This window comes from Rhizobium sp. TBD182, assembly GCF_001950375.1.
Taxonomy (GTDB): Bacteria; Pseudomonadota; Alphaproteobacteria; order Rhizobiales; family Rhizobiaceae; genus Agrobacterium; species Agrobacterium tumefaciens.
Map to the genome: position 1 here is coordinate 229,572 of NZ_BDLN01000002.1, position 57,671 is coordinate 287,242.

General features: G+C 59.6%; 46 protein-coding genes, 1 pseudogene and 1 riboswitch (1 of these 48 only partly in view). Of the genes and pseudogenes, 10 read left to right on the plus strand and 37 right to left on the minus strand.

The features are described from left to right. Positions 1–182, plus strand: partial view of a TRAP transporter large permease gene (locus T18_RS09830; RefSeq protein ID WP_003510985.1) — the 3' portion only. Its footprint begins 1,300 nt before the window's first position; only the last 182 of its 1,482 coding nucleotides appear in the window; its start codon lies beyond the left edge, outside the window; its stop codon occupies positions 180–182. A gap of 313 nt (positions 183–495) precedes the next feature. Here T18_RS09830 and T18_RS09835 read toward each other — a convergent pair whose 3' ends face one another. Next, positions 496–1,593 carry a TRAP transporter substrate-binding protein gene (locus T18_RS09835; RefSeq protein WP_003510986.1) on the minus strand — a complete coding sequence of 366 codons (1,098 nt, stop codon included), beginning with the start codon at positions 1,591–1,593 and terminating at the stop codon, positions 496–498. A 304-nt stretch (positions 1,594–1,897) separates the two neighbouring features. Between T18_RS09835 and T18_RS09840 the strand changes: the two genes are divergently transcribed. Next, entirely contained in the window at positions 1,898–2,653 is a 756-nt protein-coding gene (locus T18_RS09840; protein WP_003510988.1) for a gamma-glutamyl-gamma-aminobutyrate hydrolase family protein, read from the plus strand. Between the two features lie 97 nt (positions 2,654–2,750). On the opposite strand, the gene T18_RS09845 is transcribed toward T18_RS09840, so the two are convergent. The 19 genes from T18_RS09845 to T18_RS09935 form a co-directional block, all read right to left on the minus strand. Further along, positions 2,751–3,782 (minus strand): ABC transporter permease, encoded by a 1,032-nt coding sequence (locus tag T18_RS09845; protein WP_003510990.1) that lies wholly within the window; start codon positions 3,780–3,782, stop codon positions 2,751–2,753. Between the two features lie 32 nt (positions 3,783–3,814). Continuing rightward, a complete protein-coding gene (locus tag T18_RS09850; RefSeq protein WP_003510992.1) occupies positions 3,815–5,356 on the minus strand; it encodes a sugar ABC transporter ATP-binding protein in 1,542 nt (513 codons plus the stop codon). Positions 5,357–5,597: 241 nt separating this feature from the next. Next, positions 5,598–6,527 (minus strand): sugar ABC transporter substrate-binding protein, encoded by a 930-nt coding sequence (locus T18_RS09855; protein ID WP_003510994.1) that lies wholly within the window; start codon positions 6,525–6,527, stop codon positions 5,598–5,600. A gap of 362 nt (positions 6,528–6,889) precedes the next feature. Continuing rightward, entirely contained in the window at positions 6,890–8,332 is a 1,443-nt protein-coding gene (locus tag T18_RS09860; protein ID WP_003510996.1) for a M20 family metallopeptidase, read from the minus strand. Positions 8,333–8,458: 126 nt separating this feature from the next. After that, complete coding sequence (locus T18_RS09865; protein ID WP_035251549.1) at positions 8,459–10,003, minus strand: ABC transporter substrate-binding protein; 1,545 nt, start codon at positions 10,001–10,003, stop codon at positions 8,459–8,461. Between the two features lie 29 nt (positions 10,004–10,032). Further along, entirely contained in the window at positions 10,033–10,875 is an 843-nt protein-coding gene (locus T18_RS09870) for a serine hydrolase (protein WP_003511000.1), read from the minus strand. A 13-nt stretch (positions 10,876–10,888) separates the two neighbouring features. Then, the gene (locus tag T18_RS09875) at positions 10,889–12,523 is read right to left on the minus strand and encodes an ABC transporter ATP-binding protein (protein WP_003511002.1); all 1,635 of its coding nucleotides are present in this window, start codon (positions 12,521–12,523) and stop codon (positions 10,889–10,891) included. Beyond that, positions 12,520–13,338, minus strand: coding sequence for an ABC transporter permease (locus T18_RS09880; RefSeq protein ID WP_003511004.1), 819 nt, complete (start codon positions 13,336–13,338; stop codon positions 12,520–12,522). Before T18_RS09880 ends, T18_RS09875 begins: the two co-directional genes overlap by 4 nt. Beyond that, positions 13,335–14,279: an ABC transporter permease gene (locus T18_RS09885; RefSeq protein ID WP_003511005.1), complete on the minus strand. Its 945-nt coding sequence runs from the start codon at positions 14,277–14,279 to the stop codon at positions 13,335–13,337. Before T18_RS09885 ends, T18_RS09880 begins: the two co-directional genes overlap by 4 nt. A 180-nt stretch (positions 14,280–14,459) precedes the next feature. After that, the gene (locus T18_RS09890) at positions 14,460–15,365 is read right to left on the minus strand and encodes a LysR family transcriptional regulator (protein ID WP_003511007.1); all 906 of its coding nucleotides are present in this window, start codon (positions 15,363–15,365) and stop codon (positions 14,460–14,462) included. A 117-nt stretch (positions 15,366–15,482) separates the two neighbouring features. After that, on the minus strand, positions 15,483–16,427 hold the full coding sequence (locus tag T18_RS09895) for an isoaspartyl peptidase/L-asparaginase family protein (protein WP_003511010.1): 945 nt from the start codon (positions 16,425–16,427) through the stop codon (positions 15,483–15,485). A gap of 45 nt (positions 16,428–16,472) precedes the next feature. Beyond that, a complete protein-coding gene (locus T18_RS09900; RefSeq protein WP_003511012.1) occupies positions 16,473–18,011 on the minus strand; it encodes a hydantoinase/oxoprolinase N-terminal domain-containing protein in 1,539 nt (512 codons plus the stop codon). After that, a complete protein-coding gene (locus T18_RS09905) occupies positions 18,008–19,084 on the minus strand; it encodes a DUF917 domain-containing protein (RefSeq protein ID WP_003506758.1) in 1,077 nt (358 codons plus the stop codon). The genes T18_RS09900 and T18_RS09905 overlap by 4 nt, the downstream gene beginning before the upstream one ends. Positions 19,085–19,199: 115 nt before the next feature. Further along, positions 19,200–20,795: an ABC transporter substrate-binding protein gene (locus T18_RS09910; protein WP_003511014.1), complete on the minus strand. Its 1,596-nt coding sequence runs from the start codon at positions 20,793–20,795 to the stop codon at positions 19,200–19,202. Between the two features lie 43 nt (positions 20,796–20,838). After that, positions 20,839–21,972 carry a DUF917 domain-containing protein gene (locus T18_RS09915; RefSeq protein WP_003511016.1) on the minus strand — a complete coding sequence of 378 codons (1,134 nt, stop codon included), beginning with the start codon at positions 21,970–21,972 and terminating at the stop codon, positions 20,839–20,841. Continuing rightward, complete coding sequence (locus tag T18_RS09920; protein WP_003511017.1) at positions 21,965–23,521, minus strand: hydantoinase/oxoprolinase N-terminal domain-containing protein; 1,557 nt, start codon at positions 23,519–23,521, stop codon at positions 21,965–21,967. The genes T18_RS09915 and T18_RS09920 overlap by 8 nt, the downstream gene beginning before the upstream one ends. A gap of 17 nt (positions 23,522–23,538) precedes the next feature. Continuing rightward, complete coding sequence (locus tag T18_RS09925; protein ID WP_003511019.1) at positions 23,539–25,185, minus strand: ATP-binding cassette domain-containing protein; 1,647 nt, start codon at positions 25,183–25,185, stop codon at positions 23,539–23,541. Between the two features lie 4 nt (positions 25,186–25,189). After that, entirely contained in the window at positions 25,190–26,071 is an 882-nt protein-coding gene (locus T18_RS09930) for an ABC transporter permease (RefSeq protein WP_003511021.1), read from the minus strand. After that, positions 26,071–27,099 carry an ABC transporter permease gene (locus T18_RS09935; RefSeq protein ID WP_003511023.1) on the minus strand — a complete coding sequence of 343 codons (1,029 nt, stop codon included), beginning with the start codon at positions 27,097–27,099 and terminating at the stop codon, positions 26,071–26,073. Before T18_RS09935 ends, T18_RS09930 begins: the two co-directional genes overlap by 1 nt. A 136-nt stretch (positions 27,100–27,235) precedes the next feature. Between T18_RS09935 and T18_RS09940 the strand changes: the two genes are divergently transcribed. Beyond that, entirely contained in the window at positions 27,236–29,587 is a 2,352-nt protein-coding gene (locus T18_RS09940; RefSeq protein WP_003511024.1) for a helix-turn-helix transcriptional regulator, read from the plus strand. Between the two features lie 33 nt (positions 29,588–29,620). Here the strand turns inward: T18_RS09940 and T18_RS09945 are convergent, their stop codons facing one another. The 10 genes from T18_RS09945 to T18_RS09990 form a co-directional block, all read right to left on the minus strand. Then, the gene (locus T18_RS09945; protein ID WP_003511026.1) at positions 29,621–30,934 is read right to left on the minus strand and encodes an HlyD family type I secretion periplasmic adaptor subunit; all 1,314 of its coding nucleotides are present in this window, start codon (positions 30,932–30,934) and stop codon (positions 29,621–29,623) included. Continuing rightward, positions 30,921–32,768, minus strand: a complete 1,848-nt coding sequence (locus T18_RS09950; RefSeq protein WP_003511028.1) for a type I secretion system permease/ATPase — start codon at positions 32,766–32,768, stop codon at positions 30,921–30,923. Before T18_RS09950 ends, T18_RS09945 begins: the two co-directional genes overlap by 14 nt. Before the next feature lie 14 nt (positions 32,769–32,782). Continuing rightward, on the minus strand, positions 32,783–33,538 hold the full coding sequence (locus T18_RS09955) for a hypothetical protein (protein WP_003511029.1): 756 nt from the start codon (positions 33,536–33,538) through the stop codon (positions 32,783–32,785). Positions 33,539–33,643: 105 nt separating this feature from the next. Then, positions 33,644–36,415 carry a TonB-dependent receptor gene (locus tag T18_RS09960; protein ID WP_035251479.1) on the minus strand — a complete coding sequence of 924 codons (2,772 nt, stop codon included), beginning with the start codon at positions 36,413–36,415 and terminating at the stop codon, positions 33,644–33,646. Between the two features lie 148 nt (positions 36,416–36,563). Then, positions 36,564–37,559, minus strand: a complete 996-nt coding sequence (locus tag T18_RS09965; RefSeq protein WP_003511034.1) for a FecR family protein — start codon at positions 37,557–37,559, stop codon at positions 36,564–36,566. Between the two features lie 111 nt (positions 37,560–37,670). Continuing rightward, a complete protein-coding gene (locus T18_RS09970; RefSeq protein ID WP_003511036.1) occupies positions 37,671–38,171 on the minus strand; it encodes an RNA polymerase sigma factor in 501 nt (166 codons plus the stop codon). A gap of 209 nt (positions 38,172–38,380) precedes the next feature. After that, entirely contained in the window at positions 38,381–39,133 is a 753-nt protein-coding gene (locus T18_RS09975; RefSeq protein WP_003511038.1) for an ABC transporter ATP-binding protein, read from the minus strand. Continuing rightward, entirely contained in the window at positions 39,127–40,194 is a 1,068-nt protein-coding gene (locus T18_RS09980) for a FecCD family ABC transporter permease (protein ID WP_038494125.1), read from the minus strand. The genes T18_RS09975 and T18_RS09980 overlap by 7 nt, the downstream gene beginning before the upstream one ends. Next, positions 40,191–41,330 (minus strand): ABC transporter substrate-binding protein, encoded by a 1,140-nt coding sequence (locus T18_RS09985; protein ID WP_035251551.1) that lies wholly within the window; start codon positions 41,328–41,330, stop codon positions 40,191–40,193. Before T18_RS09985 ends, T18_RS09980 begins: the two co-directional genes overlap by 4 nt. Before the next feature lie 94 nt (positions 41,331–41,424). Beyond that, on the minus strand, positions 41,425–42,558 hold the full coding sequence (locus T18_RS09990) for an ABC transporter substrate-binding protein (RefSeq protein ID WP_003511043.1): 1,134 nt from the start codon (positions 42,556–42,558) through the stop codon (positions 41,425–41,427). Positions 42,559–42,671: 113 nt separating this feature from the next. Here T18_RS09990 and T18_RS09995 point away from each other — a divergent pair, with 113 nt between their 5' ends. Continuing rightward, positions 42,672–43,496, plus strand: a complete 825-nt coding sequence (locus tag T18_RS09995; protein WP_003511045.1) for a class I SAM-dependent methyltransferase — start codon at positions 42,672–42,674, stop codon at positions 43,494–43,496. Between the two features lie 173 nt (positions 43,497–43,669). Here the strand turns inward: T18_RS09995 and T18_RS10000 are convergent, their stop codons facing one another. The 5 genes and pseudogenes from T18_RS10000 to T18_RS10020 form a co-directional block, all read right to left on the minus strand. Then, positions 43,670–44,152: a pseudoazurin gene (locus T18_RS10000; protein ID WP_003511047.1), complete on the minus strand. Its 483-nt coding sequence runs from the start codon at positions 44,150–44,152 to the stop codon at positions 43,670–43,672. Beyond that, the gene (locus T18_RS10005) at positions 44,149–44,949 is read right to left on the minus strand and encodes an ABC transporter ATP-binding protein (RefSeq protein ID WP_003511050.1); all 801 of its coding nucleotides are present in this window, start codon (positions 44,947–44,949) and stop codon (positions 44,149–44,151) included. Before T18_RS10005 ends, T18_RS10000 begins: the two co-directional genes overlap by 4 nt. After that, a complete protein-coding gene (locus tag T18_RS10010; protein ID WP_003511052.1) occupies positions 44,946–45,974 on the minus strand; it encodes a FecCD family ABC transporter permease in 1,029 nt (342 codons plus the stop codon). The genes T18_RS10005 and T18_RS10010 overlap by 4 nt, the downstream gene beginning before the upstream one ends. Then, positions 45,971–46,924, minus strand: a pseudogene (locus T18_RS10015) (ABC transporter substrate-binding protein); the annotation flags it as partial. The gene T18_RS10010 and the pseudogene T18_RS10015, both read right to left, overlap by 4 nt. Positions 46,925–47,166: 242 nt before the next feature. After that, positions 47,167–47,403, minus strand: a riboswitch (cobalamin riboswitch). Between the two features lie 39 nt (positions 47,404–47,442). Beyond that, positions 47,443–48,321, minus strand: coding sequence for a GNAT family N-acetyltransferase (locus T18_RS10020; protein ID WP_003511056.1), 879 nt, complete (start codon positions 48,319–48,321; stop codon positions 47,443–47,445). A 211-nt stretch (positions 48,322–48,532) separates the two neighbouring features. Between T18_RS10020 and argE the strand changes: the two genes are divergently transcribed. From argE to T18_RS10055, 6 genes are all read left to right on the plus strand, one after another. Then, positions 48,533–49,657 carry an acetylornithine deacetylase gene (gene argE, locus T18_RS10025; RefSeq protein WP_003511058.1) on the plus strand — a complete coding sequence of 375 codons (1,125 nt, stop codon included), beginning with the start codon at positions 48,533–48,535 and terminating at the stop codon, positions 49,655–49,657. 24 nt (positions 49,658–49,681) lie between these two features. Then, positions 49,682–50,605, plus strand: coding sequence for a 2-hydroxyacid dehydrogenase (locus T18_RS10030; protein ID WP_003511060.1), 924 nt, complete (start codon positions 49,682–49,684; stop codon positions 50,603–50,605). A gap of 26 nt (positions 50,606–50,631) precedes the next feature. Further along, a complete protein-coding gene (locus tag T18_RS10035) occupies positions 50,632–50,988 on the plus strand; it encodes a cupin domain-containing protein (RefSeq protein WP_003511062.1) in 357 nt (118 codons plus the stop codon). 307 nt (positions 50,989–51,295) lie between these two features. Further along, positions 51,296–52,759, plus strand: coding sequence for an aldehyde dehydrogenase family protein (locus T18_RS10045; RefSeq protein WP_003511064.1), 1,464 nt, complete (start codon positions 51,296–51,298; stop codon positions 52,757–52,759). A gap of 13 nt (positions 52,760–52,772) precedes the next feature. Beyond that, positions 52,773–53,816 (plus strand): tartrate dehydrogenase, encoded by a 1,044-nt coding sequence (locus T18_RS10050; RefSeq protein WP_003511065.1) that lies wholly within the window; start codon positions 52,773–52,775, stop codon positions 53,814–53,816. Between the two features lie 15 nt (positions 53,817–53,831). Next, on the plus strand, positions 53,832–55,289 hold the full coding sequence (locus tag T18_RS10055; RefSeq protein WP_003511066.1) for an NAD-dependent succinate-semialdehyde dehydrogenase: 1,458 nt from the start codon (positions 53,832–53,834) through the stop codon (positions 55,287–55,289). 269 nt (positions 55,290–55,558) lie between these two features. Here the strand turns inward: T18_RS10055 and T18_RS10060 are convergent, their stop codons facing one another. Both T18_RS10060 and T18_RS10065 read right to left on the minus strand, forming a co-directional pair. Beyond that, positions 55,559–56,833 carry an NAD(P)/FAD-dependent oxidoreductase gene (locus T18_RS10060; protein ID WP_003511067.1) on the minus strand — a complete coding sequence of 425 codons (1,275 nt, stop codon included), beginning with the start codon at positions 56,831–56,833 and terminating at the stop codon, positions 55,559–55,561. A 14-nt stretch (positions 56,834–56,847) separates the two neighbouring features. After that, positions 56,848–57,516: a haloacid dehalogenase type II gene (locus T18_RS10065; protein WP_003511068.1), complete on the minus strand. Its 669-nt coding sequence runs from the start codon at positions 57,514–57,516 to the stop codon at positions 56,848–56,850. Between the last annotated feature and the right edge of the window lie 155 nt (positions 57,517–57,671).

The window sequence follows — 57,671 nt, forward strand, 5'->3', positions numbered from 1 at the left end:
AATCCGTCACCTACTGGTTGGACAAAGCACCCCAGGTGGACCTCAACTCCATAAAGATCGAAGTGCCTGCGTTCGGCAATCAGGGCGGCAACACCATGCCCAATTTCGGCCTGCCAGGAGGCCAGCCGGGTGGGTTGCCAGGCATGCCTAACCTCGGTGAACCACCGAAGATCGGGCCTTAACCGGCGTCTTTTACGGATTTTTCGGAGAACTTATCATTGCTGAGTGGAAGACAGGGTTGCACCCCTGCCTTCCATTTACTCTGTGTGGAAATTGAACCTGACAGTCATCGACCAGCCTGTCCGGTTTTTCCGAGGTCAGCGTGGCCAATCCTTGCCGAGACTGCGCCTGGTCACTGAGCCTGTTGCTTTTGATTCCGACAGCCCTGATCGTCAATCGCCCTTTCCTATCGGGCGGATGCAGGCGCGACGGCACAACAAAAACCCCGGGGACCGAAGTCCCCGAGGCTTTTGTCCGGTCCGCCGCACCGAATAATCAGAGCTTGCCGTTACGCTGCTGGATCATCATGAAAGTATCGAAAGTATATTCCGCAAGCTGCATCCACAGGTAACCTTCGCGCTTGAAGGCGACCTGATCCTCGTAGATCTTCTTGAAGTCCGGGTTGGTTGCTGAAATATTGGCATAGACTTCCAACGCTGCCTTATAGCAGGCCTCGAGGATTTCCTGACTGAAGGGCCGCAGCACCGCACCTTCCGAAACCAGCTGCTTGATGGCGATCGGGTTTTTCGCGTCGTATTTCGCCATCATGCTGGTATTGGCGAAAGCGCAGGCATCCTGCAGCACCGTCTGGTAGTTCTTCGGCAGGCTGTTCCACTTGTCCAGATTGACGAAGGAATGGATGACCGGTCCGCCTTCCCAGAAGGCCGGGTAATAATAATATTTCGCCACCTTCTGGAAACCGAGCTTGTGGTCGTCATACGGACCAACCCATTCGGCGGCATCAATAGTGCCTTTTTCCAGCGCCGGATAGATATCGCCGCCAGCGATCTGCTGCGGGACCACGCCGAGCTTTTCCACCACCTTGCCGGCAAGACCGGCAATGCGCATCTTCACACCCTTGAAATCGTCGACGGTGTTGATTTCCTTGCGGAACCAGCCGCCCATCTGGGCGCCGGTATTGCCTGATATCATGCCGTAGAGATTATGCTTGGCGTAAAACTCGTTGAGCAGCTTGTTGCCGTTGCCTTCGTAGAACCAGGAATTGGTCAGGCGGGCATTAAGACCAAACGGTATCGCCGTGCCGATAGCGAAGGTCGGATCCTTGCCGACGTAATAATAGGAGCAGGTATGGCACATTTCCACCGTACCCGATGATACGGCATCGGCTGCTTGCAGGCCGGGCACGATTTCGCCAGCAGCAAAGGGCTGGATGGTGAAATTGCCGTCGGTAGCGGCCGCCACATGTTTGGCAATATCCTCGGCGCCGCCATAGATTGTATCGAGCGACTTCGGAAACGACGACGTCAGTCGCCAGGTGATCTTGGTATTCTGTTGTGCAATTGCGGGCGCAGCCAAGGCTGTCGCAGCAGCCCCCGCCAGCGCACCTTTTTTCATAAAGGAACGGCGATCCATCTATATCCTCCCAGATATCAACGCTGCCCGCAGCTTGAATTCCCCTCGTGCTGTTCAGGCATCGCAGCAAAGTAAGCACGGTTACCGCCCAGCTGACAAGCACCCGCGCCAAGAATTAATTGCCGGAAAACCAGCCATATCAGGATTTTTTCGGCGGCCTCTTCGCTATTTTATTTGCAACTGAAATATCGCGACGCCGCCTTATACTTTAGCCGCATATATTGCGTTCCGAGGACGAAACACATGCTTGACTTGGCCCGCTTGCAGTCGCACAAATTTTCGAAGATTCGCCCCCGGAGCCACCATGCCAAAACCGATTATCGCCGTCCCCGCCGACATCCGGCATTTCACCGGAGCCGACTGGCACGCCGCGCAGAACCAGTATCTTTCCGCGGCGCTGAAGGTGGCTGATGTCATGTCCTTCATCGTTCCGGCCTTTGAGGACGGCAATGAGGTCGATGCCATCCTCGACCGGGTCGATGGCCTGCTCGTCTCCGGCTCGGCCACCAATGTTCACCCTTCTCTTTATGGAAAAGAGGCACAGGAGAGTGACGGCCCGTTCGATCCAGCCCGCGACGCCACCAGCCTGCCGCTGATCCGCCGGGCGTTGGAGCGCGGCATTCCGATGCTTGCCATCTGTCGCGGCATTCAGGAGCTGAACGTCGCGCTGGGCGGCACGCTTGCTTCCGAAATTCAAGAACAGCCCGGAATATGGGACCACCGCAAGCCGGAACATGAGGACCGCGACGTGGCCTTCGCCATCCGCCAGCCGGTGCATGTGCGCGAAGGCTCCTGCATTGCGCAGCATCTTGGCGTGTCGGGAGAAATCCAGATCAATTCGCTGCACCGGCAGGCAATTGCCGAGACCGCGCCACGCCTGCAGGTGGAGGCGACGGCGGCAGACGGCACGATCGAGGCCGTCTCCGTCATCGATGTCAAGGGCTTTGCCGTTGGTGTGCAATGGCACCCGGAATATTGGGCCGAGACAGACGCACCCTCGCGCGCTTTGTTCGAAGCTTTCGGCAAGGCAGTTCACGAGTACCGGAACAGCAAGACCTGAACCCGACCCCTCCCCTCCAAGGCCATTCAGGTCCTTGTCGATAGGACAAAAAAGGGGCAAGCCTGAAGGCCTGCCCCAGGTCCGGGAGGAGGAGTGCTTAGCGTTTTGCGCGTTTCTTCTGGCGGTAGACGTCAGCGACGACCGCAGCCACGATGATCAGTCCCTTGACGATCTCCTGGTAATAGGCATCGACCCTGAGGAACGTGAAACCGGATGTCATGACACCGAGAATGATGGTGCCGATCACTGTGCCGGTAATACGGCCAGCACCGCCGGCGAGCGAAGTGCCGCCGATAACGGCCGCGGCGATGGCGTCGAGTTCATACATCACACCCATGCCGGCCTGCGCCGTCTGTGCACGGGCGGCGGTGACGACGCCTGCAAGACCGGCCAGCATGCCGGCAATGGCATAGACCTTGATCAGATGCGCCTCGATATTGATACCGGAAACGCGGGCGGCCTGCTGGTTGGCGCCGATGGCATAGGTGAACTTGCCGTAACGGGTGTAACGCAGCGCGACGTGGAAAATAACCGCGACGACGAGGAAAACCACGACCGGCCAGACACCTGTTCCGATGAAGGTGAAACCGTCGGTCAGACCGGAAATCGGTTGGCCCTTGGTGTACCATTTGGAAAGGCCGCGCGCCGTCACCATCATGCCCAGGGTTGCGATGAAGGGCGGGATTTTCGTGCGTGCTATAAGCTGCCCGTTGATGAAACCGGCCAAAGCGCCAGCCAGAATGCCGACAGCCAGCGGCATGAAGAAAGGCAGATCGGTCAGACCCGGGTAAAGCGCCCGCGGCCATGTGGACGACTGCCCGACGCTGGCGGACAACATCGCCGTCAGACCGACGACCGAACCGGAGGACAGATCGATGCCGCCGGTGATGATGACCTGCGTGACGCCGACGGCGATGATGCCGATGACGGACACCTGCAGGATCATGATCGTCAGGCGCTGCTGGTTCATCAGAAAGCTCTGGCCGATGAAAATCCAGCCAAGAATTTCGTAAACCAGCGCGATGCCAATCAGCACGAAAAATATATTTGCTTCGGGCGGTATGCGCCTGTGCGGCTTGCGTCCGGATTTTGCATCCAACTCTGCGTTGGCGGCGGCGTTCGTATTCATAGTCATTCCTCCTCGAGAAATCCCGGCGCGCCTCACCGCGATGCGAGATCCATCACTTTCACCTGTGTGGCTTCACTTCTGTCAAGGAAGCCCGTCACGCGACCTTCATGCATGACCATGATACGGTCGCTCATGCCCAGAACCTCCGGCATTTCGGAGGAAATCATGATGACGGCGACGCCATTGCGCGCCATCTCGCCAACCAGCTTGTGGATTTCGGCCTTTGCGCCAACATCGATCCCGCGCGTCGGCTCATCCAGAATGAGGATGCGTGGCTGTGTCAGCATCCAGCGCCCGATCAACACCTTCTGCTGATTACCGCCCGACAGGTTTTCGATGCGCTCGTAAAGATTGGGCGTCTTGACCCGGAGCTTGCGGCACATGTCGTCGCAGGCTTCCGAAAGCGTCTTTTCCTGCACGAAGCCGTTGGCGACATATTTGTCCTGAAGAACCGCGATCTGCATGTTCTCAAGAATATTGAGGATCAGCAGGCAGCCGGTATCCTTGCGGTCTTCCGTCAGGAACGCCATGCGGTGACGGATCGCCTCTGTCGGACTTGCGATCGACACAGGCTTGCCGTTGATTTCCACAGTGCCCGAAGACGCCGGCGTAACGCCGAACACCGTTTCCGCCACGTTCGAGCGGCCAGAACCGACAAGGCCGGCGACACCTAGAATTTCCCCGGCGCGAACATCAAATGACACGTCATGGAAGACGCCGTTCAGCGTCAGGTTCTTGACCGACAGCACCACATCGCCGATCGGAACCTCTTCCTTCGGGAACATCTGGGTAATTTCGCGCCCCACCATCATGCGGATGATGTCGTCTCGCGTCACATCGGTGGACGCGTGGGTGCCGATATATTTGCCGTCGCGAAAGACGGAAAACTCATCGGCGATCTCGAAAAGCTCATTCATCTTGTGAGTGATGTAGACGATGCCGATACCGCGGTCCCTGAGGTCGCGGATGATGCGGAACAGATGTTCCACCTCGCGCTCCGTCAACGCTGACGTCGGTTCGTCCATGATGAGAACGTCGGAATCGTAGGAAACCGCCTTGGCGATTTCGACCATCTGCCGGCTTGCGACCGATAGTTCGCCGACACGCATTTCCGGATCGAGATCGATACCGAGCCTTTCGAGCAGTGTCTGGGTGCGGCGATACATTTCGCCATGGTCGATAAAGCCCAGTCGGTTTTTTGGCTCTCGGCGAATCCATATATTTTCCGCCACCGTCATATAGGCCATCAGGTTGAGTTCCTGATGGATCATCGCAATGCCGTTTTCGAGCGCATCAAGCGGTGAATCGAGGCGTATCGCAGCGCCCTTCAGGCGAATTTCTCCGACATCCGGCTGGTAGATACCTGCCAGAATCTTCATCAGCGTCGATTTACCGGCGCCGTTCTCACCCATCAGCGCATGCACGGTGCCGCGCTTGAGGTGGAACGAAACGTCATCCAGCGCGACAACGCCGGGAAATTCCTTGCGTATGCCGTCCGCTGCGAGAAGATATTCTGCATTGGGCACGGCGCCGCTGGCGCGCACGGCGGCCATTGTCGATGGGCTGACGACCATCTTATCCTCCACGATAGACAAAAATGACCGGGGAAGAGGTTTCGCCAAAAGGCGCCCATCCTCCGGGGAGGCTTACAGCGCCGTGCCGATCAAGACACACAAAAGCGCTGTAACACTTTGAATTCACTGAAATACTATTCTAGCCTGGTTCAACTCGGCGTCTGAGACGCCGACTGCCGTCCAGAACCGGCATTTGCTTCCGATATTGCTTGAAACGGTCGCAAATGCCGGTAAAGGGTCGTCAGTTCTTGGCTACGTAGTCCTTGACGTTTTCCGGGGTAACGAGCTGGAAGGGAATGTAGACCTTCTTGTCAACCTTGTCGCCCTTGACGAGCTTCAGTGCGGCATCGAGAGCACCCTTGCCCTGGCCAGCCGCATCCTGGAAGACCGTCACGTCGAGATCGCCTGCCTGCATGGCGGCAAGAGCGTCTTGCGTGGCGTCCACACCGGCAACGACATATTCCTTCATGTCCTTGCCCGCGGCCTTCAGAGCCTGGATAGCGCCGATCGCCATTTCATCGTTATTGGCGATGACGGCATTGAACTCGATACCGCCGGACAGCCAGTTGGTGACGAGGTCGGAACCCTGCGTGCGCTGCCAATTGGCCGTCTGCTCTTCAACCACGGAAATGCCCTTGCATTCATCGGTTTTCAGAACATCGTGAACGGCCTGCGTGCGCATGCGCGCGCCCTGATTGGACAACTCGCCCATCATGATCACGGCCTTGCCCTTGCCACCGAGAAGGCGGCAGACTTCCTTGGTTTCAAGCGTGCCGGCCACAGTTTCTTCCGATGCCACGAAGGCCTGGCCGTCTGGCAGGGAATCCACGTTTACCGGCTGGCGGTTGACGTAAACCAGCGGAATCTTGGCTTCAGCAGCAAGTTTCGACATGGCCGCCGTCGCATCCGTATCAACCGGATTGACGATGATCGCATCGACCTTGGAGGCGATGAAATTCTGGATCTGGCTCTGCTGCTTGGCAACGTCGTTCTGCGCGTCCTCAACTTGCAGGGTGACGCCCTTCAGCTCCTTGGAATAATCCTGCATGCCGTTGCGCAGCACGGTCAGGAAGTTGTCGTCGAACAGGGCCATCGAAACACCGACGGTCTCGGCATGTGCCGCCGTGCCCAAAAGCACAGACATAGCCGCACTGATAATAAGCTTTTTCATTGTTTTCTCCTCCTCGGTGTCCAGCGCCACCTCTCCCAGCCGGAAACGGACCCGAGAGCCCGCCGCTAACTCCTCACATCCAGAAAACGGAATAATGAAACCGAATTTCTGTTGTTCGATATATTTATTCCATTTTTGGTTCGAACGTCAATGCTTTCTTCGTGGCCGTGAAGCGAGACGGCACACAAGGCGGTGATGACCAGGAGTTTTCAGAGAAAACGGGGATAGCCCCCTCCGCCCTGGCGTGGGCGGAGGGGGCTCATGCGCTTGCTGAGCACTTTCGCGGAAGTCGCTGGGCTGCCTGCGATAAAACATCACGGACAAGTGGAAGAGTTGGACGGGCGCGAAAGACGCGCCACGTCTTAATCGTGAAAACCGGGCATCACATCCGCCGGAATGGGGCAGACATAATCACTGCCCTCGGTTTTCTCCAGCCATTCTTTTTTGACACTTTCAAGCAGCTCGGGCGAGGTCATCAGCGAAAGACCTGTCGATGCGAGCGTCTTGGCGGCGTGTGCCATGGCTTTGTGGGCGGCCGGGCTTTTGCCCTGCGCCACCACCTGCCATGTATGCGGATTGGTCCCGATTGCCCATGCGGGCGTCCAGCATTGCGCTGTTGGCGTTACCCAGCTGACATCACCGACATCGGTCGATCCGGCACGAAAATGCGACTGCCCCTCGAAATCGCGCAGGCCGAGATGCAGCGGCGTCGACCCGTCGATCTTCCCGTTGGAAAAGACGTCGCCCTTGATCTGGTAGAGCCGGATGCTGCTTTTGATCGCCTCTTCCGTGAACGTGTCCTGAATGACCTTGGCGAAGGCCTGATCGGCCTCGTCGAAGGCTATGGGTCCAAGCGCCACCATGTTTTCATGCATCGCCGTTTCGAGTGTGATGTTGGGCAGGAGATTGGTGGAGGCGGTATCGAAGACGATCTCCACCTCTGTTTCGGTCATCATGGCCGCACCACGCGCGACCTTGTCCACACGGGCTGCGAGATCGAGCGCCTGGCGCATTTCAGGTGCGCGGATCAGATAGAGCACTTCGGCCTTTGCCTGCACAACATTTGCCGCTTTGCCGCCGGCATCGGTGATCGCATAATGCACCCGGCAATCCTGCGGCATGTGTTCGCGCAGGAAATTGACGCCAACATTCATCAATTCGACAGCATCTAGCGCCGAGCGACCAAGATGGGCGGCGTTGGAGGCATGGGAAGCAACGCCCTTGAAACGATAAAAATATTCCAGCACCGCGAGATTGTTGGTGGAGCGTACGCCGTTAAAGGGCGCGGGATGCCACGTCAGAGCCGCATCGACATCGTCAAACAGACCGGCGCGCACCATGAAAGTCTTGCCGGAACCGCCCTCTTCGCCGGGGCAGCCATAATAACGCACCGTGCCGGGCAGGTTGTTGGCTTTCAGATGCCGGGCAAGTGCGATGGCGGCCATCAGCGAGCCGACGCCGAGCAGATTGTGGCCGCAGCCATGGCCGGAGGCGTCGGGTTGAAGCGGTTTTGCCTCGGCCACGCCGGCCATCTGGCTCATGCCAGCAAGCGCGTCAAATTCACCGAGGAAGGCAATAACCGGCTTGCCGTGGCCGAATTCACCGATGAAGGCCGTGTCCATGCCAGCTACACCGCGGCGGACCACAAAGCCGTTCTCCTCAAGCGCGTTTGCTAGAACCCCGGCAGATTGCCTCTCCTCGAATTTGAGTTCGGCAAAATCCCAGATGCTGTCGCTCAAAGTGGTGAAATGTGGCTTCATTGACTCGATTTCGGCGGCAATCGACATCACGGCTTCACGGTTCATGGCTTGTCCTCGCATTCCTGCCCTTTAAGGGCGCACGCAAACGCTTCGGCGGGGGCCGCCAAATCATTACGGTCATGATGGCAAATGCCCGCGCCGGGCTTTGCTTCCGGCGCGGGCAATATTGGATCAGTTGTCGACCGAGACTTCCCAGAGGCGGGCGTTCGACTGCCAGACCGGCTGACCCTTGAGCTTCTTGGTCGCGCCCCAGACATCGACCATGTCGTAAAGGAAGATGCCGGGCATTTCCTTCAGCATCAGTTCGTGAAACTCGTCGAAAATCTTCTGGCGCTTCGCCTGGTCGGCCTCAACATAGGCAGCCTTCATCAGCTCGATCGCCTTCGGATCATCCCACATCAGGGAGGCGTTCTTGTCCTTGTTGCCGACGTAGAATGCATACATCAGGGCCGGATCGAGACGCGGCGCGACAGACTGCGAGATCACCTGATAATTGCCGGAACGGCGACGATCCACCTGCGTGGCATAGTCCAGCACCTCGATCTGTACGTTCAGACCCGCCTGCTGCATCATGGCCTGCGCCATGACGGCTGCCGGAAAACTCGGCACATTGCCGCGCTTGTTGGCGATGATAGAGATCGGCTCGCCCTTGTAACCGGCTGCCGCCAGTTCCTTCTTGGCTGCCTCGATGTCATAGGCCGGACGCTTCTTCTGGGTCTCATCGAAATAGACCGAGTCCTGCGAAACCATCGAGCCGTTGGCTTCGCCCGTACCGTTCGATGCGGCGGCGACCAGTTCATCTAGATCAAGCGCCATCGCCATGGCGCGGCGCACGCCTGGATTGCCCAGCACCTTGTCGCGGGTCTGAATATAGAAAAGGTTCTTGCCGTTGTTGCGGGCAACAATGAGCTGCATCTTCTCATTCGTCTTGAACTCCGGAATGAGATCGGGAGAAATCTCGGCGGTGTCGAGCACGCCGGATTCGAGGCCCGCCTTCACGGTCGAGGCGTCCGGAATAACCATGAACTTGATGCCGTCGGCCAGCGGCCGCTTGGAGCCGACCATGCCATCCGGCTTGCCGTCGTTCACAGGCGAAACATAATCCGCGAATTTGGCGAGGCGGATATATTCACCCTTCTTCCATTCGTTCCACTGGAACGGACCGGTGCCGATGGGCTTGACGAAGCTGCCGTCAGCGGCAACAGATTCCGGCGAGATCATGCCGGTATAACCGCATTCGGGCCGCGACATCAGGCCGAGGAAAACGGCTGACGGCTTTTCAAGCGTAATCTGAACCGTGGAGGCGTCCGTGGCCTTGACGCCGGTGACATGCGCGGCACCGCCTTCCACGAAATCATTCAGGCAGGCCCATTTGGTTTCGGGCTTCAGATAGCGCGTCCAGTTCCAGACGACATCTTCTGCGGTGAGCGGCTTGCCGTTATGGAATTTTACATCCGCGCGCAGCTTGAACGTATAGGTGAGGCCATCTGGCGAAACCTCGAAGCTCTCGGCAAGCAGCGGCTTTACTTCGCCGCCATTGTTGTAACCGACGAGGCCTTCGACGATGTGAAGGATCACCCCGTCCGTATTGCCGTCACGATTGACGCCGGGATTGCTGCTGCGCAGATCGGAGCTCTGCGCGATGGTGATGTCGCGAGCCGCCGCGATATTGGCTGTTACGAGCAGGGCCGCGCCTGCGAGAAGAAGTTTGTTCACTGTTCTACCCTCTTTGTTGTCGTTGATTATCATTGTTGAAAGCCGTCCCAGCAGGCCTGCGCCAGCCGGCCGATCGTTTCGAGCGCGATGGTGTATCCCGGCGTGCCGTCAGGCATCACCTGCGGCACTTCATCGGTATAGGCGGTGATGATGAAAGACGGCGCGCCGTTTCTGTAGACGATGCCGGCGTCCATACGCCCGCGCTTGCCGCGTCCGCTCTTGCTCGCCACCACAGCCTCGAATGGCAGGCGGGAGCGGATTCCGTAGCGCAATATCTGGTTTTTCAGCGTCTGCATTGCCCAGCCGCACAATTGCGGGCTGCAGCCGAGCGTTGCCTGCGCCTCTGGCGAGGACTGGGCATCAAGAATGGTCTGAAGCAGCAGCACCTGGTCCGCCGCCGAGGTGGTCGTGACGGTCTTCAGCGGATGATCGGCCGCCAGCGCCAACGGCGGAATGAGGAAACGGTGGTGGGTATTGGCCATGCCGAGCGTCTTGCAATAGCTGTCCACCTCCTCAAGCGTCAGCCGCTCCAGCACCATCTTGGTGCAGACATTGTCGCTCAGCACCATCATGCCGGCGAGCGCATCGCGCAGGGAAATGACGATGCCCGGTGTCAGATAGCGGAACATGCCGCTGGCCACCTCTTCCGCCAGCCTCTTCTCATAGGTGACGGGCTGGTCGAGATCGAGCCGCCCTTCGCTGGCAGCCTTGAGCACTGCCATCATGATCGACGTCTTGCGGGTGCTGCCCGATGGGGTCTCCTCGTTTTCTCCCCGTCCGATCTCTTCGCCGGTCAGGAGATTGCGCACCATGAAGCGCGTCACAAAAGGCTGTGCATCACAGATAGCATTCAGTTGGGCAGCCACAGTCATTGTCATGTTCCCGTTAAACTTCTTCTTCCAGACGCCATTTGAGTGTCACACCGCCCTTTTCATTCTGGTCGAGGGCGGGAATGGCCGAGAGGAGCCGGCGTGTGTAGGCCTCTCTCGGGCTGTCGAAAATCGTGTCGCGGTCACCCTCTTCGATGATACGGCCGTCCTGCATGACGACGACACGGTCGGCCACCTGTTCGACCACGCCGAGATCGTGGCTGATGAACAGGCAGGAAAAGCCGTAACGTTTCTGCAGATCGGAAAAGAGATCGAGCACCTGCGCCCGCACCGTCACGTCAAGGGCGGAAACCGGTTCGTCGGCGATCAGGAACCGCGGACGGCGGGCAATGGCACGGGCAATCGCCACGCGCTGGCGTTGGCCGCCGGAAAGCTCGTGCGGATAACGGCTGGCATAGTCTGCGCCAAGCCCCACCTCTTCCAGCGTTTCCAGCGCCCGCTTGCGCTTGGCAGCCTGATCCAGGCCGGGGACGAGACGCAACGCCTCCTCCACCAGCGCCTGAATGGTCATTCGCGGATCGAGCGAGGAATAGGGATCCTGAAACACCATCTGGCAATTCAGGCGATAGTCGTTCCAGTCCTCGTTGCGTTCCCGCCCCTGAAACTGGATCTGCCCTTCGCTTTCTTTTACGAGACCGGCAATGGTGCGGCCAAGCGTCGTCTTGCCGGAGCCGGAGCCACCGACCAGTGCCACGACTTCACCTTCGTGAATATCGATGCTGACCCCGTGCAGCGCCCGCTTCGGCTTGGCTTTCTTCAGCAGTGACTTGCGTCCGGCATAATCGACAACAATGTTTCGGGCTGAAATCATCGGCGCCTTGCTGGTGTCGACGACACGCGGCTCGCCCCGGAAGGGCAAAGAGGAAAGCAGCTTTTTCGTATAGGGATGCTGCGGCGCATCGAGCAGGTCTTCGGTTCGCCCCTGTTCGACAATCGCGCCCTTCTCCATGACCACGATACGGCTCGTATAGCGGGCCACCATCGGTAGGTCATGGCTGATGAGAAGGACGGCTGTTCCCTCCGCCCGTGTCAGTTCGACCATCAGCTCCATGACGTCGCGCTGGATGACGGCATCGAGCGCCGTCGTCGGCTCGTCGGCGATCAGCAGCGCCGGTTTCAGGAGCATGACCGAGGCCAGCATGATGCGCTGGCGCATGCCGCCGGAAAACTCATGCGGATAGGCAGCAAGCGCCCCTTCGGGATCGCGGATACCGACCCGTCTCAGCATCTCGAGAATTTTCTCGCGGCGCTCTTCCGGCGATAACTTGGTGTGAAGGATCAGGCCTTCTTCCAGCTGCCGGCCAATCGTCATCGACGGATTGAGAGAGGTCATCGGCTCCTGGAAAACGACGCCGATTTCCGCGCCGCGCAGGCGGCGAAGTTCCCTTGCCGGCAGGGACATCACGTCCCTTCCCTTGTAGATGACCGATCCGCCGGTGACGGCAATTGCCGGGGGCAGAAGCGAGATGAGCGCGCGGGTGGCCAGCGTCTTTCCCGATCCGCTTTCGCCGACGATGCCGAAGATTTCGCCAGGCGCAATATCGAAGGAAACATCCTTGACTACCCGGTGGCCGCTTCCCGCGACCTCCAGCGAAAGGCCGCGCACGGTAAGAAGAGTATTGTCCGTCATTTGAGACCTCTCATGCGCGGGTCAAGCCTGTCGCGAAGGGCATCGCCCAGAAGATTGATGCCGAGCAGTGTCAGCGCGATGCAGAGACCGGGGAAAAGCCCGAGCCAGACGGCCTGCTGGATGAAGGGCCGGCCAGCGGCCAGCATGTTGCCCCATGTGGGGGCCGGCGGTGGCACGCCAAGGCCGAGGAAGGACAGTGCGCTTTCCGAGAGGATTGCCCAGCCGAACATGGACGTGGCAAGTACCGTGATCGGCGCGATGCAATTGGGCAGGATGTGGCGGAACATGGTGTAGATCTCGCCATTGCCCATCACCAGCGATGCCTCAATGAACTCGCGCTCACGCAGCGACAATACCGCGCCACGCACCACGCGGGCCATGGATGGCGTGTAGGCGATGCCGAGCGCAAAGATGATGCCGTACTGGTTGGCACCAAAGACCGCGAGAAGGCCAAGCGCCAGGAGAATGCCTGGAAAAGCGAGAAGCGCATTGTTGATGGCCATGATGACGCCATCAACCCAGCCGCGCGCATAACCGCTGACAAGACCGATCAGAGTGCCGCAGATCGTCGCGAAGCTGACCGTCAGGAAGCCGATCCAGACGCTGGCACGCGCGCCGACCATCAGGCGGCTGAGAACATCGCGCCCGAATTCGTCGGTGCCGAGAAGATGGCTGGGACCGGGCGCGGCCAGCCGCGAGGCAAAACCGAGCTTCATCGGATCATAGGGCGTCCAGAACAGGCCGGTAATGGCGGTGATGAGCAGGAGGCCGATGAGAACGCCGCCGATAAGCCCGTTGAGTGTGAACTTTTTCATTCGGCAACCACACGCGGATCGAAGAGAGGATAAAGAAGGTCGACGAAGAGATTGACCAGCACGTAGGACAGGGAAACGAACAGCAGGCAGCCCTGTATGACGGGGTAGTCACGCGCAAAGATACTGTCGACCATCAGCCGCCCGAGCCCCGGAATGGTAAAGACCGTCTCGATGACGGCGATGCCGCCGAGAAGATTGCCGAGGATGAGGCCTATCATCGTCCATGTCGGACCAAAGGCATTCTTGAAGGCGTGCCGCCAGAGGACGGCACTCTCCGAAAGTCCCTTGGCGCGGGCATGGGTAATGTAATCCAGCCGCAGCACTTCAAGCGTTGAGGCGCGGGCCATGCGGATCAAGACACCCATTTCGTGGATCACCAGCGTCATGACAGGCAGGACAAGATAGAGCATGCCGCCAACGAGATTGTCGCTGATCGATACGTATCCCAGCACCGGCAGCCAGCCGAGCTTTAGACCGAAGAACAGCAGAAGCAGAAGCCCGAGCCAGAATGTCGGTATGGACAAAAGCAGGGTTGCCGTTCCAACCAGTGCAAGATCGGTCAGGCTGTTCTGTTTCCAGGCGGCGATCACACCTGCCGGAACCGCAATCAGGCTGGCCAGCAGAACGGCGACGACGACGATCTCAGCACTGACGAGGAACCGCGACACGACCAGCGGCAATACTGCCTCGTCGTTGACGATGGACCGGCCGAAATCGCCCTGCACCACATTGCCCGCCCAGATGACGAACTGTTGCGGCATGGACTTGTCGAGACCAAGCTCTGTTCTCATCGCCTCGATCTGTTCCGGTTGCGCCATGTCGCCCAGCATCAGGGCGGCCGGATCACCCGGAATGAAGCGGATGAGCGCAAAGACCGTGATCGACACAAAGGCGATCGTCGGCAGCGCCATCAAAAGACGGCTCAGTATGAATCTTATCATCGGTTCCCCACGATTGATGGCCGGGGACGTGCTCCCGCCTCTATCGGTTTCGTTGCGAATGACTATGACGGATTGATAAATAACGCGCAATATTATGCATAAACGTCATATGCCTATGCAGAATGGTGGCACGTTTCATCCTGACAGGGACAATGAGATTTTTCGCGAAAAACCCTGTTTTCAGTCGATTTTTTGCGAAAGCTGGATTTGTTGCTTCAAGGCGTCGCTGAGTGCCTGCGCCGCGATGGACAGCGGTGCGCCGGAGGCCCGGGCAAGACCGAACTCCTGGGTTGATTGCGGAATGAAGGGCAGCGCCACGACGGGAAGGTGCCTGTAGAGGTTAGCATAAAAACTGCTGATGATCGTAACGCCCAGACCATGCGCGACATAGGCGCATGCGGAACTGTTGGTGTGAGTCTCGATCTTCACCATGGGCTTGACGCCCGCTTTCTTGAAGACCTGCTCGAGCGCCATTCGGTTCGGCCGCTGCCGGCCGATCAGAATGAGCGGAATGTTGCGCAGGTCCTTAACTGTTATCTCGGTAAGCTCGGCTAAAGGGTGATCCTGACGGACCACGCAGACGCTTTTGCCGGTGGCGACACGCTCGACATCAATGCCCGGTCCAATCTCACCTTCCATGCGCAGGAAACCGAGGTCGATCACCCGCTCGCCAACCAGCCTGTTGATGGCGGTGGTCGTTTCAAAGAAAGTCTCGATGCGCACGCCGGGGAAATCCCTGACATAGTCTATCAGCATGGCGGGCGCGAAGTTCTCCCACATGCTGCTCGGCAGGCCGATGCGGACGATTTCCGGACCGGCCGCACCATTGCGCAGATCTTCGGCGTGGCCGGACATGCGGTCGACAGCAAGCAGCACATTTTCCGCGTCACGCGCGAGAAGCGCTGCCTCCGGCGTCGGGATCAGCCGCCCCTTGTCACGGGCAAACAGCGTCAGCGACAGGTCCGCCTCGAGCTGAGCCAGAAGCCGGCTGATACCGGACTGGCTTAGCCCCATGGCCTTGGCGGTGGCGATGGTCGAGCCGGTGGAAAGAAGCGTGCGAAGGACTTCGAGCTGCTTGATATTCATGAGGCCAGCACCATGGGATGAAAAGACGAGCCGGTTTTGGTTCAGACCTTTTGCCGCCGATAGGCCTTCATGTCACCGGTTTTTTTAGCATTGTCATTCGGCCCGGTCGGTCGCCGGTTACAATTCCACGTCGTAGACCCTGTCGTGGGTGGCAACACGGGCCTCTCCTGATGGAGTCACCCAGCCCCGGAACATGCCGGGCGTATTATAGGGTGCGGCAATGCCGCCTTCGGCATCGATGGCGACAAGACCCGCACCGATATCGTAGGGCGCCAGATCCTTGTGGACGAGGTTGCCGGCGGCGGTTTCCAGATCCTGCCCGAGATAGGCGACACGGGACGCGATCTCATGGCCGACGACGTAACGGATGAAAAATTCACCCTTGCCGGTGCCGGAAACGGCGCAGGCGCCGTCGCGTGCATAGGTGCCCGCCCCGATCACCGGGCTGTCACCCACCCGGCCATCAGGCTTGTTGGTGTAGCCGCCGGTGGATGTCGCGGCTGCGAGATGCCCAGCAGCATCGAGTGCCACGGCACCGACGGTTCCGTGTTTTTCGTTTTCCGTCGCTTCCGTACCTGCGGTGGCATGGGCCTTCATGGCCGCCAGCGCCTCGACACGCTTTTGCGTGGTGAAGTAGGATTGAGGCTCCGTGGCAAGCCCTCTCTCCTTCGCAAACCGGTCAGCCGCTTCACCGGTGAGATAGACTGCGCGTTCATCCTCCATCAGCGCCCGGGCCGCCTTCACCGGGTTGCGGATGGCGCGGGAGGCGCTGATTGCGCCTGCCGCAAGGGTCTTGCCATCCATGATCGACGCGTCGAGTTCGTGAATGCCATTCTCGTTGAGCGCCGCCCCATGGCCTGCGTTGAAATGCGGGCTGTCCTCCATAACGACGACTGCCGCCTCAACCGCTTCCAGCGCAGTTCCGCCAGCCTTGAGCACACCATAACCGGCGCGCAGTGCCGCCGCCAGATCGTGGCGCGCCGCTTCCCATTCCTCCGGAGTCATGCTGTCTTCCGGCATAACCCCGCAACCACCGTGAATGGCCAGTGCGATCTTCGTCATATCCTCACTCCACTGTTGCCCCGCCGCAGGCAGGGCCTCTTACCATCAATGAAAGGCGATATCGCCGATAACACGCACGCGGACCCTGCGAGCGCCGCCAGGCAGATAGGCGATGGGAATATCCTCCACCTCAAGCGTCTTGAGGCTCGCGCGCTCCGCTCCCGAAGCGACCGCTGCGTTCTGCGCTTCGGTCTCGGCTTTCGCAAGGGCTTCGTCGCGGCTCAACCCGGAAAAGACCTGATCCACCTCACCGGACACCTGCGCCATCGCTGCGCCGAGCGCATTGGCAACGCCTGCATTTTCCACACGCAGCACCTCGGATGCGCCCGGCACCTGCTCCGGTATCAGGAATGCGCCGCCGCCGACCGCAACCAGCGGCACGTCTTCGGCTGATGTCTTCATCTGGTCGAAACTGTCGGCCACCATGTCGCGGATACGGCCGAGCGTCGCCTGCACGAATGCCGGATCGAGGCCCTTCACACGATCCCTGTCACCCATCTCGATCAGGCCTGCCGCAACGGCGATATCCGATGCCGTCAGTGTCTCGCCGCCGAAAACGCGGGCTTCGGTCAGGATGCGATACCCAACCGAGCGCGGGCCGATCTTGCCTGTCTGCGGGTCGACAATGGTGCCGCCGCCCAGTGCTACAGGTAGAAGATCGGGCATGCGGAACAGGGTGCGGACCCCGCCAATATGGACGATATTATTTGCCTCACGCGGAAAACCACCGACAAGGCAACCAATATCGGAGGTGGTGCCGCCGACATCCACCACCATGGCATCGGAAAGCCCGGTGAGAAAAGCCGCACCACGCATGGAATTGGTCGGGCCGGAAGCGAAGCTGTGCACGGGGTTTGCGGCAGCTACGTCCGCAAGCGCCACGGTGCCGTCATTCTGTGTAAGATAAAACGGCGCCTTCACACCTGCTTCGCGCAGCGCATCCGAAAATGCCTGTACCGTGGTCCTGCCAAGGGTCTGCAAGGCGGCATTCAGAAGTGCGACGTTTTCGCGCTCCAGAAGCCCGATACGGCCCAGCGTATGGGAAAGCGTGATGCGTGCATCGGGGATCACCGAACGGACAATCTGCGCCGCCCTCACCTCGCACTCCGTGGTCAGCGGCGAAAAGGTTGCCGAAATGGCGATCGAGGTAATGCCTGCATCGCGGATTTTCATCGCCGCTTCACGGATTTCATCCGGGATCATCGGCACCAGCGGACTGCCATCGTATTCATGGCCACCATGAACCATGAAGATCAGCGGATCGGCGGGCTCGTAGAGATCCTTCGGCCAGTCGCACATGGGCGGCAGTGAAGAACCGGTCGGCAGCGCTATGCGGATGGCCGCAACTCGCTCCAGCCGGGCGCGCTCCACGACAGCATTGGTGAAATGGGTGGTGCCGATCATGACCGCATCGATCGGGCGATCTGCCGCGCCGACATGGCCAGACACGTGAGCGAGGGCCGCCTTCACGCCGGACAGGACATCCTGCGTGGTCGGAACCTTGATCGAGGCAACGATGGCGTCTCCATCGATCAGAACGGCATCCGTATTGGTGCCGCCAACGTCAATACCGATGCGTTTCATGGGAATACCGATCTGAAATCAATGTCATAACCGAAGGCACGCGGGCCAACGGCAGCAATGCCGGCAGGCGTCGTCAAGAGTTCCGGCGCCGGCAGGGCGATAACCGTGACACGCTGGCCATAGCGCACCGATTCCGTGCCGATGGCGCTGCCCGAAACAGTGTCGAGAAGGCAGATCAAATCCGGCGTCATGGCGACCGGCTGGCCGTCGCGGAAGGCGACCGCCCACTCGTTCTGGAAGGCAAGTTCCATGCGTGAGCCGCGATCGGCGTCGATGCCTTCAATGGTCGTACTGCCGCGCAGAAAGCCACCGGTGGTCTCGCGGGCGACATCCACCACCTTGCCGCGGAACAGCTGTTTGCCACCCTCATGGTTGAGAACCGCCTGAACCGGGTCATCATGGCGTGCACGCGCCTCCATCACCGCGCGCCCGAGTTCGGTCGCCTTTGTGACGGTGTAATGAATGCCCCATTCCTTCACTTCCTTGCCGGTGCGCGGCGCCTTGCAGGTGGCGGCGGTAGAGCCGACTTCGGTGCAGACCTTGCGCGAGATGCGCTCCATCCATTTCCACGATGCAGCGCGCGTCACGATCACCTCATTGTCGCGTACATCGACGAGCGACAGCGGAAACATCGGCAGGTTGCCGATGGCGAATGAGGTCATCTGCGCTTCGGGATAAGCACGTCCCATGGCATCGGCATTGACGACGGGCCGGTCGAGCATGGCGGCGGCGAGGAAGGACGATAACGCATTCGAACCGCCGATTTCCACGCTCATGATCGCCCGGAAAGGCTTGCCGAGATAATCCTCCATGACCTCGACCGCGCGGGCAAGATGAACGGGGTCTCCCAGCCGTTCCTGACCAACAAGCGGTGCACCCATCTTGGAGACGACCGCAACCATGTCGTCATCAGCAAGCGCCATGGGGTCCATGACCTTCACCCGTCTGCCTTCGGCATAAAGACGGCGCAGATTGAGCGTCGAGATATAGGGATTGCCTCCACCGCCCGTTCCCAGAATCCAGGCGCCGGTGGCAAGAGGTTCGATATCGTCTTCGGAAAATTCCTGGATCATGCGTCATCCTCGGGCATGCCGCAGCCTTTCCGGCGCAAGCGATGCTCCTTCCCTTTATCGTTCCAAGTCTCATCGGCCCCGCCCTGCGGCGGGACCGCTTTTCATGGGACGGAGATCACTCCGTCTTGCAGTCCCAATGGAAGTTGGAGAAGTTCAGGTCCCAGCTCTGCATGGGAATGAACTCGTAACCCTGAAGGCACTTGTTCGCCGCATAACGGCGGTTCGGCGCAACCGCCCAGACATCCGGTTGAAGATCGGCGATCTTGGTCTGCAGTTCCTTGTAGGTTGCGTTCTGTTCGCTGGTATCGGTCGTGGCACGGACCTTGTCGATCAACCCGTCGATTTCCGCGTTCTGCAGCCATTCCATCGACATCCATGTGCCTGATGCCTTGGAGTGATACTGGTTGTAGAACATCGCATCCGGAGACGGATAGGTCGGCGAGATATTCACCTGCGTCGACGCAGGCGTCGTTTCAGGCTTGGAGGAAAGCTCAACGATACGGTTCCACGGCTCTGGCTTGATATCGAGCGTAATACCGATTTGCTCGAGGCTGGATTGCAAAAGCAGCGCCACTTCCGCCTCGAAGGCCAGCGAAGCGACATAGCTGTTGACCAGCGTGATTTTCTGGCCGGCATATTTCGACTTCGCCAGTTCTTCCTTCGCCTTTTCCAGATCGTAGACGCCGGGCTGAATATCGCCGTTATGCGCGTCCTTGAACGCGTCGGATAGCGGTCCCTGCATGTCGAAACCGGGATAGATCACTTCCTGGATCGTCTTGTAATCCGTCGCATAGGCAATGGCGCGACGAACGTGAACGTCGTCGGTCGGGTAAACCTTGGTGTTGAGCTTGATGACGAAACCGCCAGCGGTGCGGGTCTGGATGAGCTTGTAATCCTTCATCCGGCCGATGGATTCATAGGTGTCGTTGCCAAGGCCGTGCGAGGAAAGGCCAAGTTCGCCCTTTTCAGCCAGCGCCTTGACGGTAGCGTCGTCGCTCGTCTGGACGAAGCGTACTTCGTCGATCGGCTTGCCCTTGGTCCAGCCAAGGAAATAGTCCGCATTGCGGGCAATGACCATATCGGCAGAACGGTTGTAGCTGACGAGCTTGTATGGGCCGGAACCGGCGGAATGTTCGCCCACATAGGCCTCGCCCCACTTGTCTTCGGGCTTGGCATTGGCTTCGATCAACGTCTTGTTCAACGCCATCATCAGCGGCGTGGAGGCCATGAAGGGCGAAAACTGACGCTCGATCTTCATGACGAGCGTCGCATCATCGGGCGCGCTGACGTTTTCGGGCTTCAGCACGCCGACGATGAGGTTCGACGGACCCTTGTTGATGCCGAGCAGGCGCTGCACCGACCAGACGAGATCGGCAGCCTTCACCGCCGTGCCATCCTGGAACTTCGCATCGTCGCGCAGATGGAAGGTATAGGTCAGGCCGTCTGCAGAAATATCCCAGGACTTTGCCAGATGCGGCACGATTTCGCCCTTGGCATTCACCGTGGTCAGGCCGTCATACATGTTCACGATGGCCATGTAGCCGGTATAGTCAGTCACTTTCGCCGGGTCGAGCGAGCTGAATATCTGCATGGTGTTGACCGCGACCGAAACCTTGTCCTCCGCAAAAGCAGCGGAAGAAACAAGCGGCAACGCGATTGCCGTGCCGAGCGCAAGCACGGCAAGGCGGGAAGGAAGTCCTGGCATTTTCATAGTCGTTCTCCTCTTTATTGCGGGTCATTTGCCCCGCTTATGGTTAGGCAGCCTTGCCGACCGGGACGGGCAGCGGTGAGAAAGGAATGTCCGGGTAACCGAAAGCCGCCGGTCCAACGACTTCGAGCGCGCGGGCGCTGCGCAGCAGATCGTGGCAGGGGATCGCGACCACGGCCACGCGCTGGCCGTAACGCAGGACTTCGGTGGTGATCGGGTAACCGGTATCGACATCGAGCAAGACGATCAGATCAGGAACGGTCACTTCCACCTTGCCGTCACGGCGGAACAGCAGGAATTCGTTCTGGATCGCCACGCTCGCCATCTGGCCCGAGCAATCGTCGAAGCCGGAAAGCTCGACATCGCCCACGGCAAAACCGCCGCGCAGATGGCGTTTCAGATCGGTGATCTTGCCGTTGAAGATGCGCCGTCCGCCTTCAAGCGCGCAGACAGCCGCAATCGGGTCTTCCTGCTGCTTGCGGGCACGGATCACCGCCTCGCCGAGCGCGATCGCCTTGGTGTAGGTTTTCGGAATACCATACTGGTGCACGTAGTGGGCCTGCATCGGCGCGGTCGCCAGCATTGCGCCGCCGCCCTGAGAAACGACGCAGGCGCGGGCCATGCGCTCGTGCCAGACTTCGGAAACGGCGTGGCTGAAGATCACGGCATTGCCGTGCAGGTCGCACATCACCGATGGCGTCGAACTGTGGCCATAGATGGAGAAGGTCGTCATCTGCATCTCTGGGAAAGCCCGGCCCATGCCGTCGCAATCGAGGATCGGCAGGCCACCAAGCGCCGCCGTCACCAGCGGGTTCATGGAGTTCGAGCCGCCGATTTCCTCGCAGACGATGGCGTCTACCGGCGTGCGGATCAGCTCTTCCATGGCGCGCAGGCAACGCAGCCCCTCACGGCCCTCGCGAATGCGCTCCACGCCGACAACGGGGGCGCCAATGCCACCGATGGACATGCAAAGCGCGTCCGGCTCGATGGCGTCTGTCGCAAGTATCTTCATCTCGTAACCGGCCTTCATGGCCTCGAGTGCAAGCAGCTTGCCCAGATAGGGATTGCCGCCGCCGCCAGTGCCGAGAATGCCCGCACCGATTTCCAGCGCGTCGAGATCTTCCCTCGTCAGCGTACGCAATGCCGCTTCGTCATATTTCAGCTTGCGCGTCTCAGCCATGATTGGCTCCCATTTCTCCAACGACTTTCACATGAATGCGGGTGGCATTGCCGGGCAGATAGGCAAGCGGCATATCCTCGCGCTCGATGACTTCCAGCGTTTCGGCCAGTGCGCCAGCCGCAATCGCCTTTTCGCGTGCCTCGGCCTCCGCCTCCGCAAGCGCGCTTTCACGCGTGCGCCCCTCGATCAGCGAGAAGACGCGGTCCGTCTCGCCGCTGATCTGCGCGATCGCTGCACCCACGGCGTTCGCTACCGCGAAATTCTCGGGGCGGATGACGTCCAGATCGCCGATACGGTCAGGCATGAGAATGGAGCCGCCGCCAACGGCGATCACCGGCACCGGTGATGACGAGATGCGGCTGCGCTCCACACAGGACTCGAGCATGTCGTTGATCTTTTTGACTGCGGCATCCACCAGCCGCTTGTCCAGAGTGGAAACCAGAGCCTTCTCGCCCACGTCCGCCTTGCCGGAGGCGACAGCGATATCGGTTGCAGTCAGGGTCGTGCCGCCGAAGCAGAGCGCCTCACGGCGGACGCGGTAACCGACTGATTTCGGGCCAACGGTGAGGCCATGTTCGCCATTGACCACCAGCGAGCCGCCACCGAGACCGATCGAGAACACATCCGGCATGCGGAAATTGGTGCGCACGCCACCAATATCCACCGTCGTGGACGCCTGGCGCGGAAAGCCGTGCGACAGCGAGCCGACATCGGAGGTGGTGCCGCCGACATCCACGACCACGGCATCCTTGAGGCCGGTGAGGAAAGCAGCGCCGCGCATGGAATTCGTCGGGCCGGAGGCGAAGGTGAGCACAGGGAAGCCGCGCACCACATCCGCCGCCATCAGCGTGCCGTCGTTCTGGGTGATGTAAAACGGGCAGGTTATGCCCGCTGCCTTCAGCGCCTCGCCGAAAGCGGCAACGGTGCGGTCCGCAAGCGAAAGAAGGCTGGCATTCATGATCGCAGCACTTTCGCGGGCGAGCAGACCATGCCGTCCGATATCCTTGGACATAACCACCGGCAGGCCGGGGCAGCGCGCCTGCAGGATATCCTTCGCCCGCACTTCCATCGCATCATTGATGCCGCTGAAGACGCAGGTGACGGCCGCGGCCTTCAGGCCCTTTGCGCGGATATCGGCGGCGATGCGGACAATCTCGTCCTCATCGAGCGTTGAGATTTCGCGACCGTCGAATTCATATCCGCCGCGGACCTGATAACCGTGGTTACCAACGATTTCCCGGAGGTCATCCGGCCAGTCGACCATCGGCGGCAGGCCGGCGCCGGACGGCAGGCCGATCCGGATGGCGGCGACCTCGTCCATATGCCGCCGCTCGATCACCGCATTGGTGAAATGCGTGGTGCCGATCATCACGGCACCGATGTGTGCCCTGTCGATGCCCGACGCCTCGATCACCTTTTCAAGGGCTTCGATGACACCGGACGTCACATCTTCGGTGGTGGAGGCTTTCACCCCCGCCAGAACAGTCTTTTCCTGTAACACAACGGCATCGGTATTTGTGCCGCCGACGTCAATTCCAACGCGATACACGTCAGGCTCCTCTTTTATCAATCGGTCGTTTTTACGAGGAAGCGCATACGCTCTTCCTCTGTCACGGTGGGTTTCAGGCGCTCTTCCTCGTCGGTGACGACGGGGATCGCCGCGATAAGGGCGCGGGTGTAGGGATGCTTCGGCTCGGCGAAAACCGCAGACGTCACCCCTTCCTCGACGATCTCGCCACGCAGCATGATGGCGATGCGCGAACAGAAATTGCGCATCAGCGACAGGTCGTGCGAGATCATCAGATAGGTTAGGCCAAGCTCTTCCCGCAGCTGCAGCAGAAGGTCGATAACGGTCTTCTGCACGGAGACATCAAGCGCCGCCGTCGGCTCGTCGAGGATGAGGATTTTCGGTTCAGCCGCGAGTGCACGGGCAATGGCGACACGCTGCTTCTGTCCGCCGGAAAGTTCATGCGGATATTTACCGAGATAGGATTGCGGCAATCGCACCAGCCCCATCAGTTCCTGCATCCGGCGTTCGCGCGCCTCACCGTCCATACCGATGGATTTCAACGGTAGGGTAAGCGTCTGCCTGACCGTGCGCTTCGGATTTAGGGAAGTGCCCGGATTTTGATAGACGATCTGCGTCAGCCGCTTGCCACGGCCGGGAGACGGGGCGTCGATGACAAGATTGCCGGAGGTCGGGCGAGAAAGTCCCATGATCATCCGGGCGACCGAGGTTTTTCCAGAACCGGACTCGCCCGCAAGACCGAAAATTTCGCCGTCCTTCAGCGTCAGGTTCACATCGCGCACGGCGTGGTAACCGTTGCGTCTGCCATAAATCTTGTTCAGGCCCTCGATGGTAACGATCGGCGAGCGTGTGCTCTGCGCCAGATCGGCGACACGGGGACCGTAGAGCGGCGGCACCGCATCCAGCAGCGAACGCGTGTAGTCCGCAGCGGGAGCGTGCAGGATTTGCGTGCAGGGACCGGTCTCGACGATGTCGCCATGGTGCATAACCACGACCCGATCCGCCACCTTACGTACGACACCGAGATTATGGGTGATCATCAGCAGCGCCATATTTTCTTCGGCAACCAGCTGGTTGATGAGATTGAGAATTTCGTCCTGCGTGGTGACGTCGAGCGCGGTGCCGGGCTCATCCGCGATGAGGAGCTTCGGCTGATGCAGCAACGCAAGCCCGATCAACACGCGCTGGCGCATGCCGCCCGAAAGCTCGGACGGATAGGCATTCATGACCCGCTCGGTATCGCCAAGCTGCACGCGGCGCAGAACCGCTGCGATACGGGTGCGGCGCTCTGCCTTGGACGAGTTGATGCCGTTGCGCTTGTCGGCAAAGCGCATGACATCATCGAGATGCGTGCCGATCTTGAAGACCGGATTGAAGGAAGACAGAGGGTCCTGCATGATCAGCGAAAACGCCGTTCCCTTAAGCGCCTCGCGTTCCCTTCGCGGCATGGCGAGCACATCCCGCCCGTCGATGACAATGGCGCCGGAGGCAATAGTGGCATTCTTCGGCAAAGTGCCGATGATCGCCTTGGCGGTGACCGATTTACCCGATCCGGTTTCGCCGATCAGCGCCACCCGCTCGCCGGCTGAGACTGTGAAGGCGACATCGCGCAGCACTTGGCGCGTGCGACCGTAGTTGGTGAAGGTGACGTTGAGGTTTTCGACTTTGAGAAGCGGTTCAGTCATGGCTTTAGCTTTCCACGTCGAACATGTCACGCAGGCCGTCGCCCAGCAGATTGAAACCCAGCGTCACGTAAAGCACGGCCGCGCCGGGGCAGAGGACTTCCCACCAGAAATCCGGCATGAACTGGCGCCCATCGGCAACCATCGAGCCGAGATCGGGAGTTGGCGGTTTGACGCCGAAACCGAGGAAACTCAGTGTCGCGCCAAAGAGGATGACGAATGCCGCATCCAGCGTCGTCTTGACTGATATGACCGAGACGCAATTGGGCAGAATTTCGCGAAAGAGAATGTGCAGCGGACCCGCACCTGCAAGACGTGCCGCTTCGATGTAGTCCTCGGATGCGATGGATTTTGACACCGAATAGATCAGCCGCGCATGCCAGGTCCACCATAGAAGCGTGATCGCGATCATGGCGTTCATCAAGGTGGGTTCCAGCAGGTTGGAGACCGCCAGCGCCATGACGAGGGGCGGCATGGCCAGCATCACATTCGTCAGGCCACTGATGATTTTCTCGGTCCAGCCGCCGAAATAACCGGCGACCAGGCCAAGCACGGTGCCGACCGGGACCGAGATGCCGAGCACGCCTATGACGAGAAGAAGCGAGACCCTGAGCCCGAAGACAGTGCGGGAAAAGATGTCGCGTCCGGCCTTGTCGGTTCCGAACCAGTGCTCCAGATCCGGCGGCATGTGGCGGGCACGGAAATCGACGACCGCGCCGATATGTTTGGGATAGGGTGTGAGCCAGGGCGCAAAGATCGCCAGAACCAGCACCGACAACAGGATCAACGAACCGATGACCGCTGCCGGATTGCGGCTGAAGCGGTACCACATCATGTAACCGGCGCTTAAGCCCCGATCGGTGGGTTCGAGCATTTTCATTTCAGCCATCAGCGAGCCTCCTTGCGGCGCAGGCGCGGGTCGATGATCGAGATCAGGACATCAACGATCAGGTTCGCAACGATGAAGAACAGGCCGGCCACGAGCACCACGGCAGTCACGGCATTGAGGTCTTTCTGAAGGATGGCGTTCAGCCCGTAGGATGCGAATCCGCCCCAGGCGAAGACCATTTCGATCACGAAGGCATTGCCGATCAGCGAGGCGAATTCGAGCCCCATGATCGTCAGCGGCGCGATGGAGGAAAGCTTCAGCAGATAACGGAAGATGATGACCCGCTCCGGCACGCCGAAGCTTTGCAGGGTGAGCACGTGATCCTTGCGCTGGTTCTCGATCATCGAGGAACGCGTGATGCGGGTGATCTGGCCGATACCGGCCATGGAGAGCGCAAAGGCCGGCAGCGCAAGGTGCTTCAGCGCATCCAGCACCACATCGAACCGTCCGGCAAGCGTACCGTCGATCAGGATGAAGCCCGTCGGGCCACCCTGCCAGCCAAGTGAATGATCGATCCTACCGATGATCGGCCACCCGGAGAGAAAGCGAGCGGCCAGCAGTTGCAGCGTGATGGCAAACAGAAAGCTCGGGATCGTCACGCCGGTGAGCGAGAGGATACGGCCGATATGGTCGAGCGGACGGTCGCGGTAATGCGCCGTGATGACGCCGAGCGGGATGGCGACGGCAAACATGAAGATGACTGAGACCAGAACCAGTTCGACGGTCGCAGGAACGGTCTGGGCCAGATCGGTGGTGACGGGGCGCTGGGAAACCAGCGAGAAGCCCAGGTCACCGTGCAGGGCGTTGCCGATATAGTCGAGGTATTGGGCGGCGAGCGGCTTATCGAGACCCATCTCGCCGCGCAGCGCATCAACTTGTTCCTGTGTTGCCGCAGGCCCGAGCGCCATGCGGGCGGGATCACCCGGCACCACACGGGCTAGAGCAAAAATCATGATGGACAGGGCGATCATGACCAGTACGAAAGCGCCGAGCCTGTTCAAAATCGCGACCAGCGGATGTTGCTGCATCGGTGGACCGTTCCTTGTGCATCAGTTTCCTGAGCACAAGTTTTCACCACATGTCCTTTTGAACAATCGCAGAAAGGTATAGTTTTTTGATAAATGAGTATAGGTTTTTGAATTCGGATCTCCTATCCCTGTCTGAATGACGCTTCTGCCGCGCACCACACTCTGCCGCCGTATCGCCAGCGAAACCGCAGGCGTGATCTTTCTGCGCGCGCCGGCGGGCGCCGGGAAAAGCGTTCTTATGGACTTGCTGGCACAAGAGCTGGGGACCGAGGTATGCCGGACGCACCAGCCCAGAAGTGATGAGGCGGCAAAAGGCTGGCTGCTATGGGATGTGCCGGTCTTCGCACGCGCGGTCCGCATGCCCGCCCCTATTCTGGAAACCGTGCGTTTCGTGGTCATCGCCTGCCGTCCGGATCAACGTATCAGCGGGCTGGCGCGGCAAATATTGCATCGTGGTTCGCTGACGATCGGAGCAAATGAACTGGCCTTTGGCCAAGACGAGACCGCGGGCCTTCCAACAGAACAGAAGCGTCTGGCGCTCGATGATTATGCGGGGTGGCCGGCCTTTCTGTCTCTCGCTCGCCTCGCCGACGAAAAACTATGCGTCGACTATCTGCGGGAAAATTATCTGCCGCATCTGTCACCGGCCCAGACGGTCGCGCTTTCGCTCTGGCTCGAAAATCCCTCGGCAGAACCCGACGCTGAATGGGCAGAACTTCTGCCGCCCTTCCTGATCGCAAACCCGGAAAAACACGACACACTGATAAGGCTTCTGACCGTGGCAGCAGGAGAACGTCTCGCCACATTACAGGCTGGCAGGGCAGTGGTAGAGGTCGCTTCCGCATTCGAGAAGGAAGGGCGGGCGCTTGCGGCAATGGCCATGTTGCTTGACCGCGGTTATGAGACCCACGCCGCGCAAATCTTAGAACGCGCCCATGGGCGCGAACTGATCTACCGAAGCAGCGTCCACAGGTTTCGCGAGATCATCATGCGGTTTTCGCAGGACATGATCGCGGCGAATGAAACAGTCCTCTTCGCCGTCACCCGCGCATTGCTGAAACAGGGCGAATTGCAACGCGTGCGCCATCTGCTTGGCAAGAGCCTCGGTTCGGATTATCTCGATCCACTCAAGGTGCTTGCCCGCGGTTCGCGTTTTTCCTTTGCCGCCCGCACCTTCCGGCTTAACCTGATGATTGCCGAGGACCTGACCCCCAATGACGCTGTGATAACGCGCCTCGGGGAATTCATGGCCGATTACCCCATGGACGATCACGGCAAATGGGCCGCCTATTACAATGCGCTGCTGGAATTCGAAATCCGCCGCCGTAATTTTCGCGAGGCCGAGGCCGCTGCCGCCCGCGCGCTTATCTATCTGCGCAAGATGGGCGGGCAGCCGCTGCTCGAATTCTTCATCCATCTGCACCAGATCGTCCTGCGACTGATGAGCGGTGATGTGCTCTTGGCCCGTCGCGCGGCACAGGATGCGCGCACGAGGTTGGAACAGGTGCCACACGACGCCGCGCAGGAGTTCCGAATGCTGCGGCTGGCGGAAGCCTGCCTTGCCTATGAGGCGGGAAAACCGCGCGACCTGTTGCACTTCGTCGAGCATGAATTCGACCACTTCGCCGCCGCCGAGATATGGCCGAGCCTGATGCAGTTTGCCCTGCATTATGCCTCGCAGGTGCTGATCGATCATTTTCCGATGACCGTTCGTCCGGGCTTTCTCGACGGCCTGTGGATTCACCTTTCGGAAGGCCTGCAATTCCATGCGATGATGGAGATCAGAACGGCCATCGCCTATCAGAACGCCAACCGCTGGGCGGATGCGGCAGCGGCGCTATCGGCAATCCGCATGCCGATGGGTCGCAACTGGGTGGAGAGCGCGAATGAGGACCTTGCCCGGCTCACGCGGCGCGACGAAATCGCCTATGTGATGGCATGGCTTCGCGACGCGGTACATCTTTTCACGCCGCGCGCCTATCTCGCCCGGCAGATGGATGCAATGATCGCCAACCCCAAGGTCACCAACCGCGAAAAGGTCGCGCTCAGAATATGGCAGAGCTATGCCGCACACCAGCGTCGTGACAGTGCCGGCGCCCGCGCCCATATCCTCAACGCACTTGAATCGGCGACGCGCCTTGGCTGCAACGGCGTCCTGTCGGAGGAGCGCATATTCCTGTCGCCGCTTCTGAACAATCGCCGTATCCGCGGTTTCATCGAAACCTCTTCCGATGTCCGGAACGCGCTGTCGATTTTCGCCGCCTCGGTCAACTCGCCGCAGGCACGCGCCCTGCATGGCGGGCTTTCACAGCGGGAAGCACAGATGCTGCAATTGCTGGCCAGCGGCATGTCGAACAAGAAGATTGCCCAGACCCTCAACATCTCGGAAGTGACGGTAAAATTCCATCTCGGAAACCTGTTCCGCAAGCTGGATTGCAAACGCCGCGCGGAAGCGATCCGCGCAGCGAAAGCGCTGGGCTGGCTTTGATCTCAAGTCGTGACTGCCAATCAGAAAAGCCCGCTATTCTTCCCGGAAGGCGCGGTTGATCTGGTCCGTCAGCGGCTTGGCGATATAGGACAGCGCGGTGCGCTCGCTGGTCTGGATGAAGGCCTCGGCAGGCATGCCCGGCATCAGCGGCGCAGTGTTCAGCTTTTCCCGCTCGGCAACCGGTATGGAAATCCGCGCCAGATAATAGGAGAGGCCGGTCCTCTGATCGGTGGTGATATCGGCGGCGATGCGGCTGACATGGCCTTCCAGTTCCGGCGTGACGCGCTGGTTGAACGCGGTCATCCGCAGCATCGCTTTTTGCCCTACCTGCAACTGGTCTATATCCTTCGGCACAATCTGCACCTCAAGCGCCAGTTCGTCCCCATCAGGCACGATGAGCATGATCGGGTCGGCCGGCGTCACCACGCCACCCACGGTATGCACCGCCATTTCATGCACCATGCCGGATTGCGGCGCGATGATATCGATGCGCTTTAGCTCGTCCTCCGCAGCGACCTTCCGCTCAACATATTCACCCGTCTGCGCCTGTATCTCGCGCAGTTCCCGGCCCACTTCGGTGCGCAGTTCCTGATCGATCTGCAGGATCTGCAGTTTCGTTTCGGTGATCCTGCCCGCCGTCTGCGCCTGATAGGCGATTTTTTCGCCACGCTCACCGCCAAATGTCGCGGCCTGGGTCTGCAGGCTGTTCAGCCGCTGCACGGACACGATGCCCTGCTCCCGCAAGGATTTCTGCGAGGTTATCTCAGCCCGCAAAACCGCAAGCCCGTTGTCGTAGGCGACTTCCTGTGCCCTCAACCCTTCGATTTCATGTTCGAACTGGGTGATACGCTCCACAAGCTGTGCTTTGCGCCCCTCGCGATAGGATTTGCGGAATTCGAACAGCCTGGTTTCGCTGCGCATGGCGGAAGCGACATCGGGATCGTGCTTGCGCGCCACCAGAGCCTGTGGAAAAACGAGTTCTGGCAGATCGTCCCGTTCGGCCTCCAGCCTTGCCATGCGCGCGCTCAGCTCATCCAGCCGCTTGGTCACTATGGCGAGATTAGCGCGGGTCTGGGTGGCGTCGAGACGCATGACGACGTCGCCGGCCTTTACTCTGCCACCTTCGCTCACCAGAATTTCACCGACGACGCCACCCTTGGGGTGCTGTACCTTCTTGGTATAGGAATCGACCACAAGATGACCGGACGCGACGACCGCGCCAGCAAGATTTGTCGTCGCTGCCCATCCGCCGACGCCGGCCAGCAGTGCGGCGCTTGCGGCAAGACCGGCAAGAAGATGTTTGCGGATGGAGCGGGACACCTGCGTGCGCTGGTCAATTTTTGACATCCGTATCTCCTTCCTGCCTGTTCTCTTCGCCACTCTCTTGCAGCGCCACCGTCTTAGGCTGGGTATTCGCGACGACACGCAATGGTGACACCGTGTGCGCGGATGCGGTGAAACCTTTCGCCGCTTGAGCATTCGGAGTGCGCAGCACTTTCGAGAGAACCTCGTCGCGCGGACCGAAGGCCTTCATCCGCCCCTCCTCCATCATCAGAATGAAATCGACGGCACCGATCGCGCTGGGCCGATGCGCGACGACGATGGCGATACCGTTGCGCGCCTTGACCGACGCGATCGCCCTGACGACGGCGGCTTCGCCCTCCGCATCGAGATTGGCATTCGGCTCGTCCAGCACGACGATGAAGGGATCGCCATAAAGCGCACGCGCGAGACCGATACGCTGGCGTTGTCCTGCCGAAAGCGCGGAACCGGCCTCACCTATATCGCTGTCATAACCCTTTTCGAAGCGCAGGATCAGTTCGTGCGCACCGGCGGCTTTCGCAGCGGCAATGATTGCGTCGGGATCGGGATTGTCCTCGAAACGGGAAATATTTTCGCCGATCGTGCCGTCGAAAAGCTCCACGCCCTGCGGCAGATAACCGATATGGCGGCCGAGGGCTTCGCGATCCCATTGATCGAAGCTCGCACCATCAAGCCGCACCTTACCGGCGGCGGGCATCCAGGCTCCGGTGAGAATGCGCGAGAGGGTGGATTTTCCCGAGCCGGACGGGCCGATGACACCGAGCGCATTCCCGGCGGTCATGACGAAACCAAGGCCCGCGACGGTCGGTTTTCTCTCTCCCGGTGGAATGATGGTGACGTTTTCGACTTTCAATTCTCTCTCAGGCTTCGGCAGTGCCATTGCGGTCGCCGTTACCGGCATCTGCGCAAAAAGCTCCCTCAGCCGTGCCCAGCTCTGGCGAGCGGCAACAAAGGACTTCCAGTTGGATATGGCAAGATCGACGGGCGCCAAAGCCCGACCCATCATGATCGAACTGGCGATCATCACGCCGCCTGACGCCTCCTGCTGAATGACCAGCCATGCGCCGACCGCCAAAATGGCCGATTGCAGCACGATCCGCAGGGATTTTGCGATATTGCCGAGGCCGCCGGCCACGTCGCCCGCCTTGCGGTTGGCGGCGAGATAAGCCTCGTTGGAGATTTGCCAGCGTTTGCCAAGCCGGCCGCCGAGCCCCATGGCCTGCACGACTTCGGCGTTGCGGCGCGAGGCTTCCAGCTGCCGGTTGCGCGCCATGTTTTCGACCATGGTGTCGCGGATCGGCTTCTGCGAGAACATATTGGTCAAGATGGTCAGGGATATGAGCAGAACGGCACCGGCAAGAGCCGTCACGCCGATCCAGAAATGGAACAGAAAACATATGCCAAGGTAGAGCGGCATCCAAGGCAGATCGAAAAAGGCGGTGGGCCCCGTGCCGGACAGAAAACCGCGCACGTTGTCGAGATCGCGCAGCGGCTGCAGGCCGTCCCCCGGCATGCGGTTGACGAGCGGCAGGCGCACCACCGCATCATGCACCTTGCCGGAATAGCGCATGTCGAAGTCCTCGCCGATACGGATCAGGACCCGGGCGCGGATGATGTCGAGCAGGCACTGGAAGCCATAGAGGCCGAGCGCAAGAATGGCGATCCCGACCAGTGTCGGCAGACTGCCGCTGGCCAGCACCCGGTCGTAAACCTGAAGCATGAACAGGGGCGACGTCAGCGCCAGGATGTTGACCACACCGCTGACGAGCGCCACACCGAAAAACGTGCTTTTAAGGGGCGAAACAACCGCCGCAGTGAGGGACTGCGGCGGTGTCTGCTGGTGGTTTTGAAAGCCCACAGCCTGATTTTCCTTTAAGCGGCAAGCGCCGATGCGCTGGCGAAAATGAAGTCCGATGCGTCCAGTACGCTTGCATCGACACCGTTGAGCGTGATGGATACGGACGTGTCTGCTGCCGAAAGGATAACGGCATTTCCGTTATCGTTATACCACAACAAATCATTCACCGAAGTTGCACCCCAGGCGGAAACATCAAGCGTATCCGTACCATCCTGATAACCGTAGGTTCCGGTCGGGCCGGCGTTCACGACGTCATTGCCGCCGGAGAATACGAAGGTGTCCGCGCCGGCAAAGCCCGTCAGGGTATTGGAAGCGGCCGTATCCTCGATCACCGTGCCGGTGGCCGCGAAGTAGTCATAGAAGCCGGCCAGAGAGCCGAAACGGGCAAGCTGGTAAACGGCGAGATCGAGAAGATCGCGCGCGCCTGCGAGCGAGTAGGAGCCGTCGGGATCGATCAGCAGTTCCTGCTGGCTGACGGCGATGCCGCTAGTGGACTGGCTGTAGCCGGTGCCGAGAACGATGCTGTCGACCGAACCTGTCAGGTTGCCCTGGGAGTATTGCAGGGCACCGGTCATGACAATGCCCTTGCCACCGTTGCTGCCATCGCCCCACGCCTCATAGGTCGTGTTCGGATCGATAGTGGTAGTGGCGAGAGAGCTGGTCTGAGCGTCGTAGAACGCACCATAGGTCGAACCGAAACCGCTCGTCCAACCGTTGAGGTAACCGATCAGGTCGGAGGAAGACTGCGTCAGTTGAATTGTGGTAGCCATAGGTGTACTCCTTTGCTGGCCAATAGGGATACCTTTGTCATGTGACGAAGGCGTTTCATCTCCGGGACGGGCTGCAACCCCAGCCCGGAGAATTTCTTCCGCGCATCAGAACTTCACGTTCATCGTTGCGATAAATGTGCGGCCCGGCGCGGTATAGGCACTGGCTGCCGGGATGTATTTGCGGTCGGTCAGGTTGTTGACCGCGAAACGAAGCGTCGCCTTTTCGTTGAAGGTATAGGAGCCGTATAGGTCCACCGTCGTGTAGGGATCGGTTACCTCCCGCAGATTACCCTCCGTATCGAGCGTCCGCGATTGCGTCGGCGTGACATGGTTGAGCCGTGCGCCCATAGAGAATTTTTCCTCGAAGAAACGCATGCCGCCATCGAGCGTCAGCTTCACCTTGGGTGCAACGTCACCCGGCCATGCGACGATCTCGCCGCTTGTCGTGGTCGTGCCGTTAGAGAAAACCTGGGTTTTGTCCGGCCAATCGGTCTTCAGCAGCGTCGCTGAGCCACCAAGCCAGAAGCTTCGCGCATCGTAATTGCCCTCGAATTCAAGGCCGCGCATATAGGTCGTGCCATCGAGATTGACGAAGCTGGTATAGGTCCGATCCGCCACCTGATCCGTGACGAGATAACCGAGAGCGATGTAATCCTTCACCTCACGGCGAAAGGCGGCCATTTTGATGCGGACGGAATCGTTGTCCAGCAGCACGCCGTCAAAGCTCATATTCGCGCCGATTTCGTAAGTGGTGGCTTTTTCGGCCCGCAGGGATGTGTTCGGGGCATATTCATATCCGGGGCTGTCCCCCGGACGGGCACCGGCAAAGAGAGCCTCGAGAATTGTCGGCGGACGCAGGCTTTGGGAATAGCTCACATAGGGACGGAACCAGTCGACGGGTTTCAGTTCAATCGTGGCGGAGGGTAACCAGGCACTGTAGGTGCGATCGATATCGACATTGTGCTCCGGGTAGTCGGTAACGGGTATCGGTGGCGTAATTGTGCCAGTTCCAGGCATGCAACCTGCCGAAGCATTAGGCCAGGCACGCGCCAGATAAAGCGCGTAGCGCGCAGTCCAGGACGGGTTGGCGGGAAGGAACACCTGATTGAAATAGTCGAGAGGTGTGTAATGGTTGCCGACTGGATCGCAGGGGACAGAGGTGTCTACGAGATAGCTGCGGGTACTGTAATAAGTCGCCGATCCCTTCAGGCGTGACCAGTCGTAACGCACGCCGCCACTTAGCGTGATCCAATCCGCCGGCTCCAGCTCACCGTTTAAAAACAGGCTCGCGACATCGCGCCGCCCGGCGGGGCTGAAAGCCGTGTAGCTGGTAGCAAAGGAGGGGTTTTCCTTGATCTTGGAGCTCATAGCAACGGATGTGGCTATATCCCGGAAGGCTTCGGCCCCATAATTTAGGCTGAGCGCACCCGCCTTGGTGTCGAAACGACTGGTATTTTCCAAGTTGCCACCGAAGCTGCGCAGGCCCATATCTAGATTGGTCTCCACCGCATAGGTGCGCGCCGATCGCAACTCGTGCGTCATATTGTCGTTCAGCCACAACGACGATTTGAAATCGATGAGTTCGCTTTCGGGGTCCCAGTCCAGCTTCGCGACGACGCTGTCATTGCGTACACTTTCCCTGTCGACAACGGTGGACGCACCCTGAACAAAATCATTCTGCTGATGCATCCATGACAACGAAGTCTGCACATCCCCGAAGTCACCTTCGCCCTTGAAAAATGTCGACCAACCGTCCCTGCCGAGCAGGTCCTTCATCGTCAAAGCGGTGCTTCGGGCCTCACCCTTGGTTCCGATCTTGTATTCATCCATGATCGTGCGGCTGTAACCGGCAACAAAGGAGAGAGGGCCATTCGGCTCACGAACTGCGGCCAGAACCGAACCCTGAAAATCGTAACCATTGGTGCCACGGGAGACATTCACCTCAGCCCCCTTGTTCGCACCCTCGGGGATCAGATCGGCGGCGCTGACGGTACGGAACTCGACCTTCCCGCCAAGCGAACCCGCGTTACCCGACCTCGCATTGGTTATTTTCTCGATCTCGACAGCACGGATAAAGGCAACATCGACGTAACCCTGCCCGGCGCTCGCGGTGTAACTCGTGGCCCCGCCGAAAGCTGCGCCACGCTGCGCATTCTGCCGCGCACCATCGATGGAGACGACCACGCGGCCGCTTTCCTGCAAGCCACGTATATTGGGCGAAACGGTAGGGAAGCTGCCATTGCCCTCACCGGCGTAGACGCCGGAGACGCGGTTGAAGACATCGCGCGTGTTGCGCACGCCGGCGGACTGGATCGCCTCGCGGCTGACGACGCTGACACTGGCGGGTGTTTCATAAACCCAGTCGGGCGTTCCCTGATAACCGGTGCCGGCAATGGAATTGCGTCCGGTTTTTCCCGTCACGGTAATTTCTTCCAGAACGGTGGTGCCTTCCGCCCCGGAAAGATCGGCAGCGGCCTGCCCCGAGCCTATGACGACGGCTCTACCATTTCCGGCAAACCGGAAATTCACGCCCGTGCCGGCCAGAAGCCGGGACAGCGCATCCCGCACCGTAAAACTGCCGGTAACGGCATTGGTGCGCACATTGCCGGCGGACGGCGTGGCAAGCGTAACCTGCAGACCGGATTGCCGCCCGAAAACGCCGACAACGGAGGACAGCGGCTGGGCGGGAATATTAAAAGGCCGCGTTGCACCCTGCTCGCCACCGGAGCGCTGACCATTGGCGGCATTCGGTCCGCTCTGCGCAAAAGCCGGTACCGACATAGAAACGACCACCGCCGTTGTCGCCAAAAGCACCGTCATACGTGCCGGCTTTGCCGAGTTTTTCCCTGAACCGTTCTTACGTATCTGGAGGCGCATACTGCTTTTGTCTTCCTGTCTTCGCTCCGGCTATATCTTGACCGGATTACTCAACAAAAAGACGATTGCCTCGGCAGTTTTTTTCAGGGTTTCGGAGAATTTTTTATAAACGACTGAAAATAAATACGATTTTTTGTTTTATTGCGCTTCAGAACCGGGTGATGATGCGGGCAGTATTGGCAATTGCATGAACCTTGCCCTTATAGGGTTCCACCAATGCTTCCAGCGCACGGTCCGGATCGCGAAGATTGTAGAAGCCAGTCACACGCTGCTCTGCAAGCGTCTTGTCCGCCATCGTCAGCCATGCGGGATGATACCGCTGGATTTGCTCGACGACAGAACCGATCGTCGCATCCACAACGTAAAGCTCGCCGTTGCGCCAGCCACCAATATCCTCGACGGGAACGGTCTCTTTCCGGATTGCACCGGAGGCGTCGACAACCAGCATCTCACCCGGCACCAGCCGCGTTGGTGGCGCGTTGCGGAAGGAAGCTTCCACGGAACCATGCGCAAGAGCGACTTGCGTCACGCCATCCGTCATGTCGACATCGAAAGCCGTGCCGAGCACTTGGACGGTCAGGTTTTTCGCCTCGACGACAAAGGGACGGTCGCTATCCGGCACCACATCAAAAAAAGCTTCGCCCTTCAGCACCTTCACATTACGGCGGCCATTGGCAAAATCAGTGGTAAGCGCACTTGCCGCGGCAAGCTGCACCCTGCTGCCGTCTTCAAGGGTTATGGTGCGGCTCTCTGCGGTACTGGTCTGATATTCGGCCTTGATATGGACGAAAAGCGTGGGAACGAACAGCACCGCAAGACAGAGAGACACTGCTGCCACCGCCATGCCGGCATAATGTCGCAAGGACCAGCGCCGTCGCGATGCCTGTTTTCCGGCAACGCCAGGCAGGTGCGGCGCGTCTTCCCAAAGGCTCTTTAAACCCGGCTCGACCAGACCGAGATTCCGCCAAGTCTTGCATGTCCGCTCCCAGGCCAGACGATTTGCCGGCGAAGCAGCCAACCATCGATCAAATTCCGCCTTCAGCCGCGGTTCCGCCGAACCCGTCTGCAGGCGTATCAGCCAGTCGGCAGCCTCTTCCGCCTTCCCGGTCGGCAATGTTATTTTTTTATCGGGATCAATTGTCATTGAGCCGGTCAGTTCCTTTGACTGGGCGGAGGAGATGCCTCGTCTTCCGTGTTGCTTTAAAGACGTTTGAGGGAGAACTTTTTTTCACAAGATGAAACAATAAAGGCTATTTTACTGCATTTCTTTGGTAATGGCGGCAATACTACTCTTAATCAGACGGTGGGCGCTAGCCACGGATACGCCGAGGTGACGGGCGATCTCTTCCATATTGTAGCCGCCAAATCTATGCATTTCCAATGCCACACGCGCCTGAACCGGCAGAGAGGCCAAAATAGTCTGCATCTGCCGGACCTCGTCGCAGAACAGGGCATGCTCTTCTGGTGTGCCGTGACCCTGCGGCATGCCCCAGAACGGAGTATCGTCGGGCCGCTCCCGCAGGTCGTGTCGGTTGCGGCGGCGATTATCGAGGGCGAGGTTGCGGACGATGCGGAAAAGATAGGATTTGAGGTTGGAAGGATTGCCGGAACCTTCGGGAACGAATTTCAGGAATGCCTCCTGAACCACGTCCTCCGCGTCCGCCCGCGACCCTAAAATAAGCGTGGCGTATTTGATCAGGTCAACCCTGTGCGCGACGTAAGCGTTATAACGCTTGTCATCTTCCCGTATGCCCATGTCTCAACCGAGAGAAATTTCAAGGATAAATGAAACTGCAAGCCCCCAAACGACAAAGCAGTTTTCCCGTCTAAACCTCTAGCACCCAAACTCTCGACCGAACAGCTATTTCATGACTATTATTATCAAGAATTTGTGCGGTCGCGGGTCCTGCAACAGCCAGAGACTCGCAGACCCGGCGGCAGGCGCGGCCGCGTCCTGTGATAGCGTCAGATAGCGCCGTCGACTATTACCATCGGCCTGCCCTGCGAACAGGGTTCGATGCGCGCATCGATGCGGTAGATATCGCGCAGCATGGCCGGAGTTATCACCGTCTCGGTGCTGCCGCTCACCACCATTTCGCCGCGCGCGATCACCATCGTATTCTCGCAATAACGAAGCGCATGATTCAGGTCGTGCAGGGCGATCAGCACGATCATGCCAGTCTTCTGGGCAAGGTCGGTCACAAACCCCAGAACCTCGACCTGCCGGTGGAGGTCGAGAGCAGATGTCGGCTCGTCCATCAACAGTACCTCCGGCTTGCGGGCCAGCGCCTGCGCCAGGGACACAAGCTGCCGCTGACCGCCAGACAATTCGCCGAGCCCCCGGAAAGCGAGATCGTGGATTTTCAGCGCCTTGAGAATAGCGTCGATCTCAAACAGCTCATCGTCGTGAACACGCCAGCCGCCGCCCTGCTTGGCGGACAGAAGCACGGATTCGTAAACCGTCAGCACGGCGTTGGCGCCGGTGTCCTGCGGCATGTAGCAGATGGCCCGGTTGCCGCGTGCCGTATCTGACAACTCGACAAGCCCGGGACCGGAGATCAGGCTGGCGATGCGCTTGAAAAGCGTTGACTTGCCGGCAGCGTTCGGGCCAATGACCGCCGTGACACTGCCGCTTTCCAGCGTATCGATGCCGACCTTGGAGAGAACAGTCGTGCGGCCGTAGGCAGCGCCGACATCCTTCAGTGCGAGCGCTACCATGCGCGTCTCCTGTTGCCGAAAATGAGCGCAAAAAAGAACGGTACGCCAACCAGCGCCGTGATGACGCCGATTGGCAGAATTGCGCCGGGAATGAGTATCTTGCTGATAACAGAGGTCGCCGACAACAGCAGCGCACCGCAGATCACCGAGCCCGGCAGGAAGAACCGCTGATCTTCGCCCACCACCATTCGGGCTATGTGCGGGCCGACAAGCCCGACGAAACCGATGGTGCCAACGAAAGAAACCGGAATCGCGGCCAGAAGGCTGACTGTCAGCATGGTCTGCAGCCGCAGCCGACGCACATTGATGCCCATGCTGGCTGCCTTGTCGTCACCCAGCCGAAGCGCCGTCAGCGCCCATGCGTTGCGCATGAACATCGGCACCGTAACGAGAAGAATACCACCGGTGATATAGACCTTTTCCCACGTGGCCTTGGTCAGGCTGCCCATGGTCCAGAAAACGACGGCGGCGAGCGCCTGTTCGGAAGCCAGATATTCAAGCAGCGACAATGCGGCATTGAAGGTGAACACCAGCGCGATGCCGAGAAGGACGATAGTCTCCACGGTTACGCCGCGCATCGTCGAGGCAAAATGAATGAACAGGGCGGCAATCATCGCCATGATGAAGGCGTTGATCGGCACCATGTACTGGACGGCACCGGGAAAGATCGCAACGCCGCCAACAAGGGCCAGCGCGGCGCCGAAACTGGCAGCGGCCGAAATGCCGAGCGTAAACGGGCTGGCGAGAGGATTGGACAGGATGGTCTGCATCTGTGCGCCCGCAACCGAAAGCGACGCGCCGACGGTGACCGCCATCAGCGCAATCGGCATGCGGATATCCCATATCACCACCCGAAGCTGGTTTGCAGCAGCAGCCGGATCGGCAATCGTCGCCAGAACTTCTGATATCGTGTAGCGCGCCGGACCAAGTGCCATGTCGGCAGCCATACTGAAACAAAGGGCGATGAAAAGCCCGAAGAGAATAACAATCCTTCGTGCGGCAAGGGCGCGATATTGATCGCGCCCACTCACGCCAACGACGCTTTCATTCAACGCACTCATTCATTCGAACCTTTTTCGAGGGATGCGAAGTAGCCCGGCTTGTAGGTGACGGGCAGGAATTTCCGGTGAAAGTCCTCAAAATTCTTCTCGGGATCGAGATCGGCGAAGAGCTCGGGATGGAACCACTTGGCGAATTGCTGAATCGGGAAGAACTCGTAGGGCGCGCCGTAGAACTGGTGCCACACGGCATGGACATTGCCTTGTTTGACAGCCTTCAGTTCCGGAAAAGGCGTGCGCTTCATCAGGTTTGTCAGTCTTTTCCGGGAAAGAGCCATGTCGGCTCCGCGTCCAACGGGAACGAACTGGTTGATGTCGGATTCAGCCGCCCAGTTTGAGCCGGTGACGATGACATGATCCGGATCGGCAACGACGAGCTGCTCGGGATTGAGATCGCCGAACGTCGTCTTGATGATGCCGTCGGCAATATTATGGCCGCCAGCGAGATCGACCATCGCGCCGAAATTGACCGGGCCGAAGGTGCGGCAGCAATTGTCTTCACCGGAAATGCCGGGCGCGCGCTCGATGAAGACGCCGGGACGCTTCAGGCCCTTGACGCTGGCGAGCCGGTCGGTCACGCGGGCGATTTCTGCACGGCGATAGGCGATGAATTCCTTTGCACGCTCTTGCGCGCCAAACATTTTCCCGAGAATTTCAATCGAGGCTTCGCTGTTCTTTTCGGGATCGATGCGAAAATCGAGATAGACGATCTTGATTCCGGCGGCGGCGGCCTTCTCTTCGAAACCACTTTCCTTGGCGGATTTTTCCGCTTCCAGATTGAGGGTGATCACGTCAGGCGAAAGGGTAATGGCCGTTTCCAGACTGAAATCGCCCTGCGGCACATAACCGAAGCGCGGCAGTTTTTCGATCTGCGGAAAGCGCTCGACATAGGCAGCGTAGCTGTCAGGGTCCTTCTTGAGGAGATCGTCACGCCAGCCGACAATGGTGTCGAAGGTCTGGTCGCCCTTTAGCGCCGCGATGACGTGGATCTGGCGCGCCTCACCAACGATGACACGTTTGACCGGCAGGTCCAGCTCGACCTTGCGTCCGGTGACATCGGTGATTTCTCCGGCATAAGCCGGCAAAGCGAGAAGAGACAAAGCCAGCACCGCAAGATGCCTGAGAGCGTTAAGCCGCATGAGAAGTCCTCTTATTTCCAAAAGAAAATGATGAAGCCGCATGGCTGCGGCTTCATCCATCGATCGGACGGCGCTCCCCTTCACCGTCCCTGTCTTATTTCGTGTCCTTCAGCGACACAAAGTAACCGGGCTTGTAGTCGAGCGGCAGGAAGCGGGCATGCAGCTCCTTGAAGGTCGCCTCGGGGTCGAGATCCTTAAAGAGGTCCGGGTGCAGCCACTTGGCGATTTCCTGAATGGCCACGAACTGATACGGGTTGTTGTAGAACTGGTGCCAGATGGCGTGGACATTGCCGTTCTTGACCGCCTGTACCCCGGTGAAAGCCGGGCGCTTGGTCAGGTTTTCAAGCTTGCGGTGGGCTTCCTTCATATCCGCGCCATAACCGACACCGACCCAGTTGCCGCCGGGAACATAACCGTTCCAGTTGCCACCCGTGATGATGATCTGTTCCGGATTGGAGGCGATGATCTGTTCCGGATTGACGTTGCCGAACGTGCCGGGAATGATGTCCTTGGCCATGTTGATGCCGCCGGCGAGTTCGACCATCTTGCCGAAATTCTCGTTGCCGAAGGACATGCAGCAATCGTCGGAATAACCGCCGGCGCGTTCGACGAACACGACGGGCTTCTTCGGATTGGCCTTTTCGAGCGTATCGGTGACCTTGGCGATGGAGTCGGCGCGGAACTTGATGAAGTCCTCGGCGATCTTTTCCTTGCCGGTCAGTTGGCCCATCAGACGCATGCTCGGCTCGGTGTTTTCCATCGGCTTTTCGCGGAAGTCGACGTAAACGAGCGGGATGCCGACCTTTTCGAGCTTCTCGATGTAACCGGCCTCCTGCGTCGCGGTCTTCGCGTCGATGTTCATCAGGATCACGTCTGGCTTCAGCGAAATGGCCTGCTCGATGTCGAAGGTGCCGTCTTTCATGCCGCCAAAGGTCGGCAGCTTGGCAATATCAGGGTACTTGGCAAGATAGGCCGCATAGGTTTCCGGGTCGGCTTTCGCCAGGTCGTCACGCCAGCCGACAACGTGCTGGAAAGGGTTTTCCTTGTCGAGCGCCGCCAGGAAATAGATCTGACGGCCTTCGCCGAGGATCACATGCGAAACGGGCACATTGACTTCCACGTCGCGGCCGGTCACATCCTTGACGGTGACCTTTTCGGCCAATGCAGGCCACGCTGCGGATACGAGAAGGCCAAGGGCAAGTGCCGCGGATTTGGCTGAGATGCGCATCGGATATTGCTCTCCAGTGTTGACTGGCGCGGCTGTATTATTTTCTGACTATACTAGTCAAGTTTTATGTTTTAGAGCCATTCTTAACTGACCGGTATGTGAGCTGAAGACCGATGATCGACACTATCCACTATGGCAAAAACGACAGTCTGAGAGACGAAATCAAAACCTATTGGTCCGGCCGCGCCGCGACTTTCGACCTTTCCCCGGGTCATGAGATTTTCTCCGAAGAAGAGCGCGAGGCCTGGCACGCGCTGGTTTTGAAGCATCTGGGCCAGGGAGAAGGCCGCAAGGCGCTGGATCTGGCCAGCGGCACCGGCGTTATCTCGCACCTGATGGACGATCTCGGTTTTCAGGTCACCGGCATGGATTGGTCGGAAACCATGCTGGAGCTTGCAAGGGCGAAGGCGAAAACCCGCGGGCGCAATATCCGCTTTTTTGTCGGCGACGCCGAAAACACGATGGAGCCGGACGAAAGCGCCGACGTCATCATCACCCGCCATCTGGTCTGGACGCTGGTTGACCCGAAGGCAAGCTTTGCCGAATGGTTCCGTGTCTTGAAACCCGGCGGACGCCTGCTGATCGTCGATGGCGATTTCGTCAACACCGGCTGGCGCGAAAGACTGGTCAAGAAGCTGGCGGCGGGTCTGGAAAGCATCGGCCTTGTGAAGCCGGACCAGCCGCACAAGCCGGCGGATCCGGAAAACACCTTCAACAGCATTCTATCGCGGGTCTATTTTTCACAGGGTGCAAGAGCTGGTGACGTTGCAGCGCTGTTGCGTGAAACCGGCTTCGAGCCCGTTGCCATCGATCAGGAACTTCAGGCCATTCATCGTGCCCAGGCAAAAAATTTCAGTCTGCTGAAAGGCATCTTGCGGGGATTGCAGCACCGTTATGCAGTATGCGCCGTGAAGCCGCACACGTCCGACAAGGGATAGGGCGACCAAAGCCCACAAGCTGCCGCCCAGCTCACCGTCACCCCGGATGTGATCCGGGGTCCAGTGCGACCAAGTCCTTGATCGCGTAATAATAGTTTCTCACGGTACAGACGCGCCTTGGCTGGATGCCGGATCTAGTCCGGCATGACACATGAAAACGCGACGAAAGCACCTCATTTTTCCGCCCGCTCGAATAGCTCCTCAAAGCGCGGCTTCGCCCGGCCTGGGACCTCTACCGTCCTGTAGCTCTGCGGCAAAACCGCGTCCCCCACCTTGATCAGCATGACCATGCCCATGCCGTAATGCGGCGAGCATTTGATGCCGTAAAAGCCTGGCTTTTCGAAACCGGTCTCGAATTCGTCGTTGATCCGGCTTTTGAAACCTTCAATCCCTTCGGGAACCATACTGTCGATCGTCGCGGCATTATGGCTCTTGTGGCTCGGCACGAAGCGCACGCGGTCGCCCGGAGCGATCTCCAGAAAATCGGGCTCGAACACCATGGAGCCCTTTTCGCCACGGTTCAGCATCTTCACCTCGAAGGTCTCGGCTCCGGCTTGAATTGAAAACCCTGTGGCCACAACCATGGCAAGTCCCGCGGAAACGGAAAGCTGTCGGGCGCAAAAGCGGAGATTTGCAAGTCTTTTCAATTTCATCATCGTGCCGTTGCTTTCCTTGCGTGATCGGACGCACCGTGGGCCGGCAGAAAACGAATATGTGAAAATCCGCTTTCATCCGTGGTGACGACGGATTGCACCCCGAACACATCGGCGATGGTCGAAGAGGTGAGGACCTCGCGCGGTGGGCCGACAGCGATCATTTCACCGCGATGCATGATGGCGACGCGGTCGCAGAACATGGCGGCATGATTGAGATCATGCAGCGCCGCCACAACCGTCAGTCCCTGCCTGCGCACCAGATCGAGCAGGCCGATCTGGTGGCCGATATCGAGATGGTTGGTCGGCTCGTCCAGCAGCAGAATATGCGGCTCCTGCGCCAATGCGCGGGCAATGTGCAGGCGCTGGCGTTCGCCGCCGGAAAGGTGATGCCAGTTTCGCTCGGCCTTGTCCGCCATATCGACATTTCCGAGCGCTGCATCGACGATGGCATCGTCCTTTGGCGACCATGCGGAAAGCGGGCCGAGATAGGGCGTGCGCCCCAGTTCCACGGCCTGTCGCGCGCTGATGCGCTCGGTGGTTTCGGCCTGCTGCTCCACAAAGGCCAGCCTGCGGGCAAGTTCGCGCCGCCCGAATGTGGCAAGCCGTTCCTCACCAAGCATGACATGACCCCGACGCGGCATGCGAATGCCGGCCAGCATGGAAAGCAGCGTGCTTTTGCCCGAACCGTTCGGCCCGATGATACCCAGAAACTCGCCCGGGGCGACTTCCAGCGAAACACCGCGCACGATGTCGAGATTGCCGGCATGAAAATGCAGATCGTGGGCGGATAATTTCATGACCGGCCTCTCTTCTGCCCGAGAATGAAGGCGAAGGCGGGCGCGCCGACCAGCGCAGTGATCACACCGATCGGCAGCACCTGCCCCGGAATGACGGTGCGCGAGAGGATATCTGCGATGATCATGAAAATTGCACCGGTCAGCGCCGTCACCGGCAGCAACATGCCGTGGCGAACGCCAACGAAGATGCGCGCCGCATGCGGGATGACGAGACCGACGAAGCCGATGGAACCGACCAGCGACACCATGACTGCCGTCATGACCGCCGAAACCGAGATCAGCACCGCATAGACCCGGCGCACCGGAATACCGAGCGAAGCTGCTGCCTGACCGCCGAAAGCGAAAGCATCAAGCGCGCGTGCGTACCAGAGGCACACCCCAAGACCCGCAATACTGACGGGCAAAGCCAGCCAGACATCCGGCCAGCGCACGCCCGAAAGATTGCCCAGCAGCCAGAACATGATGCCGCGCGCCTGTTCGGCATTGGCGGATTTGGTGACGATGAACGACGTCATGGCGTTGAACAGTTGCGAACCGGCGACCCCCGCCAGGATGATGGCGCTGTTGCCGTGCCCTGCCCGCACCGCCAGAAGGCTGACAAGCGAAAAAGCCACAAAAGCCCCGATCAGGGCGCCGGCCGGCATCGTCAGGAACCCCGCCCCGAAGCCCAGAAGCGCCACGGCCACGGCCCCGGTTGAGGCGCCTGCGGAAATACCGAGGATATATGGATCGGCGAGCGGGTTGCGCAGAAGTGATTGAAGCACCGCACCGGCCAGCGCCAGCGAGGCGCCACAGCACGCGGCAACAACGGCGCGGCTGAGGCGGTAACTCCAGACGATGCCCTCATCCAGCGGCTCCAGCGGATAACCCGCATGGAAGACACGATTGGCAATGGTCTTTGCCACCACGTCGAACGGAATGGCAGTCTCGCCGATGGCCGCACCGGCCATCAGCGCGACGAGCAGCAGGGCGAGTGCGGCAAAAGCCAGACCCGCCCTGCCAAGATTGACGGAAAGACCGTTCACTTGGCGAGACCGGCTGTGGAAATCGCCTCGGCCAGCGTTTCAATGCCTTCGATCGTGCGGATGGTCGGGTTCATCGCCTGCGCGTCCATTTCGAAGACATGGGCCGCCTTGACGGCGGGCATGATGCTGGCAACCGGATCGGTAGCGAGGAACTTGAGCTTGACGGCGACGTCATCGGCGGGAAAACGCCGGCGGTCCATCTTGCCGGCAACGATCACGGACGGATTGGCCTTGGCGATGGTTTCCCAGCCAACAGTCGGCCATTCCTCATCGCTTTCGATAACGTTCTTCAGTCCGAGCGCGGACATGATGTAACCCGGCGCACCATTGCGGCCCGCCACGTAAGGATCGATATCCAGCTCGGCGCTGGAGAACCAGAAGACTGCTGAAATCTTGCCATTCGCCGAAGCGATCTTGGCGCGGGCGGCTTCCTCACGCTTTTTCAGGTCGGCAACGACTTCCTCGCCGCGATCCTGCACGTTGAAAATTTTCGCAAGGTCGCGGACCTCCTGGTAGATCAGGTCCATGGTGAAAACGGACTTGCGCACGCCGTCGCCGCCGCCGGAGTTGTCCTTGCCCATGCAATCGGCAGGCGAGGTATAAACGGGAATACCGAGTTCGGCGAATTGCTCCGGTGTTCCGACAACGCCTTCGGGACCGATCTGCCACTGGAACTGCGTCGTCACGAGGTCCGGCCTCTTGCCAACCACCGCCTCGAAGCTCGGATCATTGTCGGCAAGCCGCTCCACCTTGGCATTGGCGTCCTCGTAACCCTTAAGAACCGGGCCGATCCACAGCGCCGTACCTACCACCTTGTCGGCCACGCCGAGCAGATAGAGAACCTCGGTCGTGCTCTGGCCGACCGATACTGTGCGGGCGGGCGCCTGCTTGAAGGTGATTTCGTGGCCGCAGCTATTGATCGTCAGCGGATAGGTGGTTTCGGCAGCCTGAGCGGCACCGGCGGGCAAGGCCGCTAATGCGACAACCAGAAGAACGGCGGAAACCGGCAGGCGTTTGAAATGAAACATATGTTCTCCAGTCTAAGTAAAGTGGCGTGATCCGCAGGCCGCGCGTCAAAACGCGTAGTGACAGAGCGACAACAAGTGTGGAGATGGAGAACGGGACTCTAAATACGTTTCCGCGGACGGAAAGGTCATAATCAGCTCCTCTTCCGGGCATCCCCGCCCGTAACGATGGTCAATATTATGACGGCAGGTCTCCTGGCTCACGAATATACGCCGTTCATCTGCCTTCCCGCACCTTGAAGGGTGCAGTGGCATGACGCTTTTCAGGCGTCACGAGGATGAGCGGCAATCCGCTTACAGTTGCGGGGGCAGCCACGGCATTGGGCGATAGAAATCACCCGCACCATGTTCCCTATTAATCCCTTTGCCCTTCGGCTTCAGGAACCGTCACTTTCTGACATAAGGGGCAAGCGCCGGGGCGTCAATTGCGATAGTGCTGCAGCTCAGCACAAAGACGGACCCGCCAACGCGAAAATTTTTGTAGCGCCGGAAGGCGCCGGTTGCGGCGCGTCTTTGGACATGGTGGTAAGGGTTTCAATCACCACCAGCCCGGATTGCGCAATAAAATCAATAAAGAGACTATTGTCGCTGATGGTGTCGAGACGCACCAGCTCATCGTCCAGATCGGTAAAATGCCGCCTCACAAGCGCAATCGCATCCATGTCCGCACCCGCAACGACCGGACCGATAATGTGGCCCCGCCCTGCCGCACGGCGCAGCGCAAAAGCGGTAAGACGGTCCGCCTCAAACACACCGTAACCCGCATTCTGCGTCAAAAGTCGCTGCAAAACGTTCCGGCGCGAAACGCCAAAAGCCGCCCGGTCTAGTTCCACCACATCAGTCAGATGACCTGCGGATAACGGCTCTATTCGTTGTTTTCTGCCGGGCGGCGGTATCTCGAAAAGGCAATTCGCCCTTCCCCGGAACAGATATACTTTTTCCGCATCGCCGGCAAAACCCAACCTTGAAAACAACCGCCGCGACGCTCCCGTCGCGTTCAACCGCAGGGAGACAGTGGGGAATTTCGCGACAAGTTTCTGCACCAGCCATGGTGCTACGCCCTGCCCCTGCAAACGGGGGGAAACAATGACCATGCCAAGCGTCGCAAACCCCTGATCATAGGGAAAGAGCATCGCGGTTGCGACAACACGGTCGATCTCATCGAGCGCGGCGAGACCCACGCCGCATTGCCGCAGAAAACACCATTCATTCGCGTGATATCGCCATCCGACGGCCATGGAGAGTGCATGCAGATGATCGGCATCCACGTCCGCGATATCCACGGTCCGCAGCTCGAAACTATCGACTTTGAGCAGGTCCATAACCAACGGCCCTCATCCCCTACGGCTCACAACCTTCATCCGGTCCCGGCCTAGCCCACGACATCCGACGGTAGCCGGTTACGCCAGCACGAATTTTCTGAAAGCACTGGAAGGTCACAACAATCTACCGAAATCATTCGCATTTCAGCAGATAAACGTCGCAGTCCATTCTAAGCTTTCGGGATGACAATCCGGTCAGCGGAGACGACCATTGAACGCAATCGAAATCCTTGAGCGTCTCGTCGGTTTCCCGTCGGTCGTTGGAACCGCCAATGGCGATATTGCCGGCTGGATCGCCGATTATCTTGAAAGCCACGGCGCGAAAGTATCGCTGCTTGCGGGACCGGAGGGCGACCGCGCCAATCTCTTCGCCACCTTCGGCCCGGCCGATCGCGCCGGATATGTTTTGTCCGGCCATATGGATGTCGTACCCGCCAGCGAGCCGGAATGGTCTTCCGATCCCTTTACACTGCGGGCGGAAAATGATCGTCTCTACGGGCGCGGAACCACCGACATGAAGGGTTTTCTGGCCACGGTTCTCGCCGCGGCGCCTGCATTTTCGCGCATGGCGCTGAAACGTCCCGTGCATGTCGCCTTTTCCTACGACGAGGAGGCGGGTTGCCGTGGCGTTCCGCATCTTCTCGCCAGATTGCCTGAACTGTGCGCCGCACCGGCCGGCGCAATTATCGGCGAACCGAGCAATATGCGGGCGGTTCGTGCACACAAGGGCAAAGCAGCAGCTCGCATTACCATCCGTGGCCGTTCCGGCCATTCGTCCCGGCCTGATCAGGGGGTGAATGCCATTCATCTGATGACCGGTATCATGGCAAAGGCCGTAGAGACGGCACATGAGCTGACGAAAGGCCCCTTTGAAGCGACTTTCGAGCCACCCTACTCCTCGCTGCAGATCGGCACGATGAAGGGCGGCCAGGCGATCAACATCATCCCCGATTTCTCGGCCATCGAGCTGGAAGCGCGGGCGATTTCCGGCATATCGCCGCTTGAACTGCTCGGGCCGGTTCGCGCAAGCGTCGAGGCTCTTGCAGCAAAGGGTGTCGATATCGAATGGACGCCTATGAGCGATTATCCGGCGCTTTCGCTTGCAGCCAATGCTCCGCTTGTTCTGCTTCTGGAGGAATTGACCGGCACCCCCTGTCTCGCCGCCGTCAGCTACGGCACGGAGGCGGGGCTGTTCCAGGCGGCGGGCATCGACGCCATCATCTGCGGACCAGGGGATATCGGCCGCGCCCACAAGCCGGACGAGTTCATAACGACGGGCGAACTTTCGGCCTGCCAGTCGATACTGGAAACACTCGCAAGCCGCTGTGCGGCTTGAACCTTCGGGAAGCATAGATTTCAGATGACGTTTCTCTTCAATTCCGACGCCAAGCGCGGCGAGATTTTCCGACAGGCTCTAGCTGCAGAACTGCCTGATCTGCCGTTTTCTATGGATGCGTCAACTGTCGATCCCGACGCAGTCCGTTACCTCATCACCTGGACGGCACCGCAGGACATTGCCCGGTACCGCAATCTCGAAGTCCTGTTTTCGATCGGCGCGGGTGTCGACCAGTTTCACATCGAGGCGATCCCTGAGACGGTAAAGGTCGTACGCATGGTGGATGAGGGCATCATCCGCATGATGCAGGAATATATCTGCCTCGGCGTACTTTCCCTCCACCGCAACCTGCCGGTCTATTTAAACCAGCAGCGCCAGCAACTGTGGAATGCCCTGCCCCAGCGTCAGGCGGAAGAGTGCCGGGTGGGCGTTCTCGGCCTCGGCATGCTGGGCGTTGCGGCGCTGGAGCGGCTGAAACCTTTCGGCTTTCCGCTTTCCGGCTGGAGCCGCTCACAGCGTCAGATCGATGGCGTCACCTGCCATCATGGCGACGACGGCCTCAAATCCATTCTCTCCACCAGCGATATTCTCGTCTGCCTGCTGCCTCTCACCGACGAGACCACGGGGCTTCTGAACGCCGAGCGTCTGGGGATGCTTCCCGAAGGGGCTGCTCTGGTTCACGCCGGGCGCGGCAAACAGCTCGATCATGACGCTTTGCTCGATGCACTCAACAGCGACAGGCTTTCAGGTGCGGTGATTGACGTTACCGATCCGGAGCCCCTGCCCAAAGACCACCGCTTCTGGACCCATCCGAAAATTCTCCTGACGCCGCATATTGCCAGCGTCACCCAGCCCCATTCCGCTGCCCGCACCGTCGTCGAAAATATCAAACGATTCGAATCCGGTCTCGAACCGCTCGGCCTCGTTGACCGTAGCCGCGGATACTGATCCTACCGTTCCAAGAAAGGACACCCATGTCTCTCCTCAAGACCATCGACACCAATCCCGCCTTTGAACCGAAAGCCTCCAAGGCCCTGCCCGAACGCCTCATCGCCGGCGACCCGTCGTTCAAAACCTGGCCGCTAGATGAAGCCCGTGATGGCACCGTGCATACCGGCATCTGGGAAGCGACCCCCGGCGAAAGCCGCTCGATCAAAGGCGAGACATTCGAGTTCTGCCACATTCTCGAAGGCGTTATCGAGATCACACCGGAGGGCGGCGCGCCGCTGCGTTACACGGCGGGCGACAGCTTCGTCATGAAGCCCGGTTTCGTTGGCGTCTGGAACACAATCGAAACCGTGCGCAAGATCTATGTGACCGTGAACGGATGATTTGCCGAACAGCATGCCTGGCATCCCGGCTGATGGAGAGGCATTTTTGAGAACAGCGATGGCTGGCAATCCGCAGGCGGATGCCAGCCATGGTTTACATGGGTATCCTGCCCGGATGCCTTTCGACCGGATTTACGGCCCTCGATCGGACCCGTCGCAAGGTTTTCGGCGCGGTCTTCATGCCCGCCGAAGATTGCGCTGTGGGCCACCAGCAAAACAGGATTTTCGTTCACCGCCCCCGCCGCAGTCGGTCGATGCTGCTTGCCATCAGGGAGTAGCTTTGGCGCATATCCACAGAGGATCATCCATGACGCTCAGCTTCGATCCAGACAGCCTGTCCTTGCCGATCGGCCATTTCATCGGCGACCGGCTGATCCCGGCTAAAAACGGCATTGACATGCATCGTCCTTCGGACGGTATCGAATATGCCGGTTGCCCGAAGGCGGATGCGGCACTTGTCGATGAGGCGGTGCAAACCGCCAAAGCCGCACTGAAGAGCAGTAACTGGGGCGGCGTGCGCCCGCGTGAGCGCACCAGGGTACTGCAACGCTGGGCAGACCTGATCGAGCAGGAAGCCGAGACGCTGGCGAAAATCGAGGCGCTCTCCTCAACCCGGCCCGTGGGCCACCTGATTGCGGGCGATATCGCCGTCACTGCCGAGCAGATCCGCTTCTTTGCCGAATTTGCGGACAAGGAGGGCGGTGATCTCGTGCCGACCGACGATACAAGCGTCGGCATGATCATGACCGAGCCCTATGGCGTCGTGGGCGCCATTACGCCTTGGAATTTTCCGGTGTCCATGGCGGGCTGGAAGCTTGGCCCGGCACTCGCAGCCGGCAATGCCGTAGTGCTGAAACCATCGGAGATGACGCCCTTCTCCAGCATTTTCATGGCGCAACTGGCCATCAAGGCAGGGCTGCCCGCCGGGCTTATCAACATCGTGCTGGGTGACGGGCCTGTGACAGGCAATGCCATCACCGGCCATCCCGAAATTTCCAAGGTCAGCTTCACCGGATCGACGGCAGCAGGTTCGGCCATCATGGCAAATATCGCGCGTACCGGCGTCAAGCCCATGACGCTGGAACTGGGCGGCAAAAGTCCGCAGCTGGTTTTTGCAGACGCCGATATCGAAAAAGCCGCCGCCGCGATCGCCGGCAACATTCTGTCCAATGCCGGGCAGGCCTGCGTTGCCGGCTCGCGCATCATCGTTGAAGAGAGTGTCGCAGAGGCGCTTTCCGCCGCAATCATCGCTCGCATGAAGACGGTGAAGCCCGGCCCGACCTGGGACGAAGCAACACAGTATTCGCCGATCATCTCCGAAGTGCAGCGCCAGCGCATTGACGGCATCGTGCAGGCGGCTGTCGCCCATGGCGGCGAATGCCTGACGGGCGGCGCGATCATGGACGGTCCGGGTTATTTCTACCAGCCGACCTTGATCGCAAATGTCGACCAGACCTCCCCTGCTGTCACAGAAGAGATATTCGGGCCAGTGCTGACCCTGCAAACCTTCAAGACGGAAGAAGAGGCGCTGGCGCTCGCCGATCATCCTACCTACGGTCTTGCCGCGGGTCTTTTCAGCCGCGATATCTCGCGCGTCATGCGCCTGTCTCGCGCCATCCAGGCAGGAACGATCTGGGTCAACCGTTATGGCCGCTCCCGCGACCATATCCTGCCGACCGGCGGTTACAAACGCTCCGGCATCGGCAAGGATCTCGGACGGGAGGCCTATCTCGCCAACCGCAAGAGCAAAAGCGTCCTGATCGGACTGTAACAGGGGAAACATCTTGAAAACGCATCGCATCGCACTCATTCCCGGAGACGGCATCGGCAAAAGCGTGACTGATGCCGCCTGGCAGGTTCTCAACACCGCAGCAAAAAGCTCCGGTTTTGCGCTTGAAGGCACCGAATTCCCCTGGTCCTGCGCCTTCTACAAGGAGACCGGCGCGATGATGCCGAAGGATGGCATCGAGACCCTGCGCGGCTTCGACGCCATTCTGCTGGGCGCGGTCGGCTGGCCAGCGGAGGTGCCGGATTCGGTATCGTTGCACGGCCTGCTTCTGCCGATCCGCAAGGCATTTGTGCAATACGCCAATATCCGCCCGCACCGGCTTCTGCCCGGCGTGCAGGGACCGTTGAAAGCGGATGGATTCGACATTCTCTGCATCCGCGAAAATACCGAAGGTGAATATTCCGGTGCCGGCGGACGCGTGCATCAGGGCACCGAAGACGAGGTCGCTGTCGAAACCTCCATCTTCACCCGCAAGGGCGTGGAACGCATCCTGCGCTTCGGCTTCGAGCAGGCGCAAAAGCGTCGCGGCAAGTTGGCTTCCGTCACCAAATCCAACGCCCAGAAATATTCGATGGTGTTCTGGGACGAGGTGACGCAAAAGCTCGCCGCCGAATATCCGGATGTTGAAGTTTCCAGTTATCATATCGACGCCATGGCGGCGCGCATGGTGATGGCGCCGGGAAGCCTTGATGTCGTGGTCGCCTCAAACCTCTTCGGCGATATCCTGACCGATCTCGGCGCAGCCATTCAGGGCGGCCTCGGTTTTGCCGCCTCCGCCAATATCAATCCCAACCGCACGGCACCCTCCATGTTCGAGCCGGTGCACGGTTCGGCCCCTGACATCGCCCATCTCGGCATTGCCAACCCCATCGCCGCCATCTGGTCCGGCGCCATGATGCTGGAGCATCTGGGTGAGGCGGATGCGGCCAAGCGGGTCATGGCGGCGCTGGAAAAGGCGACCGGCCGGGGTATTGGCACTGTGCCGGGCAAGGACAAGACAGACGTAATAACTGCCGCAGTTGTCGCGGCTCTCGACTGATTTCGGAGACAGATAATGCAGGGCTTGAAGGACAAGGAACTCTTTCGCCAAACGGGTTTGATCGGCGGCGCATGGAAGGCGGCCGCATCAGGCAAGACGGTCGACGTGATCGACCCGGCGACGCAGGCGCTGATCGGCACCGTGCCGGATATGGGCAGCGTGGAAACCCGCGCGGCCATCGAAGCCGCCAACGCTGCCTTCGGGCCGTGGAAGAAGAAAACGCACGCGGAGCGCGCGGCGCTTCTGGAAAAATGGTTCGCGTTGATGATCGAACACATCGACGATCTCGGCCTGATGTTGACCATCGAACAGGGCAAGCCACTCGAAGAGGCCAAGGGCGAAATCCGTTACGGAGCATCCTTCGTCAAGTGGTTTGCGGAAGAAGGCCGACGCATCAGCGGCGGCACCATTCCCTCTCCGACGCCGGATCGCCGTATCGTAGTGCTGAAGGAGCCGGTTGGTGTCTGCGGGATCATCACACCGTGGAATTTCCCGAACGCCATGATCACCCGCAAGGTCGCACCTGCATTGGCGGCTGGCTGCACCGTGGTCATCAAGCCCTCGGAATTCACGCCCTATTCGGCCCTAGCGCTCGGCGTTCTCGCCGAACGTGCAGGCATTCCGGCTGGCGTCATCAACATCGTCACCGGCATGCCGACGGAGATCGGCAACGAGATCATGGCCAATGAGACGGTGCGGAAAATTTCCTTCACGGGCTCTACCCGTGTCGGTTCGCTGCTGATGCGCGGTGCGGCCGACAGTGTAAAACGACTGTCGCTGGAACTCGGCGGCAATGCCCCTTTCATCGTATTCGACGATGCCGATCTCGATCTCGCCATCGAAGGCGCGCTCGTTTCGAAATTCCGCAATGGCGGTCAGACCTGCGTCTGCGCCAACCGCATTCTCGTTCAGGCGAGCGTGTACGATGCATTTGCGAAAAAACTGGCTGATCGCGTCGATGCCATGCGTGTAGGACCCGGAACGGAACTGGGTGTTTCCATCGGTCCGATGATCAACGAGCCGGCAATCGCCAAAATCCGCGCGCATATCGATGACGCCGTTTCCAAGGGCGCCGAGATCATTACCAAGCCTCATGATCTGCCTGAAGGTTCGCAATATACCGCACCGGTGGTGCTGACGGGCGCAACAACCGCCATGCGGCTGGCGAGCGAAGAGACCTTCGGGCCAGTCGCCCCGCTCTTCCGCTTCGAGACGGAAGAGGAGGCGATTGCGATCGCCAACGGCACGCCCTTCGGCCTTGCCGCCTATTTCTACACTGAAAGCCTCAAACGCGCCTGGCGCGTGGGCGAGGCGCTGGAGTTCGGCATGGTCGGCCTCAATACCGGGGCGATCTCCACCGAAGTCGCCCCCTTCGGCGGCGTCAAGCAATCCGGCCTCGGCCGCGAAGGCGCACAGGTCGGCATCGAGGAATATCTGGAAATGAAGACGTTCCACATCGGTGGACTTGCCTGAAGACTGTTCCTTTCTCCCCGCCTAAAGGGCCGCTCTGCGGCCCTTCTTTTTTGGTGCGAAATTGAAAAGCAGCACCCCCAGGGGTGTAAGAAAAATCCGGAGGCATGAATTGGTTTGACAAAGCCACGGCATTCACGTGTCGTGACCCCCGACTAGATCCGGGGTCCAGCGCGATCACGTCATTGATCGTAAAAGACTATTCACCGTGCAGGCGCGCAGTGGCTGGATGCCAGATCAAGTCCGGCATGATGAAGAAATGAACTAACGCGCTACTGAATCTTATCCAGCATCTTGTAATAAAGCCCCACCAAGGGAAGAAACCAGGGCTTGCCGAAATGGCCAGGCACCGCCGGCCAGTCCATCCCCTTCAGCGGGTTGTTGTCCGGGCGGCCCAGAATGGCGTCAGCCATGATCATGCCCAGATGGGTGGAAAGCTGGGCGCCGTGGCCGGAATAGCCCATGGCGTACCAGACGCCGTCATGGAAACCGGCGCGGGGATAACGGTCCTTGGTCATATCAACCAGTCCGCCCCAGCAATAATCGATCGGCACATGCGCAAGCTGCGGGAATATGCGGTGCAGGCTATCCATCAGGATCGCTCCACTTTTGGCATCCGAACGCTGGTCCGATGTCGTGGAAAAGCGCGCGCGGCCGCCGAAGATCAACCGGTTGTCCGGTGCGAGGCGGAAATAATTGCCGATATTCATGGTGTTGACGTAGGTGCGGTTACCCGGGACGGACGCCTTGATCTCGGCATCCGTCAACGGCCGCGTGGCGATGATGAAACTGCCGACCGCGATGATGCGACGGCGGAAATAGCCGAAACCGGAGGGCGTGTAGGCGCCGGTTGCCACAAGAACATTATCGGCAGTGACCTTGCCGCGCGCCGTTTCCAGCGTGTGTGTCTTGCCGTTCTGAGTATGTTTCGTCACCGCCGCATTTTCGAAGATGACCGCACCATGGCGGCTGGCAGCCTGCGCAAGGCCGGCCACATAGCGGCCCATATGCATCATGGCGCTCTTCTTGGACAGCATGGCGCCATAAAAGGGAGAGCCGATTTCCGCCTTGAGATCGTCAACCGACAGAAGCGCCGTGTCGGGATCCACCTCGGCATGAACAGCCTCGAAATTCTTCGCCAGACTTTCGAAATGCTGCGGTTTCGAAGCCATTTTCAGCTTGCCGGCGCGGCGGAAATTGCAATCGATCCCTTCCTCGGCGATCAGGCTTTCCAGCGTGTCGATCGAGGCATCCAGCGCCTTGTAGAGCGCGATGGCGCGCTCCTTACCGAGTTCCGCCTTGGCGGAGAGGTAGGAGTGGGCCAGCCCGTTGTTGAGGTGGCCGCCATTGCGCCCGGAAGCACCCCAGCCGACGCGCTGTCCTTCAAGAACAACCACGCGCGCGCCCGCTTTTGCCAGCTGGCGCGCAGCACCCAGACCCGTGAAGCCGCCACCAATGACGGCCACATCGTAATGGCCTTCGACAGGACCTTGCGCCGCCCCCGCAAACAGGGGCGCCGTGTCGTGCCAATAGGAGACGAGCTTCATGATCCGGTCCTTCCTTACAGTCCGACGACGCCCGCGAGACCGGAAATATCGGAGATCTCCGTATAACCGTAATAGGGGTTTGCCGGTTCGTGGCCGCGGTTGACCCAGACCTTGTTCTTGATGCCGAGATCGTGCGCGGACATCAGGTCGTAGCGGAAGGAGGACGAGACGTGCAGAATATCTTCCGGGCCGCAGCCGAGCATGTCGAACAAATATTCGAAAGCCTTGAAATGTGGCTTGTAGGCCTGCGCCTGTTCGGCGGTATAGACGGCATGGAACGGCGCGCCAAGCTTTGCCACATTCGACATGATCTGCGAATTCATGGCGTTAGACAGAATGACCAGCGGAATTTCCTTGGCAACCTTCGCCAGACCGGCCGGAACGTCGGCATGCGGACCCCATGTCGGAACGCGCTCATACACCATTACCGCATCTTCGTCCTTGAAGGCCACACCGTTGCGCTTGCAGGTGCGCGACAGGGCGTTATGGACAACTTCGGCGTAAGGCTTCCAGTCATGCATGACCTCGTCCAGGCGATAGGCAGAGAAGTCCTTGATGAATTGCTGCATCTCGGCCTCGCCCAGACGATCACCATAGAGATCGCGGGCAGCTTCTGCCATCTGGAAATGAATCAGCGTACCGTGGCAATCGAAAGTGATGTATTTCGGGCGGAAGATGGTCATGTCGTCGTCGTCCTTGCTTGGGGATGGGTGGTGGCTGCAATAACAAGATCATAGAGGCCTTTGCCCGGTCGACGCACTGCAATTGCCATTCGCGAAAGCAGATTGTTGCGTATGCGGCCGCCAGTTTGGCAGAGAGTTGCGTGCGATAAAACCGG

What these genes read in the sequence shown, in the direction of transcription:
- T18_RS09835 (WP_003510986.1), bottom strand. Translation starts at nt 1,593, where the DNA reads ATGGATCGCCGTTCCTTTATGAAAAAAGGTGCGCTGGCGGGGGCTGCT.
- T18_RS09840 (WP_003510988.1), top strand. Translation starts at nt 1,898, where the DNA reads ATGCCAAAACCGATTATCGCCGTCCCCGCCGACATCCGGCATTTCACC.
- T18_RS09845 (WP_003510990.1), bottom strand. Translation starts at nt 3,782, where the DNA reads ATGAATACGAACGCCGCCGCCAACGCAGAGTTGGATGCAAAATCCGGA.
- T18_RS09850 (WP_003510992.1), bottom strand. Translation starts at nt 5,356, where the DNA reads ATGGTCGTCAGCCCATCGACAATGGCCGCCGTGCGCGCCAGCGGCGCC.
- T18_RS09855 (WP_003510994.1), bottom strand. Translation starts at nt 6,527, where the DNA reads ATGAAAAAGCTTATTATCAGTGCGGCTATGTCTGTGCTTTTGGGCACG.
- T18_RS09860 (WP_003510996.1), bottom strand. Translation starts at nt 8,332, where the DNA reads ATGAACCGTGAAGCCGTGATGTCGATTGCCGCCGAAATCGAGTCAATG.
- T18_RS09870 (WP_003511000.1), bottom strand. Translation starts at nt 10,875, where the DNA reads ATGACTGTGGCTGCCCAACTGAATGCTATCTGTGATGCACAGCCTTTT.
- T18_RS09875 (WP_003511002.1), bottom strand. Translation starts at nt 12,523, where the DNA reads ATGACGGACAATACTCTTCTTACCGTGCGCGGCCTTTCGCTGGAGGTC.
- T18_RS09880 (WP_003511004.1), bottom strand. Translation starts at nt 13,338, where the DNA reads ATGAAAAAGTTCACACTCAACGGGCTTATCGGCGGCGTTCTCATCGGC.
- T18_RS09885 (WP_003511005.1), bottom strand. Translation starts at nt 14,279, where the DNA reads ATGATAAGATTCATACTGAGCCGTCTTTTGATGGCGCTGCCGACGATC.
- T18_RS09890 (WP_003511007.1), bottom strand. Translation starts at nt 15,365, where the DNA reads ATGAATATCAAGCAGCTCGAAGTCCTTCGCACGCTTCTTTCCACCGGC.
- T18_RS09895 (WP_003511010.1), bottom strand. Translation starts at nt 16,427, where the DNA reads ATGACGAAGATCGCACTGGCCATTCACGGTGGTTGCGGGGTTATGCCG.
- T18_RS09900 (WP_003511012.1), bottom strand. Translation starts at nt 18,011, where the DNA reads ATGAAACGCATCGGTATTGACGTTGGCGGCACCAATACGGATGCCGTT.
- T18_RS09905 (WP_003506758.1), bottom strand. Translation starts at nt 19,084, where the DNA reads ATGATCCAGGAATTTTCCGAAGACGATATCGAACCTCTTGCCACCGGC.
- T18_RS09910 (WP_003511014.1), bottom strand. Translation starts at nt 20,795, where the DNA reads ATGAAAATGCCAGGACTTCCTTCCCGCCTTGCCGTGCTTGCGCTCGGC.
- T18_RS09915 (WP_003511016.1), bottom strand. Translation starts at nt 21,972, where the DNA reads ATGGCTGAGACGCGCAAGCTGAAATATGACGAAGCGGCATTGCGTACG.
- T18_RS09925 (WP_003511019.1), bottom strand. Translation starts at nt 25,185, where the DNA reads ATGACTGAACCGCTTCTCAAAGTCGAAAACCTCAACGTCACCTTCACC.
- T18_RS09930 (WP_003511021.1), bottom strand. Translation starts at nt 26,071, where the DNA reads ATGGCTGAAATGAAAATGCTCGAACCCACCGATCGGGGCTTAAGCGCC.
- T18_RS09935 (WP_003511023.1), bottom strand. Translation starts at nt 27,099, where the DNA reads ATGCAGCAACATCCGCTGGTCGCGATTTTGAACAGGCTCGGCGCTTTC.
- T18_RS09940 (WP_003511024.1), top strand. Translation starts at nt 27,236, where the DNA reads ATGACGCTTCTGCCGCGCACCACACTCTGCCGCCGTATCGCCAGCGAA.
- T18_RS09945 (WP_003511026.1), bottom strand. Translation starts at nt 30,934, where the DNA reads ATGTCAAAAATTGACCAGCGCACGCAGGTGTCCCGCTCCATCCGCAAA.
- T18_RS09955 (WP_003511029.1), bottom strand. Translation starts at nt 33,538, where the DNA reads ATGGCTACCACAATTCAACTGACGCAGTCTTCCTCCGACCTGATCGGT.
- T18_RS09960 (WP_035251479.1), bottom strand. Translation starts at nt 36,415, where the DNA reads ATGCGCCTCCAGATACGTAAGAACGGTTCAGGGAAAAACTCGGCAAAG.
- T18_RS09965 (WP_003511034.1), bottom strand. Translation starts at nt 37,559, where the DNA reads ATGACAATTGATCCCGATAAAAAAATAACATTGCCGACCGGGAAGGCG.
- T18_RS09970 (WP_003511036.1), bottom strand. Translation starts at nt 38,171, where the DNA reads ATGGGCATACGGGAAGATGACAAGCGTTATAACGCTTACGTCGCGCAC.
- T18_RS09975 (WP_003511038.1), bottom strand. Translation starts at nt 39,133, where the DNA reads ATGGTAGCGCTCGCACTGAAGGATGTCGGCGCTGCCTACGGCCGCACG.
- T18_RS09980 (WP_038494125.1), bottom strand. Translation starts at nt 40,194, where the DNA reads ATGAGTGCGTTGAATGAAAGCGTCGTTGGCGTGAGTGGGCGCGATCAA.
- T18_RS09985 (WP_035251551.1), bottom strand. Translation starts at nt 41,330, where the DNA reads ATGCGGCTTAACGCTCTCAGGCATCTTGCGGTGCTGGCTTTGTCTCTT.
- T18_RS09990 (WP_003511043.1), bottom strand. Translation starts at nt 42,558, where the DNA reads ATGCGCATCTCAGCCAAATCCGCGGCACTTGCCCTTGGCCTTCTCGTA.
- T18_RS09995 (WP_003511045.1), top strand. Translation starts at nt 42,672, where the DNA reads ATGATCGACACTATCCACTATGGCAAAAACGACAGTCTGAGAGACGAA.
- T18_RS10000 (WP_003511047.1), bottom strand. Translation starts at nt 44,152, where the DNA reads ATGATGAAATTGAAAAGACTTGCAAATCTCCGCTTTTGCGCCCGACAG.
- T18_RS10005 (WP_003511050.1), bottom strand. Translation starts at nt 44,949, where the DNA reads ATGAAATTATCCGCCCACGATCTGCATTTTCATGCCGGCAATCTCGAC.
- T18_RS10020 (WP_003511056.1), bottom strand. Translation starts at nt 48,321, where the DNA reads ATGGACCTGCTCAAAGTCGATAGTTTCGAGCTGCGGACCGTGGATATC.
- T18_RS10030 (WP_003511060.1), top strand. Translation starts at nt 49,682, where the DNA reads ATGACGTTTCTCTTCAATTCCGACGCCAAGCGCGGCGAGATTTTCCGA.
- T18_RS10035 (WP_003511062.1), top strand. Translation starts at nt 50,632, where the DNA reads ATGTCTCTCCTCAAGACCATCGACACCAATCCCGCCTTTGAACCGAAA.
- T18_RS10045 (WP_003511064.1), top strand. Translation starts at nt 51,296, where the DNA reads ATGACGCTCAGCTTCGATCCAGACAGCCTGTCCTTGCCGATCGGCCAT.
- T18_RS10055 (WP_003511066.1), top strand. Translation starts at nt 53,832, where the DNA reads ATGCAGGGCTTGAAGGACAAGGAACTCTTTCGCCAAACGGGTTTGATC.
- T18_RS10060 (WP_003511067.1), bottom strand. Translation starts at nt 56,833, where the DNA reads ATGAAGCTCGTCTCCTATTGGCACGACACGGCGCCCCTGTTTGCGGGG.
- T18_RS10065 (WP_003511068.1), bottom strand. Translation starts at nt 57,516, where the DNA reads ATGACCATCTTCCGCCCGAAATACATCACTTTCGATTGCCACGGTACG.